The organism is Petralouisia sp. (assembly GCF_056822245.1).
In genome coordinates this window covers 1-57671 of sequence record NZ_JBQIOP010000011.1, presented here as the reverse complement: position 1 = coordinate 57671, position 57671 = coordinate 1, and the positions used below count along the sequence as shown (strand labels likewise).

Genomic DNA, 57671 nt, shown 5'->3' with positions numbered 1-57671 from the left:
CCAAAGGATCATACCTTTGCAATCTGCGCTTATAAAGAAAGCCCATTTTTGCGGGAATGCATCGAATCGTTAAAGAAGCAGACAGTGCCAGTCAGGATGATTATGACAACTTCTACGGAGAATGATTATATCCGCAGCCTGGCAGAAGAATACGGCATACCGCTGTTTGTCAATCACGGAGCAGCGGGAATTGCCAATGACTGGAATTTTGCATATTATCACTGCAGGACCAGGCTGATCACCCTGGCCCATCAGGATGATATGTATCATCCTGATTACGTAAAACATATGTTAAACGGCGTAAACCGCGCAAAACATCCGCTGATTTATTTTACGGATTACAATGAGCTGCGGGACGGACAGGAGGTTTCCAGAAATAAATTATTGAAAATTAAACGTCTCATGCTGCTGCCTTTGAGAGTCCGGGCGTTTCATGGGAATATTTTTGTGCGCAGGAGAATCCTGTCCATGGGAAATCCCATTTCCTGCCCTTCTGTGACTTACATAAGAGAACATCTGCCGGCTACGGTGTTTATTCCCGGATTTAAAAGCAACATCGACTGGCAGGCATGGGAACTGCTGTCTAAGCAAAAGGGAGAGTTTGTCTATGACAGACGGCCTTTGACCTGGCACAGAATCCACCTGGAATCGGAGACTTCCGTTGCCATTAACAACGGAAATATCCGGGCCCGGGAAGACTATGCCATGTTTTTGAAATTCTGGCCCGGATGGATGGCAAAATTTATTATGCGATTCTATATCAAAGGGGAAGAATCCAATTCCATGGAACATAAGGAGAAATAAAATGAGTGAACAGTACGAACTTACCATACTGATGCCCTGTCTCAATGAGGCGGAAACGCTGGCTGTCTGTATTGGAAAAGCAAAGAAATATCTGGAGGAAAGCGGCGTCAACGGAGAGATTCTGATTGCGGACAACGGAAGCACCGACGGTTCTCAGCAGATTGCTAGAGACAACGGCGCGAGAGTTGTAGACGTACCGGAAAAAGGATACGGCGCGGCTTTGATCGGCGGATGCAACGGAGCTCTTGGAAAATATGTGATCATGGGCGATGCAGACGACAGTTATGATTTCCTTCATCTGGGGCCTTTTGTGGAAAAACTGCGGGAGGGCTATGATCTGGTGATGGGGAACCGCTTTAAGGGAGGCATTGAGCCGGGGGCCATGCCGCCGCTTCACCGATATCTGGGCAATCCGGTGCTTTCATTTATTGCAAGGCTGTTTTTTCCCTGCAAAATCGGAGATTATCACTGCGGGCTCAGGGGATATAACCGGGAATCTATTCTGAAGCTTGGCCTGGTGACAACCGGAATGGAATACGCCAGTGAGATGGTGGTAAAATCCACGCTGAATCATCTGAAAATCGCGGAGGTGCCCACCACCTTGAAAAAAGACGGCCGTTCCCATGCGCCCCATCTGCGAAGCTGGTCTGACGGATGGCGGCATCTGAAATTCCTTCTGATGCACAGCCCCAACTGGCTGTTTATGTATCCGGGATTGATTTTGTTTCTTCTGGGACTGGTTCTGACTGTGATTTTAAGTCTTGGAAACATCCGGATTGGATCTGTGGGACTGGGGGTTCATACCCTGATGTATTCTGCCGCCGCTATGATGGTGGGCTTTAATCTGGTAATGTTTTCTTTGTTTGTCCGTTCTTATGCAAGCGTGACCGGATTTATTCCCACGGAAAGCAAGCTGGATCGGTGGCTGGAGGATATTTCCACGGAAAGAGGCGTGGTTATTGGCCTGCTGCTGTTTTTTGCAGGAATTATTATTACAATTATTGCTTTTTGCATTTGGGGAAATACAGGATTCGGGGGACTGTCACCAGAGAATATGATGCGGATTACCATTCCTGCCATGCTGCTGATTGTGGTGGGGATCGAAGTTATTTTCGGAAGTTTTTTCATCGGCATTCTGCATATCAGGCACAAATAGAGAGGAATTTGACAGATGAATGCGAAACAGGGGATAAAAAGGATTAACTGGTTTCTGGCAGTGATTGCGGCGCTGTCGCTGATAAAAATATGGATGGTGCAGGGGTTGGTGATTTATCCCATACCGGCTGCAGCCTGCGATGACGCCCTGATGGCGGACTGGGCGCTGAATATTGCAGGAGGAAAATGGACGGGCCCCTTTAACAACTATATTTTTATGAAGGAAGTGGGGTTTGCCATTTATCTGGCAGTGCTCCATCGGCTGCATTTGTCTTACATTACAGGAACCACTCTCCTGTATATCGCAGGATGTATGATTTTACTGTACGGAATCAGCCATGTGGTTCAGAAAAAATGGCTGTTATGCGTGATTTATACAGTTACGCTGTTCCATCCGATTATGACGGCGGTAGAAACCGGGCAGAGAGTGTACCGGAACGGTTTTGCCGTGACACTGCTGCTCTGGCTTTTTGGCAGTCTTTTGAACCTTTATTTTGAAATCCGGGAAGAATCTTTCCGAAGAAACTGTATTTGGGCGGTATTGGCAGCGGGAAGCCTTGGTTTTCTGTGGGAAACCAAAAGCGACACCATCTGGATTCTGCCCTTTACCCTGGTAATTCTGGCAGTTGCCGCCGGGATTTTAATCAAAAACCGAAAGGAAGCCAGGCCCTTTCCCAAATTGATTCTGCTGTGTATGCCCTTTCTTGGAATTCTGTTTTTTTCCAAAACCATAGATTTACTGAATACGATCGCTTACGGGGATACCGGCATTCCTTATTATGGCCCGGCCATGGGGATTTTAACAGGAGTGGAATCAGAAAATCCCATAGAAAATGTAAGTCTGCCCAGAGAAACCCTTCAACGGCTGTATGAGCTTTCGCCCACGCTGGCTTCGGCAAAGGATGAAATCGAAGACGCCATGGACCGGTATGATGAGGCGGACACCCATCCAAAGGACGGCAATGTGGAGGACGGCTGGATTGGCTGGGCCCTGCTTCGGGGATTTGACGGAGCAGGATGCTATAAGGACTGCCGGACAGCCAATAAATTTTTTGAAAATGTGTATGAAGAATTACATGAGGCAGCAGAACAAGGGGAACTGAAGCTGGCAAAACGGTCTTTTTCAGATGCTTACCATATAGCTGACGGGAAAGAGCGGAAAGAACTGCTGTCAGCCATTGGGCAGTGTTTTCAGTATGTGGCAGGCCATCAATATCTGTTTTCCGATATCTGTTCCCTGGAGGGGGACGACATTGCAGGCAGTCAGAGATTTGAACTGCTGACCCGCAATCATGCCTATTATGGCATGTTTGATACGGATTATTACTGCGTGGGGTGGGCAGCGTTTCCCCAGTATGATTTGAAGGAACTGAAGGTTTATATTGAAGATGCAGAGGGCCATCAGTTTGTACAGTTGGATTTTGAAGAAAGCCCGGATGTAAAAGAAAAATACCCCCAGGCAGAGGGGGCTGAAAAGTGCCGCTATGTTGCCGAATGGGACGGCGGCGGAAAGGAAAATACCGACTTTTTCCTTGTGGCCTATGAGAAAGAGCAGCAGGTGGTCAAAGCCAGAATTACCCAAACTGGACTGGCAGACGTCAGTGAAGAGGAATGTGTGGGCTCCATAGACGGATTCTTTCAGCAGGGAGGGCAGCAGATGATCCGCCAGGAGGCCCAAAAAGCGGCGGACCGGTGCAATATAGTATATAATATCTATCACTTTTTCTGCCCTATCCTGGCTTTGGCGGGAGCGGCGGCCTACGCAGTGTTTACGGTTTTATCCGTACTGGAATGGAGAAAGCGGCAGTATGACACGGTAAACCTCTGGCTGATTATCACCGGAATCGGTTTAAGCCTGCTGATTTTATTTTTGGGCGTAGCTGTCACCCACCTGGAAAAATGTCCGGCTATCAGCTACATGTATTTAAGCGCAGCTTATCCCATGCTTAATCTGGCGGCAATGCTGTCTCTGGCAGGGTGCGCGGCCGTTGTAATGAGGCTGGTGCAGAAAAAAGAAACAGGTATGGCATTCCAATAGAATTTATCTGTTCTCTTTGGGGATTGTAAACCACCAGAAGGTAAACCGCTCATAAAGCGTATTTCCCAGATAGGGATATTTCATTCCCAGAATTACGCTTTTGAGCCGGTTTCCGGAACGAAGCAGAGCCAGAACATTCTGAGCCAGCCTTCGCTGCTCCGGGGAAAGCCTGTCTCCGTAGACCTGCAGTAAAGTCTGGGTCTGGGTAGCAGCCTGTCTCCGGCAGTTGGTTAAGGAGCGCAGGTGTTTTCGGAATACCGAGGGCCGCAGGTTATCCAGAATCCGATAAAGGGTGGAGCGCGTATTGGTTACGCCTAAAGTGTTGCAGGAATGCTGCCGGTAATTGGAAAGCGGGGTGTCGTTTTTGCGGACAATTCGCCCGAAAGCGGCGCACAGCAGCAGAATCCACCAGTCATGAAGGTCAATTTCCTTCGGGTAAGAAGAGACCAAATTTTTTAATTTATCATTGAAAACCATGGCGCAGCCCGGAACGTAGTTGGCCAGCAGCAGTTTTCGGTAATGCTGTTTTTGGCCCAGTGCGGCATGGGTGTATGTTTCCAGGGAATCGCTGATGGGATTCATATCCTGATCGGTAATCCGAAGGGTACAATAGGCCAGCAGAGGGCCGTCATACTTTTTTTGGCAGTTTTTCAGAAAATGGATCATTTCGGATAATTTTTCCGGTTCCCACCGGTCGTCCTGGTCGCAGAACGCATAATATTCATATCCGGACACTTTGGCAAACAGATCGGCAAAATTGCCGGTGGCTCCATGGGTTCCCGAAGTGTTTTCGGAAAGAAAAATCTGATCCGGATACATGTTCTGATATTGTCTTAAGATTTCCGGGGTGCTGTCGGTGGAGCCGTCATCGTTGATAAACAGGACCCAGTCTGTAAAAGTCTGACCCACAATGGAATCCAATTGTTCTTTTAAATATTTTTCGCCGTTATAGGCGGCAAGTAAAATTGCAGTCGTCTGTTTCATGGCAGTTATTCCTCTTTATATTAGAAAAGATACAGTAGTTTATTCTCTCAGATTATATTAGCATACAATAACGTGAAAGAAAAGCAGGGAAATAAAATGGAAAAAGCAAAGAAAGAAAATCTAATCAATGTCATTATGGTGGTAAGCAGCAATATTTTTACAATATTAGTTGCATTGTTTTCAGGTTTTATTCTGCCGAAAGAACTGAGCATTCCGGATTATGCCTATTACAGAGTGTATCTGCTGTATATTTCCTATGCAGGTTTCTTTCATTTTGGAATTGTAAACGGCATTTATCTGAAATACGGAAATATGGATTTGGAACAGATTCCCAAAAAAGTGTTTCGGGCCTACAGTTTTTTTATGCTGCTGTCCCAGGCGGCGGTTGTGGCAGTTCTGTCCCTGCTTCTCTCTGGGGGCGCATCTGCGATGGAACAGGACAAGGTCATTGCTTTTGGGTTTGTTATCATCAATATTCCGCTGATTAATATCAAATGGTTCTATTCCTCCATCAACCAGTTTACCAAAAGGTTTGTCATTGACAGCTTTGTGACGTATCTGCAGAACATTCTGAACCTGGTTATGGTTCTGCTGGTCATTCTGTTCCGGTGGTATGATTTTAAATGGATTCTGGTGATTCTTACCATATGCAATCTGGTCTGCATGGTGATTGTCATGGGCCAGAATAAAGTTCTTTTGTGGGGAGAAAAAGCCAGGCTTGGGGATACGGGAATCCCTGAACTGATCAAAAACGGATTCTTTCTGATGCTCAGTGAATTTGTGGGGATTATTATTCTGGGAATTGACAGCATGTTTGTGGACAATCTGTTTTCCCAGACGGAATTTGCCATGTATTCCTTTGCAGTTTCGGTGATTTCCGTGATTTTTACTGCTATAAGCGCTGTGTCCAATCTGGTATATCCGTATCTTGTGCGGGTGGAAGAGGAAAAATATGCGGAATATTACGGACTGATGAGCGATGTGCTTTCCATGGTTTCCATGGTTTCCATGCTGGCATTTTATGCGGCGGAATTTATTATCCTGCGCTGGCTGGAAAAATTTATCCCAAGCCTGTCCGTGGTGGCGATTTTATTCGGCACAGTGGTGTTTCGGGCTGTGATTACCCTGGTCTGCGGCAATTATTTTAAAGTGCTGAAGCTGATTAAGGAATATACCTGGAACAATATTTTTGCCATTGGGATTTCCTTTTTGTTAAACGCGGCGGCTTATGTGATGTTCCGCGATTACCGCTATATTGCAGGGGCAAGCCTGCTGTCCTTTGTGATCTGGTATCTGGTGACAGAGCGGATTTTTATCCGGTATCTGCAGATGCCCCTGGCAGGCTGCCTGCGCAGATACGGCTATATTCTGGCAGGGCTGCTGATCTTTTATCTGTTGGCGGATGCAGACCCCATCCCGGGATTTTTCCTGTATTTTGCCGCAGTATGCGGACTTTCCCTGCTGTGCTTCTGGCGGCAGCTTCAGAAGCTTCTGGGTATCGTGAAGGGGAATGCTGCAGGATAACAATTTGAATTGTGTATGGAAATGCTAAATCTTCCCAATCAAAAACAATATCCGAATCGCAAGTTCCCCCGCAAGCCGCGCCCGCAGCCGTCTGGGATAAAACAGCTTTTGAATCTGCCGCAGAAAGCTGTTTTTCGCGGTAAACAGCGACAGGGTCTTTTGCTGGGAGGCGGAGAGCTTATGGCGAAACACATTTTGAAAATAAGCCAAATCTTCTTTGCTGTCTGTCATGGCTGTTCCGCCGATTTCATTTTTCAGGAAACTGCAAAGCAGATTGGAATCACTGGAATCTTCTGCGGTAACAGCGTCCGAGTGGCGGATATGGGTGGCCAGGCGGCGGGGATCGGAAATGATGGTTCCGAAGCAGGCGGCCCCCCGAAGAAGCCAGCGGTCATGAAGCTCCCTTCCGGGATCTACCTGTAAAATCAATTCCTGTCTGGCGGTTTCGTTAAATACAATCACGAAGCCGGAGGCCGGCGTGTAGTACAGCACATCTGTCAGAGTGATAGATGCTTTCTGAGGCGGGGAATGCCGCAGAAATTCTCCGGTGTCCGTATAATATTCGTAGCCGCAGAAATAGACGCAGGGGCGCTCCGGCTGCTGCGCTGAGGCCAGCTTTTTGACGGCCCGTTTGATTTTATCGGGATACCAGATGTCGTCCTGATCGCAGAAAGCATAATAATCCGCCGGGGGACACTCTTTTAAAATCTGGTAAAAGGAAGCGGGACAGCCCAGATTGACGCCTCCGTTTTCCAGCAGCACAATTTTTTTCGATGTAGTATTGCCGGCAATATAATCCTGGATAATGGAAACGGTGTCGTCTGTAGAGCCGTCGTCCCGGATATAGATGGAAATGTTTGGATATGTCTGGGCCAGAAGGCTGTCAAGCTGCTCCCGGATATATTTGCCGCCGTTGTAGGAAGCCAGTAAAATATGAACGGATGGTGTGGTGTGCAAGTGTAATTCTCCTTTCGAAGCTATCATATTTATATCACATTGTTTTGATAAATTAATTAGGCGAACCTTGAAAATATCAAATAATTTTATTATATTATATACGGAACGTCAGCAATTGAAAAGTGCCAATTATGAAAGCCCCTGGCTTCCATAGTATGGATGGCCATGCGGCCCGCCGGACGGCAGGCTGAGCATGATGGAGGTTTTACTATGAAAGCCCCTGGCTTCCATAGTATGGATGGCCATGCGGCCCGCCGAACGGCAGGCTGTGCATGATGGAGGTTTACTAACACAACGAAGAAAGAAGGACATGAAATGAGAAAACGTATCACGACACTGCTTCTGGCAGTGCTGCTTCTGTTTCAGACGGGAGCAGAAACATTCTATGCTGCAGAGTATGCGCCCAGGGCGTCTGCGGCCGGCACAGAAGCATTAACGGGGGATAATAATGATACAGGGGATGCTGGTTCAAATGAGCCGGGGACAGGAGACGGCGAAAATAAGCCGGGAACAGGAGACTCGGAAAATGAGCCGGGGACAGGAGATGGCGAAAATAAGCCGGATACAGGAGATGGAACCGGCGGCGGAGAACCGGGTGCTCCGGAAGAGTCAGAGGAATATACGGTAACGTTTGATTTTGACGGAGGAAAGCTTTTGGATACCGAAGAGACCCAAAAGCAGATTCAGGTAAAAAAAGGTGAGCTGATTGCAGCAGAAAATATTCCTGCGCCAGTGAAAGAAGGATATCTTTTGCAGTACTGGACAGACGAAGCCGGAACAGAATTTAAATTCGAAGAACAGCCGGTAGAGGGAAATCTTACCCTGAAAGCATATTGGGCGCCGGTGGAAGAATACACAGTGGTCTTTGATTTTAACGGAGGAAACCTGCCGGATACCGGGGAGCCTACCAGGCAGATTGCTGTAAAGGGAGGAGAACTGATTGCTGCAGAGCAGATTCCTGCGCCTGTAAGAAAAGGATATAAGCTGCAGTACTGGATGGATGAGACAGGCGCAGAGTATAAGTTTGCAGAACGGCCGGTAGAGGGAAATCTGACCCTGAAAGCATACTGGGAGCCCATTTCCTATACCATTCAGTTTGACGCCGGCGGCGGAACCGGCACGATGGTTCCGATTACGGTTGTTTACGATCAGCCCAAGAAGCTGCCGGAGAACGGTTTTGAGAAACGGGGATATGCTTTTACAGGATGGACGGTTACGATTGCCGGTGTGAAGCATACGTTTCAGGACGAAGCAGAATTAAACAGCAACCTGACAGAAACAGACGGTGAAACGCTTACATTTACCGCTGTTTGGGAAGTGGGCCTGTACACCGTCCGGTACAATGCCAACGGCGGAACCGGCACAATGGATGATATGCCCTGCACCTATAATAAAAACAGGACGCTTAAGAAAAATCAATTTGAACGCACCGGGTATACCTTTACAGGCTGGAATACCAAACCGGACGGTACCGGAACTGCTTATGCGGATAAAGGAAAAATCAAGTCTTTAGGAGGGTTAGGAGAGATCGTGATCCTCTATGCTATGTGGGAAGGGAATCCCTATACTGTAAAATATGACGGCAACAAGGCCGACAGCGGAAGCGTGGCCGGCAGCAGCCAGATTTACGGCGTGCCTTTTACTTTGAAAAAAAATGCCTTTAAGCGGAAGGGATTTACCTTTGCAGGATGGAATACCAAAGCGGACGGTACCGGAACTACGTATCGGGAGGGGTCCCAGGTCAGCAATTTAACGGCTGTTAAAAATGGTACGGTGACATTGTATGCCAAATGGACAGCCATTCAATACAAAATTACATATCATACCAACGGCGGAAAATTAGCGGCTTCAGCCAAAAAAGTTTATACGACGGATAAACCCTTTGTTCTGCCAAGGCCCACCAAAAAAGGCTACGATTTTGACGGATGGTACAAAACTTCTAATTTCAAGAAGCGTGTAGGCGAAATCAAAGAAGGCAATACCGGCAATCTGACTGTTTATGCCAAATGGGTGAAGTGCACCCAGAAGCCCAAGTCAGATTCGGCAAAACTGACCGCCTGCAAAGCCACAGGAACCGGTAAGGTAAGCGTAAAAGCCACCATTAAGAAACGAGTGGCAAGTTCAGACGATTACTATTATCTGATGTATATTAATCCGCTGAATAAAAAAATGTATAAAGAGGCGGCCAAGGTTTATAAGAAGAAAAATATTACCTTCAGCCTGAAAACAGCGGAAAACCGGGGGTATGCCACCTCCATGTTCGGCATTGCCGTTAAAAAGGGCAGCTCCTACCAGTTGATCAGCACCACATCTTTTGTAAAAAATGCCCAGAAGGCGGCTTCCAACAAGTCCAAATACAAGCCGGGAACCACCAAAAAGGGCATGCAGTTCGACAAGAGTATGGAAGAAATTATTGACTGCGGGGCAAGACAGAACTTTTTGAATGTTACTGTGTCTATGGTATGTGATAATGGGACAGTTCCCTACAACTATAATGGCAAAACTTATTATTTTAATCCCATGACTTACTATCAGCAGGTGGTGACAGAGTGTAATAAGAGAAATATTAATGTGACCATGCAGGTGATGCTGGACTGGACAACCGGTCATACGGATTTGATTCCGGTGAAAGCCAGGGTGAAGGGGGCGGCTCCCTATTACAGCTGGAATGTGACCACCAACAGCTCCAGAGAAAAGATGGAGGCCATTTTCTGTTACCTGGGCGGTTTGTTTGGAAAGAAGAACTGCTATGTATCCAACTGGATTCTGGGAAATGAAGTAAACAATCCGGCAGGATGGCATTACAAAGGCGGAATGACAACCACAGCATATTTTAAATCCTATGCCTATGCCTTCCGGGCCTTGTATTATGCGGTAAAAACCCAGTATTCCAACGCCCATATTTTCATCTGCACCGACAATTTCTGGAATACCACCCAAAGCGGCGGCTACAGTGCGAAATATGTGATCTCAGCCTTTTTAAAACAGCTGAATAAAATCGAGAAGGGCCTGGACTGGAACCTGGCTTATCATGCCTACTCATTCCCGCTGACTTATACCAATTTCTGGGAAGGGTTCGGCATTACAGATGATGTGAACACTCCTTACATCACCATGAAGAATATTAAAATATTGACGGATTATATCAAGAAAAACTACGGTTCTTCCGTGCGGATTATCCTTTCGGAGCAGGGTTACACCTCTTCCAGTCCCTGGGGAGAAGCCAACCAGGCGGCGGCGCTTGTTTACAGTTATTATATTGCGGCCTGCAATCCCATGATAGACGCTTTTATTATCCGGAGCTTTTCCGATAACGCCAATGAGACGGCTCAGGGACTTCGAATGGGAATTGCAGGAAAAGAGGCGTTTAATGCTTTCAAATACATGGACACTTCTCAGGCCAGCAAATATACCAAGAAATACAGGGGAATGCTGGGGGTTAAATCCTGGAAAAAGATTGTATCCGGCTATAAAACATCCAGAATCAAGGGCATGTACCGGAAAACCTGATGCCCGGGCTTGTATCCTGGCAGGAAAGATGGTAGAATAGAAAAAGCATTGAAAGGGATGAAAAAGTGAAAATATTGGAATAATATCCAGAAAATGAAAGTGTACGTTGGAGGAGGCCATGAAAGGAATTATTTTAGCCGGAGGTTCCGGAACCAGATTATACCCATTGACGAAAGCGATTTCCAAGCAGATTATGCCGGTGTATGACAAGCCGATGATTTATTATCCCCTGTCTACCCTGATGCTTGCGGGAATCCGTGAGATATTGATTATCTCCACTCCCAGAGATCTTCCGGTATTTGAAAATCTGTTGGGAGACGGCAGCCAGCTTGGCATGCGGTTTGCCTATGCCGTTCAGGAAGAACCCAGAGGACTTGCAGACGCATTTATTATCGGCGCAGAATTTATCGGCGAAGATGCGGTGGCGCTGGTGCTGGGCGATAATATTTTTTACGGTCAGAGCTTTTCCAGAGTATTGAAGGAAGCGGCAGACCGGACAGAAGGACGGCCGGGAGCCACAATTTTCGGGTATTATGTGAAGAATCCCAGAGAGTACGGCGTTGTGGAGTTTGATGAGGAAGGGACGGCCATTTCCATTGAGGAGAAGCCGGAGCATCCCAAGTCCAACTATGCGGTGCCGGGGCTGTATTTCTATGATAATGACGTGGTGGAGATTGCCAGGAACGTGAAGCCCTCTGCCCGGGGAGAAATTGAGATTACCAGCGTGAATAATGAATATCTGAAGCGGGGAACTCTCAAGGTGGAAACCTTAGGCCGCGGTTTTGCATGGCTGGATACCGGAAATCATGATATGCTGCTTGCGGCGGCGGATTTTGTATCTGCCTTTCAGAAGCGTCAGGGATTGTATATTTCCTGCATTGAAGAGATTGCCTACAAACGGGGCTTTATTGATGTGGAGCAGCTGAAGAAGCTGGCGGAGCCTTTGTTAAAGACAGAGTATGGACAGTATTTGATGGATGTGGCGGCTGGATTATAGCATGGAGGATAATATGGGAAAGATTCAGGTAACAGACAATTGCAACGGAATTCAGGGATTAAAAGTGATAGAGCCTGCGGTGTTCGGAGACGAGCGGGGTTATTTTATGGAGACATATAATTACAATGATTTTGCCCGGGCGGGGATAGACTGTACATTTGTGCAGGATAATCAGTCGGCTTCTAAGAAAGGGGTTTTAAGAGGGCTCCATTTCCAGATTAATTATCCCCAGGATAAACTGGTCCGGGTGGTAAACGGAGAAGTATTTGACGTTGCGGTGGATTTGCGGGAAGGCTCTGAGACCTTTGGCAAATGGTTTGGAGTGATACTTTCTGCCGAGAATAAGAAGCAGTTTTTTATTCCCAAAGGATTTGCCCATGGATTTGTGGTATTGTCTGAATATGCAGAATTTTGTTATAAAGTGACAGATTTTTACCATCCCAACGATGAGGGGGGCCTGCTGTGGAAAGATCCTGAAATCGGCGTTCAGTGGCCCATGCCGGAGGGAATGACAGAGGATGATTTGATTCTTTCAGACAAAGATAAGGTCTGGGGAGGAATCGGAGAATATGTAAGCAGCCGGAGAGAAAAATAAGAGCTGCGTTGCGGGATCGCCGCAGGCAGTCCCGTGAACAGACAGAGCCGGAAAGAAAGGTAGGATTTGCAGCATGAAGAAAAGGATTTTAGCATTTTTCCTGGCGGGAATGATGGCATTTTCCATGGCTCCCACAGAAACGTTTGCAGCAGCCAACACAGAAGAGAACGGGAGGGCAGAGGGCCGTGTTTCTGATGCAGAGGACACTCTTTCAGACACAGAGCCTTTGAATGAGCTCTGGAATCAGCAGGAGGAACCGGAAAACGGCGGAAATGCCGCACAGACAGAGGAGGAGCAGGAATCAGAGGAACCTCTCTCTCTGGATGAACCGTCCATGGAAGAGGATATTCTGAAGAACTGGACGCCTCCCATGGGCGGCGTGGAGCAGCCTAAGGTGGTTGAGATATCGGAAGAGACAGCGGAATCTCTGGAGATTATAGAACCTCAGGAAGCAGCAGACGGGACACTGGAATACCGTTCTTCTGTACTTGGCTCCAAACAGTACGATTCTTCCTGGGATGTGTATTCCAGCAATTATATCTATAACCGTCTGAATGAAAATGAGCGGAAACTCTGGGATGCATTGGATCTGGTTGCCAGGGGATATTTGCATGGAACCGAGAATGCGGTTAGAGTGGCGGTACAGGGAGAATATTATTATGCAGCGCAAAAGGGTGTATCTTTTACTTTCATGGGCGTGACCTATGACAGAGCGGCAGATCTGTTTACCATGTTTTCCTATTCCAATCCTCAATATTATTTTATAGGAAACGGTTTTCTGTCCAATGGCAGTTCAATGTTCCCCATGATTTACGACGGCTTTGCCAACGGGGCCACAAGAGCGGCGGAGACTGCCAAGGTGAAGGCTCAGATTGACGCCATGGAAGCCCAGATTGCAGCGGGAACCACAGAGGTGGAGAAAGCCAGAATTGCCCATGACTTAATCTGTAAGAAAATAAAGTATGATCATGATTATATGAAGCCTGTATCAAAGACCCCTTACCATCAGACGGCTTACAGTGTATTTTGTGATGATTATACAGTATGCGCAGGGTACACGAAGGCCTTTACCATTTTGATGAATGGAGCCGGAGTGGATACCTTAAGCGTAACCAGTAAAGAACATGCCTGGAATATGATTTGTATCAACGATTCCTGGTATAATATAGATCTTACCTGGGATGATCTGGACGGGCAGTACGATATGGAAGTGATGTATGGTTATTTTAACCGCAGCACAGCAATGATTACCGGGAAACTGGATCAGAACAATTATCATCAGAAAGAAAGCTGTTATACAGGACTGCTGCCAACTGCCACCCAGGATTCCGGAGCCACCCCAACTTCCATCGGAACCATAGGAACTCCCACAAAAACAGCGGCGGAGCCCCAAATTAAGAAAGTTCAGGCAAGCGGGAAGCTTCTGGTAAACTTAAGCACAGATACCTCCGGGGCAGATATTTATTATACCACTGACGGCAGCGAACCTTCTTCCTCGGCTACCAGAAGCTATTATTACACCGGTGATTATTTCGAAGTGGAGCATAATGACACGGTAAAAGCAATTGCAGTCAAAGATACTATGTGGGACAGTAAAGTTACCTCAGCAAAACTTACTAAATCCACTTACACGGTAAAATTCAATACCAAAGGCGGCAATAAAATATCTTCCAGGAAGGTTCTTTACGGCAATAAAGTGAAAAAACCGGCCAATCCCAAGCGCAGTAATTATTCTTTTGCGGGCTGGTATACCAGTTCCGGAGAAAAGTGGAATTTTAGTTCAAAGGTAACGAAGGATATGACGCTGACTGCCAAGTGGAAAAAAGTTACTACAGGGAAGGCGTCCATTAAGAAGGTGACCAATGTTTCAGGAAAGAAAATGAAAGTTACCCTGAAGAAAGTCAGCGGGGCCAAGGGATATGAGTTCCGCTATGCCTCCAATTCGAAGATGAAATCGGCAAAACGCGTCACCGGGAAATCCACCAGCAGGACCATCGGAAGTCTGAAGAAAGGCAAGACCTATTATGTTCAGGCCCGGGCCTATAAGACAGATTCCAAAGGCAAGAAGATTTACGGTTCCTGGAGCGGAAAGAAAAGCGTAAAGATAAAGAAATAGAAAAGAAAAAGGGCTGTGGAGAAAGAAATAATTTTCCCACAGCCCTTTTAAGGGAATGCCGCCGACTATTCTTTAATGCAGTTCCAGGTTAAAGTCACATAGGCTTTTGTTTTGGTGTTGCGCATGGTAAATGTAACATAGTCCAGATCCCCGTCAAACGTAACTTTTTTTGCAAAAGAAGATTTGCTGCAGGAACTAATCTCGTAAGAACCGGAACCGTACTGCAGTTTCATGGAAGTGATTTTCCATCCCTTTGCCGCTTTTGCAGAAACCAACTGGTTTTTCAGCGTGGAAGAGTGAAAATAATTGCATTCGGTAGCGGACTGAAACCGGGAAGTGAAATTTTTCTTTCCCACTTTAAAACTTCTCAGAGGATTACTGTAATTTTTCACCGTAATGGTGGATTTCAGCTTTTGGCTCCCGATCTGAAAGGTAATGTCGGCAGTACCGGCTTTTTTGAAAAAATAAACCCGGATATCTCCATCCTTATTAATATAGGGCCTTGCAATGGAAGAATCACTGCTTGTCAGCGCCTGAATGGAGGATGGCCGCGGTTTTTTGCTGGAGCCTTTCCGGCAGACCCTCAGCGTTACAAAGGTAGCCGGCAGGTCGTCCGGCGCGGCGTAAAATACCATATTCTTATAAGAACTGGGCAGATAATACACAGCAGCCGCTTCCGCTGCACTGCCAGCCTGGGGAACAAAGAGAATTCCCGTCAGCAGAACAGCAAAGGTGAGTACCAGAGAAGAAATTTTTTTCAACGACTTTTTCAATACTAAGACCTCCCATGATTTAGTTTGAGTGAAAATGTTCATAAAAGCTAATAATAAAGTTACCATAACTTAAGAAAAAAAACAATGGAAGATTTCCCATGGAATTGTTAAGAAATTTATAATTTTTTCTAAATATTCCGAAATTTGCGTATTATGGTAAAAAATGTTATAATGGCACAAGCTATTAAATAAAAAGGAAGCCAATATACCTATGAATCAGAAATCAGAAAACCTTATTTCAGAAATCATCCAAAACCGCCGCCTGATAAAGACCCTGGCCAAAAATGATTTCAAAACGAAATTTTCCGGTTCCTACCTTGGAACCGTCTGGGCCTTTGTGCAGCCGGTCATTACCGTATTAATCTACTGGTTTGTCTTTGATATGGCAATCGGCGCCCGGGCCCAAATCAGGGGAGAACTGCCGCTGCCCTATGTACTGTGGCTGGTGGCGGGAATCGTGCCCTGGTTTTTCTTTTCCGACTGCCTCAGCGCAGGGACCTCCGTGTTGAACGAATACAATTATCTGGTAAAAAAAGTCGTATTTCACATTGATATTCTTCCGGTGGTGAAAATATTTTCTTCTATATTTGTACACGTGTTTTTTGTGGCCGTTGCAGTGCTGCTGTTTTTGCTTTACGGATATTTTCCGGATTTGTATGTGCTGCAGGCCCTGTATTACAGTGCAGGCGTGCTGCTGTTAGCCTTGGGCATGAGTTATTTCACCAGTGCGGTGTCCGTGTTTTTTCCGGATGTCCGGCAGATTGTAAATATCGGGCTGCAGATCGGAGTCTGGGCCACGCCGATTATGTGGGATATCAACGATATGAAAGAAAAGATACCGGAAGCGGTTCTTATTATCATGAAGTGCAACCCCCTGTATTACATTGTTCTGGGATACCGGGAGGCATTTATTGACAAGGTGTGGTTCTGGGAGCATCCGGGAATGACGCTGTACTTCTGGGGATTTACCCTGACAGTCTGCCTGTTGGGGGTAAAGGTGTTCAAACGGCTGAAAGTGCATTTTGCAGATGTGCTGTAATCCTTTGGCGGAATGCCTGATAGAAACGGCGGAATTTGCATGTTCCGCAATACTTAAGCAGCCGGAATAAAGGAGATATTATGTCTGAGACAGCGATTAAAGTGACAAATGTCAGTAAAATCTATAAATTGTACGATACCCCTGCCGCACGGCTGAAGGACGCTCTGGGCCTGTCCAGGAAACAGGCATATCGGGAGCATGCGGCTTTGCATGATATTACGCTGGAGATAAAAAAGGGAGAGACGGTGGGAATTATCGGTACCAACGGTTCCGGAAAGTCCACGCTGCTGAAAATTATTACGGGCGTGATCAGCCAGAGCCGGGGAGAAGTAGAGGTGGCCGGAAGAATTTCCGCCTTACTGGAGCTTGGCGCAGGATTTAACCAGGAGTATACAGGAATTGAAAATGTGTATCTCCAGGGAACGATGATGGGATTTACCAGAGAAGAAATCCAGGGGAAAATGGAGGCAATACTGGAATTTGCAGATATCGGTGACTTTGTACATCAGCCGGTGAAAACCTACTCCAGCGGCATGTTTGTCCGTCTGGCATTTGCAGTGGCAATCAACATTGAGCCGGAGATTTTGATTGTGGACGAGGCGCTGTCTGTGGGAGATGTGTTTTTCCAGTCAAAATGTTACCGGAAATTCGAAGAATTTAAGGAAATGGGAAAAACCATTCTTTTTGTCAGCCATGATCTGAGCAGCATTACCAAGTATTGCGACCGGGCAATTCTGCTGAATAAGGGTGTGAAAGTGATGGAAGGAACGCCCAAAGAAGCGGTGGATCGGTTTAAGATGGCCCTGGTGGCCCAGGAGGAAGAAAAACGGCGGGAGAATTCTTCCCTGTGGAAACCGGGAGCTTCCGGGGACAAATGGAGGAACGCATTGTCGGTGAATCCGGAAACGCTGGAATACGGGGATAAGAAAGCGGAAATTACAGATTTTGCAGTGGTCGATAAAACCGGCAAAATCACAAATGTCATTCAGAAAGGAGAGCCTTTTACCATAAAGATGAAGGTGGCCTTCCTGGAGGCTGTGGCAGAGCCGATTTTTGCCTTTACCCTGAAAAATCTTATGGGAATTGAGCTGACAGGAACAAATACCATGTTGGAGCAGCAGCCGGTGGAGCCAAAGCAGCCGGGGGAGGAGCAGAGCGTCAGCTTTACCCAGAAAATGACCCTGCAGGGCGGAGAATATCTGCTGTCCTTGGGATGCACCGGATATGAACAGGAAGATTTCAGGGTGCACCACCGGCTGTATGACGTGTGCAGCATTGCCGTGGTTTCGCAGAAAAATACCGTGGGCTATTTTGACATGGAATCAGCGGTGGAACTAGAATAAAAAGACAGGGCAAAGGGACAGAATATGATTGAGAAATTTAATGTAGTAAGAGTCAGATTTCATATAGAAGAAGAACAAATTCTGGTGCTTCAGGGATGGAAGCATGGCATGAAGCCGGAAGATACGCTGGAAGTAACGCTGGACGGAGTTCCCCTTTCCTTTACGATGGAAACTTACGACGGCATGGAAGTGCGGCAGCGTTACATGATTTATGATCTGGGAATTGAAGAAGAATATTATCTCTACGTAACCTTGCCGGAGGATTTCGGAACGCGCAGGGAGCTGACTTTGCGGGTGCGCACAGAGTCCCGGCCGGAGCAGGAGGGGCGTTTCGTATACCGGGAGAAGGTTTCCAATCTGCAGAAGCTTCAGGGCCAGGTGGATTTCTTCTTAGAGCAGGTAACCCTTAAGAAAGATCAATGTTATCTCAAGGGGTGGGCGGCTTCCGCTGTTCCGGTGGACATCCGGGTCAAAGGGGCCGGCGGAAAGGAAATCGAGAGCCGTGTGTCCTTTCATGAGCGCAGAGACGTCAGCCAGGTGTACCGGGAGATCCGGCAGATGCCGGAAAGCGGGTTTGAGGTGGCGCTGCCCCATAAAGGCTTGTCAGCCGTAACTTTGGAGATTACCAACGGAACCCGGGTCAGTCAGGTGAAAGTGCCCGTTGTGTCTACCTTTTTTTTCGAAAATATGCTGGGAAACAGTTACCTTGGAAAAGGAGCCAGGTTTCTGCAGCATCATGGATGGAAGCAGTTTTGCGCCCGTACCATGCAGGTGCTTGCCCAGAAATCCACCCCTCAGGGAGATTACGAGAAATACCGTCAGGCAGTGACGCCCTCCCGGGAAGAGCTGGACCGTCAGCGGCGGGAGCAGTTTGCCTATGCTCCGCTGATTTCAGTGGTGGCGCCCTTATATAAGACGCCGGAAAAATATCTGGAAAAACTGGTGGAATCGGTGCAGAAGCAGACTTATGCCAACTGGGAGCTGTGTCTGTCCGACGGCAGCGGCCAACCTTCTCCCATTGATAAATATCTGCGGAAATTAGAAAAGCAGGAGAGCCGGGTCAGGGTGGTGCGAAACGACACGCCTCTTAAGATTTCAGAGAATACCAATGCAGCCTTAAACGCGGCGGCGGGGGAATATATCGCCTTTGCCGATCATGATGATTTGCTGTCAGAGGACGCATTGTATGAATGCGTGAAGGTTCTGCAGGAAAAACCGGATACGGAATTGATTTATTCAGATGAGGACAAGGTTTCCATGAATGGAAAACATTATTTCCAACCTCATTTCAAGTCTGACTACAACCCGGATTTGCTCTGCAGCATGAATTATTTCTGCCATCTGGTGGTGGTGAAGAAAGATTTACTGGAGCGGGCAGGAAAACTGAACGGCGAATATAACGGCGCCCAGGATTATGATTTCGTGCTGCGCTGCTGCGAACAGACCAGAGAAATTTACCATATTCCCAAGGTGCTGTATCATTGGCGGGCCCACGAGAATTCCACCTCTGAGAATCCGGAGAGCAAGCGGTATGCCTTTGAGGCAGGCAAACGGGCGGTGCAGGCCCATCTGGACAGGCTTCAGATTCCGGCCAGGGTGGAAATGGGGGAATATCCCGGCCTTTACCGGGTGTATTATCAGTGGAAAGAACAGCCTTTGGTTTCAATTCTGATTCCCAATAAAGATCACACAGAGGATTTGGACAAATGCATCCGTTCCATTGAGGAACAGTCCTCTTACCGGAATTATGAGTATATTATTATAGAAAATAACAGCGAACTGCCGGAAACCTTTGAGTATTACAAAAAACTGGAAAAAGAAAACGAAAAAGTCCGTGTGGTGCACTGGGAAAAAGAATTTAATTTTGCGGCCATTAACAATTTCGGCGCAGAATTTGCCCAGGGAGAATATCTGCTTTTGCTGAACAACGATACGGAAATGATCGGAAAAGACTGTCTCTGGGAACTGCTTGGCCCCTGTATGCGGGAGGACGTGGGAATTACAGGAGCCAGACTGTATTACGAGGACGGCACCATACAGCATGCCGGCGTAGTGATTGGCTTCGGAGGAATTGCCGGGCATACCTTTATCGGGTTTGACGGGAAATCAAACGGGTATTTTTCCAGAATTATCTGCGCCCAGAATTACAGCGCAGTGACAGCGGCCTGCATGATGACAAAAAAATCCGTGTATCAGCAGGTGGGCGGATTGACCGAAGAGCTGGTGGTTGCATTTAATGATATTGATTACTGTATGAAAGTGAAGAAATTTGGAAAGCTGATAGTATACAATCCTTATGCAGAATTATATCATTATGAATCAAAATCCCGGGGACTGGAGGATTCCCCCCAGAAACAGGAACGCTATTATAAGGAAATGAAATATTTTGTAACGAAATGGCAGGCATTTATGGATCAGGGCGATCCTTATTATAATCCCAACCTGACATTGTCCAAGGCGGATTTTTCACTGCGGCAGGTGTGACGCGTTGGGGAGACAGGGCAGGACGGCGCAGCTTTATATCACAGCAGAAGAGATTGCAGTAGGGAAAGAGGTTACAATGAAAAAAATCGGAAATGTTACCTTAGATACATCTTGTTATCCGGGAGAAGATTTGTACAGCGACGGAAAGGTAGAAGAGAGAATTCTGGAGCTGGCAAAAACATATCCCCAGGAATCGTACAATCAAATCATTGCCAAAGAGCAGGACTGGGCAGTGATGTACCATCTGGCCCGGGAAAGAGAGCATATATTAAGCTGGTATCCCTTTGAGAGCGGGGCAAAGGTTCTGGAAGTGGGTTCCGGATGCGGAGCTGTCACAGCGGCGGCTGCGGCTCAGGCAGCATCAGTCACCTGCATTGACCTTTCTCTGCGGCGCAGCACCATCAACGGACTGAGAAATCAGGAGCGGGAGAATATCAAAATCTGTGTGGGAAATTTCCAGGATATTGAGAAAGAACTGGAATGTGACTACGATTACGCCACATTGATCGGCGTGTTTGAATACGGTAGGGGATATATCGGCGGGGAAAAACCTTACCACGGGTTCCTGAATACAATTATGGAGCATATCAGGCCAGGCGGAAAACTGCTGATTGCCATAGAAAATAAATTTGGATTAAAGTATTGGGCAGGCTGCCGGGAAGATCACGTGGGAACTTTCTTTGAGGGCCTGGAAGGCTATCAGAATACCGAAGGCGTCCGGACTTTTACCCGGCCGGAGCTGGTACAGCTGTTTGAGGAATGCGGGTACAGAAATTACCGGTTTTATTATCCTTATCCGGATTACAAGTTTCCCACAGTGATTTATTCGGAGGATTATCTTCCAAGACAGGGAGAACTGACTCAGAATATCTGTAATTTCGACAGAGACCGGCTGGTACTGATGGATGAAGAGAAGGTTTTTGATCAGATTATAAAAGACGGCCTGTTTCCGCTGTATTCCAATTCTTTCTTTGTGGAAATTACCAAAGCGCCGGAAAACCCTGAAATGAACGAAGGAGCAAAACGGGAGAAGAGCCGGGTCTTATATACCAAATATTCCAACGGCCGTTCCCCGGAATTTGCCATCCGCACCTGTATTGTGAGAGAGCAGGGAGAGATTTCCCTCTATAAAATGCCGGAATATCCTGCCGGCGTTCCCCACATTCAGTCCATTGCAGGAGCCAGAGACAAACTGGAGCAGCTCTTTTTGGCAAAAGGTCTGTTTCAGGTCAACCAGTGCAGATTAGAGGAAGATAAGATTTTCTTTGAATTTCTTTCAGGCGTTACCCTGGAAGAAAAACTGGATCTGCTGTTAGAGGAGGGCAAAAAAGACGAAATGAGGGAACTGCTCCGGGAAGAAGTGAAGCATATTCTGGAAGCCGCCCCTTTTGTGGAATTTGTCATGACGCCGGAATTTCAGAAAGTTTTTGGGAACGTATCCTTTCCCCGGGAGGAAGCTGCGGTGGAAACAGCGGATATTGACCTGATTTTTTCCAACATCCTGCTGACAGAGGATGGGAAACGTCATGTCCTGGATTATGAATGGACCTTTGAGTTTCCGGTTCCGGCAGGATTTCTGGCTTACCGGGCGATTCACTACTATTTTGAAACCTCCGCAAAGCGAAAAATATTAAAAGAAGATTTAAATTTATATGAAGAATTTGGAATTACCGGGGATAGGCGGCTTAAGTATGAAGAAATGGAACGGAATTTCCAACGGTATATCCGGGGAGATTATGTTCCGGCCGGGGAACTGTACCGCAGCATGGGCAAGAAGGCTCTTCCCCTGGGAGAACTTTTGGCGGAGAAAGACAGGAGAAGAATGCAGGTGTATGTGGACGATGGAGAAGGATTCTGCGAGGAGCGCTCCTGGTTTGTGGATCACGGCTGTGATTCTGTCATTCAATGCACCGTTACGATTCCAGAAGGGAGCAGAGGGGTATGGATCGATCCGGCATTGGCTCCCTGTATTTTGAAAGATTTGACACTGTGCTGGCGCGGAAGGGACGGGGAACAGAAACTTCCCGCAGTCTATACCACTACAGGATATGAAATGGAAAAAAACTGCTTTGTATTTGACAATTCTGACCCAAAGATTATAATAGAAGAAATCCCTGAGGGAAAACGTCAGATTGACATTTCCTACCGCATCAGTATCTTAGAGGAGGAAACGGCGCGGCTTTTGATGGACAGGGTAAATACCAAAGGACGGATGAAAAAGAAGGTCCGGGGCCTGCTCAAAGGGTAGGAATCACTGTACCGGGGCCGGATAAAGGGATAAAATATGAGAAAACGAGAACAGTATAAGCATTTATTGAATCTGACTGCAAATTATATGATGCTGGCGATGGAAACGGCGATGTTTGCCTATACCTGGTATGTGATCTATTATCCGATGCTGGCAAAGGCCAACCGTCCCTGGCACAGAGGAAACTGGGCGGTCATCGGCATTTATGCGCTGATTATGTATTTTTTCACCAGAACCTTCGGCGGCTACCGGATTGGGTATCTGCGGATTACCGATATCTGTCTGTCCCAGATTTTATCAATTTTCTGCGCCAACGGGGTGGGATATCTTCAGGTATGTCTGGTGGCAAACGACTATATGCCGGTGCATCCTTTGGCTATGCTGACCTTTGCCCAGTATCTGGTGATCCTGCCCGGAGTGTATCTGGTGCGGTTTATCTATACCAGACTGTATCCCCCCAGGAAAATGATTGTCATATACGGGGAGCATTCCCCGGATGATTTGATTGAGAAAATCAATTCCCGTAAGGACAAGTATAATGTCTGCGCCACAGCCAGCGTTTATCTGGGCTATGAAGAACTGTACACCAGGATTTTGGAATATGAGGCGGTGGTCCTCTGCGATCTGCCCACCAGTATGCGCAATCCCATTTTAAAATTCTGTTTTGACCAGAATAAACGGACTTATATTACGCCGAAAATTTCAGATATTATACTGACAGGAACCGAATCCATCCATCTGTTTGATTCTCCCCTGATGCTGTCCAGAAACCACGGCCTTACCATTGAACAGCGGTTTATCAAACGCGCCATGGACATTGTGCTGTCGCTTATCGCCATTGTTATTTCGTCGCCGGTGCTTTTGTTTATCGGACTGTGTATTAAACTCTACGACAAAGGGCCGGTATTTTATACCCAGGAGCGGCTGACCAGAGGCGGGGAGGTGTTTCAGATTATCAAATTCCGCAGTATGCGGATGGACTCTGAGCGGGACGGCGCCCAGCTTGCCAGAAAAGATGACGACAGGATTACGCCGGTGGGAAGAATTATCCGGCAGACCCATTTTGATGAGCTGCCCCAGATATTTAACATACTGAAAGGGGAAATGTCCTTTGTGGGGCCCCGGCCGGAACGGGAAAGCATTGCCAGGGAGTATGAGACGGTGATCCCGGAATTCAGCTTCCGGCTGAAAGTCAAGGCGGGCCTTACCGGGTATGCGCAGATTTATGGAAAATACAACACCACACCCTATGATAAGTTAAAATTAGATTTAACTTATATTGAAAACTATTCTTTCTGGATGGATTTGAAGCTGATGCTGATGACGTTTAAAATTATTTTCCAGAAGGAAAACACAGAAGGCATTGATAAGCAGCAGAGAACAGCGGTAAAATAAGGAGAATCAGAATGGATGACAAAATATCTGTATCTGTCATTATGCCGGCCTATAATGCCGGAGCATATATCGCGCAGGCCATTGAATCGGTGCTATGCCAAAAGGTATCCCTGGAGCTTCTGGTGATTGACGACTGTTCCGCTGACAGCACGGCCGAAATTGTCACCCGGTATACCCAGCAGGATGAAAGGGTGCTCTTAATCCGGAATACCAGAAATCAGGGGGTGGCAGAGAGCCGGAACATAGGAATCCGCCGCGCCAGGGGAACCTATCTGGCCTTTCTGGATGCAGACGACTGGTGGCAGCCAGGCAAATTAGAGCTTCAGTGCAGGAAGATTCAGGAAACGGGCCTGGCGCTGTGCTGCACCGGACGGGAGCTGATGAACGCAGACGGCTCGCCCAAAGGGAAAATTATAAGCGCGCCCCAGGTGATCACTTATAAGATGCTGCTTCGAACCAACAGCATTGCATGTTCTTCAGTTGTAATGCGGACCGAAGCCGCCAGGGAATTCTATATGAGCCATGACGAGCTGCACGAGGATTATATTTTATGGCTGAACGTATTGAAAAAATATGGCAATGCCTGCGGAATTGCCGAGCCCATGCTGAAATCCAGAATGAGCGAAGGGGGCAAATCCAGAAATAAACTGAAATCGGCCCGGATGCATTTCGGCGTGTACCGTCTGATGGGGATTGGGCGGATTGCGTCCTGTTACTATTTTCTGATGTATATGTTTCACGGCATCCGCAAATATATGTGAAGCTTTAGATGCAGTGAGCAAAAAGATGCAGATGCGCTCCGCAAAAAAGACGCGGACAGAACTGCAGATGGAAAGGTGAGGAGTAGTAGATTTATGAGAGAGAGAATGAAGAATTTTTTCCGCTACCGTTTTCTGCTGGGAGAACTGGTGAAAAAGGGAATTAAGCTGAAATACAGAAGATCTTATCTGGGAATTTTATGGTCCCTGTTAGAGCCTCTTCTGACAACTGCAGTGCTGACCATTGTGTTCGGAACGCTTTTCGGCAATGATGATGCTACGTTTCCGGTTTATATTTTAAGCGGGCGGCTGTTGTATACCTTCTTTTCCCAGGGAACCACCGGGGCGCTGAAATCCATACGGGCCAATGCTTCTATGATTAAGAAGGTCTATGTGCCCAAATATCTCTATCCGCTGTCCAGCGTATTATTTAACTATATTATATTTCTGATATCGCTGGCGGTTTTGATCGTTCTGGCCATGGTCTTTCGGGTATTTCCAACGTTGTATATTTTATGGACGATTCCCTGTCTGGCGCTGTTGCTGCTGCTTTCTTACGGAGTTGGGATGATTCTGGCCACCATCGGCGTATTTTTCCGGGACATGGAATATCTTTGGAACGTATTGCTTATGCTTGTGATGTATACCTGCGCAATTTTCTACTATCCGGAGAAATTGTTAAAAAGCGGCTACGGCTGGATTTTAAAATGGAATCCCCTGTACTGCATTATCGCCAATTTCCGGCATGCCGTGTTCGGAGAGCCGGTGCACCTAAAGATGTTTCTGTATGCGGCCGCTTTCAGTATAGGCTCCCTGGTTCTGGGGCTGATTGTCTTTTACAGGAAACAGGATGAATTTATATTGCAGATATAGCGGGAAAAGGAGAGGAAAATGGCAAAAGAAATAATCCGGGCAGACCATGTGGGCATGAAATTCAATCTCAGCAAGGAAAAAGTGGACAGTCTCAAAGAATATGTGATAAAGTCCTTAAAACGTCAGTTGGAATACAACGAATTCTGGGCCCTTAAGGATATCAGCTTCACGTTGGAGAAGGGAGACCGGCTGGGGATTCTGGGCCTGAACGGGGCCGGGAAAAGCACCCTTTTGAAAGTCATCGCAGGGGTATTTAAGCCCACCGAAGGAAAAGTATACAAAAAAGGGAAAATCGCCCCGCTTCTGGAGCTGGGAGCAGGATTTGACATGCAGTATACCGGCGCGGAAAATATTTATCTCTACGGGGCGGTGCTTGGTTACAGCAAGAAATTTATCGACGAGAAATTTGATGAAATCGTGGCTTTTTCAGAACTGAATAAATTCATTGACGTTCCCCTGAAAAATTATTCCTCCGGTATGAAATCCAGACTTGGATTTTCCATTGCCACGGTGGTGGCGCCGGAGATTCTGATTCTGGATGAAGTGCTGTCTGTGGGGGACGCCAAGTTTCGGAAGAAAAGCGAAGGCAAGATTATGAGCATGTTTGACAAAGGCGTGACGGTGCTTTTTGTATCCCACTCTTTAGAACAGGTGTGCCGGCTCTGCAACAAGGCGGTGATTCTGGATCACGGAAAAATAAAAGCCTTCGGCGCCATTGAGGAAGTGGCGGACGTTTACCGGAAGATGCTGGAATAGGAAACACAGGCCGATGGAACAAGCTGCTTTGCAGCATCATCAGGCCGCCGGAAGGGGCCGTAAATTCCGGCAAAGTTGCAATGGGGCATAAATTGTGATATATTGGTAAAAATTATAAACTGACAATTACGGAGGAAGAAAAATTGAAGCTGATCATACAGATACCATGCTACAATGAGGCAGAAACACTGGAAATCGCCTTAAATGATCTGCCCAAACAGATAGACGGAATCGATAAGATTGAATATTTGATTATCAATGACGGCAGTAAAGACAACACCGTGGAGGTGGCAAAAAACTGGGGCGTAAATTATGTAGTGGATCTGAAGCGGAACAAAGGACTGGCCAAGGGATTTATGGCGGGGCTGGACGCCTGTCTCAGAAACGGGGCGGACATTATCGTCAACACAGACGCCGATAACCAGTACTGCGCAGATGATATTGAGAAAATTGTCCGTCCCATCCTGGAGGGAAAAACAGATATCGTCATCGGCGCAAGGCCGGTGGATGATACGGAGCACTGGTCTCCCTTAAAGAAAAAACTGCAGCATTTCGGAAGCTGGGTGGTGCGCAAAGCCTCCCGCAGCGATATTCCGGACGCGCCCAGCGGATTTCGGGCATACAGCAGAGAAGCGGCCATGCGCTTGAATGTAGTCAACGAATATACGTATACGTTAGAGACCATTGTCCAGGCCGGAAGAAGCAAGATTGCCATGGAATCCGTGCCCATCCGCACCAATGCGGAGCTCAGGCCGTCCCGGCTGTTCAGCAGTATGTTCGGCTATGTGAAGAAATCCATGCTCACAATTTTGCGGGCATTTATGATGTACCGTCCCCTGATGGTGTTTTCCGTGATCGGCAGTATTATTTTTGCCATCGGGCTTGCCATCGGCGTACGGTTTTTAGTGTACTATTTCGGCGGAAGCGGCGCAGGCCATATGCAGTCTTTGATTCTGGCCAGTACGCTGATGCTGCTGGGATTCCAGACCTTTATTGTAGGGCTTTTAGCAGATATTATCTCGGCAAACCGGAAGATATTGGAAGATGTCCAGTACCATGTCCGGAAACTGGATTTTGACAGGGAAACGGAGAAAAAGAATGAAGAGAACAGTCAGGAGGGCTGAAATATGGTATACGGCGTAATTTTAGCAGGCGGCGTGGGCAGCCGCATGGGGAATGCAGAAAAGCCCAAACAGTATCTCCAGATCGGCGAAAAACCGATTATTATCCACACGGTGGAGAAAATGTATGTGCATCCGGAGATTGAAAAAGTTCTGGTATTATGTCCGGAGCAGTGGGTATCCTATACAAAAACCCTGTTGAAAAAATACAGGCTTCCCACAGAGGAGATTGCAGTGTTAAAAGGCGGCTCCACCAGAAACGGAACCATAATGAACGCCATTTCCTATATTGAGGAACAGGGCGATTTAACGGATGAGACGATTATTGTTACCCATGATTCGGTCAGGCCCTTTATCACCCACCGGATCATCTCAGAAAATGTGTTATATGCCCGGAAATACGGGGCTTGCGATACCGTGATTGCCGCTACGGACACGATTGTGGAAAGCCTTGACGGAGCAGTGATCAGCGATATTCCGGATCGCTCCAAGATGTACCAGGGGCAGACCCCCCAGAGCTTCTGCGCAGTCAAACTGAAACATTTATACGAGAGCCTCAGTGAAGAGGAAAAGAAAATTTTGACGGACGCAGCCAAAATTTTTGCCATTAAAGGGGAAAAAGTTTATCTGGTTCAGGGGGAAGTTTCCAATATTAAAATCACCTATCCGTATGATCTGCGGGTAGCGGAGGCATTGATCAAAGAGGACAGAAAATAATGTTAAATGCAGTGTATCGCTTAGTGGCGCCAAGAAGATTTGAAGTGGAATTTACGGAAATAGAATTGAGAAATGTGATTGTGCGGCCCACCCACCTGTCTATCTGCCGGGCCGATCAGAGATATTATCAGGGCACCCGTCCGGCGGAGGTTCTGGCACAGAAACTGCCTATGGCGCTGATTCATGAGGGAATCGGCCAAGTGGTCTATGATGAGACCGGAGAATATCAGCCGGGTCAGCGGGTGGTGATGATTCCCAATACCCCCACAGAACCGGATTCTGTTATTGCGGAAAATTATCTGCGCAGCAGCCGGTTTCGGGCCAGCGGGTTTGACGGATTTATGCAGGATTATGTGGAACTGGGGCGGGACAGGCTGGTGTGCCTTCCGTCAGATATTGATCTGCGGGTGGCGGCTTTTACGGAGCTGATTACCGTCAGCGTCCATGCCATCAGCAGATTTGACCGGATTGCCCATGAACGACGCAGGAAAATAGGTATCTGGGGAGACGGCAACCTGGGTTATATTACAGCGCTGCTATTCCATACCATGTTTCCGGAGGTAAAGCTGTTTATTTTCGGAGTGGATGAAAATAAACTGGCGGATTTTGCCTTTGCAGAAGAAACCATTCTGGTGAAAGATATTCCAAAAGATCTGGAAGTAGACCATGCCTTTGAATGCGTAGGCGGAAACGGCGCCCAGATGGCCATTGACCAGATGATCGATCATATTGCGCCTGAGGGAACCATGTCCCTTTTGGGCGTGTCCGAAAATCATGTGCCCATCAATACCAGAATGGTGCTGGAGAAGGGTCTGCGTCTCTTTGGAAGCAGCAGAAGCGGACGGGAAGATTTCCAACAGACGGTGTCGCTGTTTGAAAAAAACAGGGAGCTTGTGGGCAATCTGCAGAATCTGATAGGAAGCGTGATCGAAGTGGGCTCCATTTCCGATATGAAAGAAGCCTTTGAAACAGATATCCGCAGGGCTTTTGGAAAAACTGTGATGGTCTGGAAGAACTAGTGCAGATTTGTGTTTTTAGAATAACCTTTGGTTCCAGGCATTCAGGCAGATTATGGAGCAGACGGCAGGGAGAATATGATTAAAAATGTAATTCGGGGAATTGTAAAATTTCTGGTGTATAAGATTCTTTTTCCGGGCGTATATGCCTTTGGCAGACTTCGGAAAATAAAACCGGGAAAGACGGTATTTGTGGAACTGCACGGCAGGACTTTAAGTGATAATTTCCGGCTTTTAAAAGAAGCGGCGGAGCAAAAATCAGGGTTTCAGATCCTGGAATACTATCTGGATTTTCAGAAGGATTCTCTGGCTTATTACCGCAGATGCCTGGGGCTTCTGTGGGAAGTGTCGGATGCCCGGTATATGTTCCTCAATGATTCCTGCAATGTGCTGGGTTCCTTCCGCATGAGAAAGGGCAGCCGGATGATTCAGACCTGGCATGCCTGCGGAGCTTTTAAGAAATGGGGATTCAGCGCGGCGGATCAGGAATACGGCGAAAGCCGCAGAGAACTTATGAAATATCCTTACCACCGGAATTATACCCTGGTGACAGTCAGCAGCCCGGAGGTGATTTGGGCTTATCAGGAGGCGTTCCAGGCGCCGGAGGCGGTCGTGCAGCCTTTAGGGGTCAGCCGGACGGATGTTTATTTCCGAAATTCCTTCCGCCAGGCGGCTGCCCGGAGCTATTCCATACAGGTTCCCCAGGGAAAAGGGAAGAAATGTATCCTGTATGTGCCCACATTCCGGGGAACCGGCGGGAAAGCAGACAGTCCCGGGATTCTGGATTATGGATTTCTGAAGGAAAAACTGGGACAGGACTATATAATCATTGAGAAACGCCATCCGTTTGTGAAAGAACCTCTGGAAGTGGAGGAATCTCTGAAGGATTTTGCCGTCGGGGACTGTAATATGGAAATCGCAGAATTGCTCTGTGTCGCAGATATCTGCGTAACAGATTACTCTTCTGTGGTGTTCGAATATTCCCTGATGGAGCGGCCTATGATATTTCTGGCCTATGATTTGGAAGAATATTTCGACAACCGGGGATTTTACTACGATTATCAGGAATTTGCGCCGGGGCCTGTGGTTAGAAACAGCACAGAGCTTGCGGCGGCAGTCAGAAGCATAGAAGGACGCCAGGAAGAAGCCAGAGAGAAAGCCGCGGCATTCCGGCAGAAATTCATGTATTCCTGCGACGGACATGCCACGGAGAGAATCTGGCAGGAGATTGTAAAGCAGGACGGAGAATAAGCCGAATCAGCTGCGAAAGGATGAAATTCAGAAAACGGAGATTAAGGCAGGTTAGAAAGCATGGGGAATCAGCTGAAAATAAGACAGGTGTTAAAGGAATGCCTGAGAAAATTTATATTGCCTGCGGCATACCGGCTCTGCTGTCTTAAGTATGGGAAACCGGATCGGCAGCTGATTGTATTTGCCGACGCCCACCACCAGACCTTTCCTGAAGATATGCGTCTTTTGAAAGAGGAACTGCAGCGGCGGGGCTACAAAACCCGGGAACTGGTGCATGACTTTTCGGAGGTCAGCTTCGGAAGCAGCGTAAAGGCCATGCTGTCTTTTCTGAACTATTATGCCCAGGCAGGCATGGTGGTGCTCTGCGATTACTACCTGCCTGTGATTTCTGTAAAAAAACGGAAAGAAACAAAAGTAATTCAGCTCTGGCACGCCTGCGGCGCATACAAGAAATTCGGCTATGACGCCAGAGACGATTTGCTGTCCGTAAAAGATCAGAATATGTTTTGTAATTTCGATTTAGTTTCTGTCAGCTCCGAGCAATGCAGAAGCGTGTATGCGAAGGCGTTTCACCTTCCATTGGAAAAGGTTCAGGCTTTGGGGGTCAGCCGGACAGACCGGTATTTTTCAGAACCATTTATGGAGGGCTGCAGAACCCGTTTTTTCAAAGAATATCCTGAAGCGGCCGGAAAGAAAATTATTCTGTGGGCTCCCACCTTTCGTAAGAATGCGGGAGAGGGAACGCTGATAAACGCAGAAGCCATTGACAGCCTTTGCGAAAAACTCTCCGGAGAATGGTTTGTGATCCGGAAAGTGCATCCCCATCTGGAGAAAAAGATGGAAGCGTCTAACTGCAAAATTCCTACAGAACAGCTTTATGCGGCGGCAGATTTACTGATTACCGATTATTCTTCGGTGATTTTTGACTTTGCGCTGACGAAAAAGCCGATTTTGATTTATGCGCCGGATCGGATCGAATATGAACAAGAACGGGGGTTTTACCTGAAGCTGGAGGAGCTTCCGGCTCAGGTGGTCACTACCGGGGAAGAACTGATAAAGGTAATTGAAGAGGGAGAATACCAGACGGCATCTGAGAGATATGAAAAATTTATAGAAAATCAGCTGCAGATGTGTGATGGACATGCCACCAGGCGGATTGCGGATTACATCACAGATATGCAGAATGAAATAACAGGAGAAGGAACAGCTGCACACCAGAATCGCAGAAACGGCGGCTGAGACGCAGGAGGAGAAAATGTCAGAGGATGTAAAGAAGAAACCGGGCCGGATTCCCACCCTTTCCATGATGAAAAAAATGAAGTCAGGAACTTTGGAGGCGGAGGATCTGGAGTCCTTTCCGAAAAACAACAGATGGGCCTTTAACGCAGGAAAGACTTTTGCGGGAAATCCCAAATATCTGTTTATCTACATCAACAAATACCGGAAGGATATTGACGCCTATTGGCTGTGCGACAAGGAAGAAACTGTGGAATATATCCGGAAGCTGGGCTATAAAGCCTATACCTTTGTAGACCGGGAAGCACATCGGCTGGAAACCCAGACCGGTGTTTATGTGGTGGAACAGGTGAAGGAAAATATTCCGGAGCGGATGGCAGAGGTAAAATATCTGAATCTGTACCATGGGGTGGGGTGCAAGTCCATTGAACGGCGGGCGCATACCGGATTTTTGACGGAGCGGGTTGCCGGAAAATATATTCGGTATAACCAGTTTTTTTATGACAGACAGTTATTTCTTGTAACGTCTCCCCTGATGGAAAAGCATTTTATTTATCAGTGCGGACTGCGGAACGACCGGGTGATCCGCGGAGGATATCCCAGGTGCATGTATCAGAAATATTTTGAGAAGGTAACGACCTTCAACCATGATATACGGGGCAGGAAGGGACTGGAGATGGATACCAGGATTGCAGCATATGTCCCTACGTTCCGGGATGATGCTCCCCAGGGATTTATGAGCCTTGCCATACCGGATATGGAGCGTCTGATTCAGAAGCTGGAAGAGAAAAATATGCTGATGATTTTTAAGATGCATCCGCTGATTGAGGAAGATTACGAATATTTGAAGCTGAAAGAAAAATATCAGAATCATCCGAGACTTCTCTTTTGGAATAACCAGGAAGATTTCTATGAGATATTTGACGATATTGAAGTGGGGATTATCGATTATTCCTCTATTTTCTATGATATGCTGGCAGGAGGAACCAAATACTTTATCCGGTACTTTTTTGCAGAATCCTCCCGGGATATGGTATATGATTTAGAAGAAATGACCTGCGGAAAAATGTGCAGGAATTTTGACGCTCTGCTAAATGCTCTGGATTCCTACCAGGAGGATGACAAACAGGACAGAGAGAGAATTGAAAAATTATTCTGGGAGTATGACCACAAAGGCTCCATGGACGAAATCATCAATCATACGCTGGAATTTGAACCGGAGCCGAAACCTCTGCCTGTGCTGTACACCTTTGATATTTTTGATACTTTAATTTCCAGAAAAGTGTTGGAGCCGGAAGGGATTTTCTATCAGGTAAAAGAGAGAATGGAAGCCTCCCAACTGGCGTTTCCGTCCTTTTTCCAGGAAAATTATCCCCAGAAAAGGAAGGAAGCAGAGGCAAATGTCCGGGAATGGTACCGCAAAACACTGGAGCTTCGCCCGGACGCCCGAAGAGAAATTCATTTTGAAGAAATTTTTGAGCGGATGGCTAAAGTGTACCATCTGACCGGGGAGCAGAAAAATGCCCTGATGCAGTGGGAACTGGAAGCGGAATATGAAAGCGCCATTCCCATTCCGAGGGCTGTTTCCTATGTAAAAGATCTGATGCAGAAGGGGGAAACGGTCTGTCTGATCAGCGATATGTACCTGAGCCGGGAATTTATACAGAAACTTCTGGCCAAAGCCGATCCGGCCCTGGGAGAGCTTCCGCTGTTTTTATCCAGTGAATACGGCGTACAGAAAAGCACGGGGCTGTTGTACCTGGAGGTATACAAAAGTTTTGAGACTTATATGTTCGGCGCATGGATTCACCACGGGGACAACCGGAAGGCGGACGGAACGTTTGCCAGGAAATTAAATATCACCACGGTGCTCAGGGAACGTCCGGAATTTAATGAGTATGAATGGAAGATAGCCTCTGAGATTGGCACCGGCGATGCTTTTAAGACAGCTGCCCTTCTGGCAAGGTTCCGGGAAAGCAACGGAAAACAGAAAGATTATTATGCTTACGGCCATATTTCCATGTATTTTGTGCCCTATATCAGCTGGGTGCTTAAACATGCCATAGAGCATAAAACGAAATGTCTGTATTTTATTTCCAGGGACGGTTATCAGCTGAAACGGATTGCGGACAGAATCATAGAGAAGAAGAACCTGCCCATCCGGACAAAATATATCTACGGCTCCAGAAGGGCCTGGCGGATTCCTTCGCTGATTACAGAACTGGATAAGGAATTTTTCTCGAAATTCGGTAATTTTGTCAATGTAAAGTCTTATGATAAGATGCTGAATGCCCTTAATATGGAAGAAAATGATTTTCAGCGGATTTTCCCTGACCTGGCCTATTTAAAAGACGTGGGCGAAATTACAAAGGAAATCCGGGAATCTTTGATTATTACATTTTCCAACTCAGAGCCTTACCGGCAGTATATTCTGGATAAATCAGCCAGGGATCGGGAAATTGTACTGGAATATCTGCGGCAGGAAATCAATTTTGACGAGAGATTTTCCTTTGTGGAATATTGGGGCAGAGGATACACTCAGGACTGTACGGCCCGTCTGTTGGAGGCGGCCTGCAAAGAGAAATGTCCGGTTCCCTTTTATTATATGAGAAGCATTTACAGCAGTGAGGAAAACCGGATTCGGTATAATTTTACCACGGCGTCCAACTCCCTGATTTTTGTGGAGGCGGTGTTTGCCAATATTCCCTATAAAAGCGTAGAGGGCTATCAGCGGGGAGAAAATGGAAAAATTCTGCCGGCGCTTGAGCCTGCAGACTGCGATATGGAGCTGTTTCATGCCATGGAACAGAGGCTGCTGCAGTTTGTGGATGATTTTTACGGACTGGGACTGGAGGATACGGACAATCTGGAGAAAATGCTTCAGAAAATTTCGGTTGAATATTTTGAAGAGCATCAGGAGGATGAGGTGTTTACCAGATGCCTTGCCCCGCTGATGGATTCCTATACCATGTATGACGCCAAACGGGAATATGCCCCGGCGTTTACCGATGAGATGGCAGACGGGCTGATCCGGGAAAATCCCAAGTCAGATTACACCAGTTCTCTGGAAATGAGCCTGGCAAGATCCGAGAAGCGTCTGGCGGACAAGGTGAGATACATTGTGGAGGACGTACCGGAGCTTCGGAGAGAGGGAGATAAAAAGACAGCGAAAATCCTGGCCAGAAAGGAAGAAAATCTGTTGGCGCCCTATAAACTGCAGAGGCATAAGTGGAAATCTCTGTATTTCCAGGCGACCTACCAGAAACATGCCCTGCATCCCATAGAAAAGGGAAAAGTGATTCTGTTTACCAACGATTCCCCTGCAGATCGGGATGAGTACTGGAGTCTGGAGCAGGAATGGAAGAAGATGGGGAATCTGAGAATTCTCCGGTATAAGAAGAATACGTTCTATGGAAAAGTCATCAAAGAAATGGCCACGGCGGAGTATATTTTTATCAACCGCCATATTGAACTGATGAGCCTGCTGCGGTTTCGAAAGGGCACCTATGTGGTTCAGCTGGGAGAATATGCATTTTCTCTGGACTGTTTTGGAAAAGGCATGCAGTTTCCGGGCTATCTGAAGGATTCCAGAGACTGGAATGACAGGTTAATGAGAAATGATTACGATTTGATCTGCGCCGCTTCCGAAGATATGAAGAATATTTATGAGACTTCGTTTTCTGTGAGAAGAAAGGGAACAGTTCAGGCTGTGGGAAGCTGCTGTACCGACATTTATTTTTCAGAAAAATTCCGGGACGAGGCCAGAAAAAGCCTGGAGGAGCTATTCCCGGCAGCCAGAGGTAAAAAAATCATTGTGTATCTGCCCCAGTACCGGCATCGGGTGAAGGGATGCCGGGTGCTGGAATTTCTGGATATCCGGAAACTGCAGAAGGCCCTGGGAACAGAGTACGTGATGGTGACGGATTACAGGGTGCCCGCGGGAATGGACAGTTATCTCATGTCAGAGGATTTGCGGGACTTTTTCTGCGACGCAACCAATCAGATAAGCATCCGGCGGCTGATTGCAGCAGGAGATGTATTTGTGGGAGACTACAGAAATACGTTCTTTGAAGCCTTTCTGCGGAGGAAGCCAGTATTTCTGACTGCTGATGACTATGAGGAATACACCAGGGAGCGTGACTATAATTTTGCTTATAAAGACATTATATCAGCGCCTGTGATTGGGGATGCAGAAGAATTAATCTGGCAGCTTCACCATCTGGAAACGTATGATTACAGATATCTGGAACAGTTTTGTGAGAAATATTTAGGGGCCTGCGACGGCCATGCGGCGGAGCGGGTGCTGAAATTAAAAGGGAAGCAGTAACGTCACCCGGAAACAGAGAAGGATTAGCAAGACAGAGGAAAAAATATGGATTGGAAATTTAGGTTAGAAGAAGCAAGGATTGAGGATTATATGCTGGTGCTGGGAGTGGCGGCAGAAGGCCCTTACGATGTAAAGGTACGCTCGCCCAAAGTGGTGGCAGTTCTTAGGAAAACAGGAGATAACCGCAGGTTTCCCATCGGTGTGAATTCCTATTTTCCCTTGGAAGATATGGATACCTGTATGGTGTATGCAGAATATCCGGTGAATATAAGAAGCATATTTGTAGGCGGAACCAGGGAAGATATTGTGATAAGCTTTGATTTTATTTACGGCGACACACATATCTGCAATATTCCTCTGGAGCTGTCCCGCGCGCCGGAAGCATTGGAGGCTCAGGGATTGTCCTTCCGAACAGAGACCTCAGAACTGATTCTGCGGGGCAAGGGAAACGGACATGTGTTCTGGCAGAACGCGTGGAAAACCTGCCAGGCCATTCTTAGGCCGGTTCACCAGTTATTGACCCATGTGTTGGCAGTGCTTCTGCTTCCCTGGTTTTTCCTGGATGCGGTAGCTTCGATTTTGTTTGATGTCAGTAAAACATATCCCAGAAATATGGGAAGCCAGCTGCACCGTTTTTTTGCCCATGTCAGTTGGTATCATTCCAGATTTTGCAAATATGAATTTGGAGTGACCGGAATCAAGATGGGTTTTGTGAAATGTTTCTTCCTGCTGGGGCGCCTGCTGCCTGTCAAAGGAAACCGGGTGTTCTTTTTATCCAGCCGGCGGGATGATATGACGGGAAATTTTTCTTTTCTCTATGACAAGATGAAGCAGGAGCCTGTGGCGGACATGAAATGGGTACTGGAGCCTAAGGAAATTGCGGCTATGCCCTTAAAAAGCATGGCCAGAATCGGCTATTATGCAGCCACCTCCCGAGTGATTCTCATTGACGACTACACACCGGTAATTTCCAGGCTGAAGCTTCGGAAAAACACCAGGCTGATTCAGCTCTGGCATGCCTGCGGGGCGTTTAAGACCTTTGGGTTCTCCCGTACCGGCAAGCGGGGCGGTCCCAAACAGGACAGCCTGGATCACAGGGACTATGATTACGCCATTGTAAGCTCTTCAGAAATCCGGCAGTTCTATGCAGAAGGTTTTGGAATTGCTCTGGATAAAGTGGCTGCCACCGGAGTTCCCCGTACGGACGTGTTTTTTGACAAAAAATATAAAAAAGAGATTGTGGAGCAGCTGCAGCAGCAGTATCCTGTGATAAAAGGCAAAAAAGTAATTTTATTTGCGCCCACCTTCCGGGGATACGGCAAACTGTCAGCCGACTATCCCAAAAGCCAGTTTGATCCGGTGGAATTTATGAAGCAGATCCCGGAGGAGTATGTGCTGATTATCAAGCACCATCCCTTTGTGACGATGGAATATGAAATTGGAGAAGCGTGGCAGAACCGGATTCTGGATCTGTCCGCAGAGTCGGAAATTAACGATCTGCTGTTTGTGACAGACCTTTTGATTACCGATTATTCTTCAGTGGTGTTTGAGGCGGCTCTGCTGAATATTCCAATGCTGATGTATGCCTTTGATTTAAGGCAGTATATTGCAGGCAGGGATTTTTATTACGATTATGAATTTTTCGTGCCGGGCAAAATTGTGGAAAGTTTTCCGGCCCTGGTGGAAGCAGTGCGCAGTGAAGATTACGAGGCGGAGAAGCTGTCGCAGTTTCGGACAAGGTTTTTCGATGATTTAGACGGAAAATCCACCGAGAGAGTAGTGAAATTAATTTATGGCCTGATTCAGTCTTAGGCCGATGGAGGATATGAACCATGGAACGTGTGAGAGAAATTTTTTCTTCCGATAAATATAACAGAATCATTGTATTTGCGGCGCTGCTGCTGGGATTTCTGGTTTTGGGCCTTCCGCTGACGGTGACCTACATTACGGATGAAACAGGAACGATGGCCAATGCCGCTTTTCTGGCCGGAATGGACTGGTCTGTGTTTATTGATAAAACAGGGGGGTACTATTACAAATACGGCCAGGCGCTGTTCTGGTATCCTATTTTTGCCCTGGTGAAGGATTCTTTTCTCATATACAAATTGATTATGGCGGAGAATGCCGTTTTTCTCAGCCTGGAAGGCGTGTGTGTCTATCAGATTCTTCGAAAACATCTGAAAGTAGAGAGCGGATTTCAATGCCTGATCGCATCTGGGATTACGGCTGTCACTCCTGCGGCAGTGCTGTACAGCCTTTTTGCCCGGGCGGATGTGGTGCTGGTGGCGTTTTCTGTCTATGTACTGTATTTTTTGATGGAAGCCTGGAGCAGCCGGGGAGAACAAAAGAAACATGCAGTTAATACCTTTCTGGCCGTACTGTGCACGGTGTATATTTCCATGTGCCACAGCAGAGGCATTGTGTGGGTGATTGCCGTTACAATGGTAGTTGTGGTGATGCATGTATTTACCAGGGAAAAAATGGTGAATTACTGGGTTTACGGCGGTTCTCTGATTGGCCTGATGGGAATTGACCGGATTTTAACCAGATTTTTCAAGTCAAATATCTGGGGAGATAATATCAGGCATGCTACGGCAGAAAGCTTCGACTTTGAGAAACTGGGAGGGATTTTTACAGCCGACGGCATGAAAACCATGATAAAACTGGGAATGGGATGGATCTTTAATTTTATGACCAGTTCCATGGGTCTGGCAATTGCAGGAATTTTTGCGGCGCTGGTGGTTATTCTGCTGTTTGTACGCAGGAAAAAAGAAATCAGGCCGGAGGAGGCGATTCTGTGCGGCTATGGATTTTTAATCTTTGCAGGTTCCATGGCGCTGGGAATGCTCTTTTTCTTTCCCCATGTTTTTCTGAATTATTATGAAGGCTCCGCATCCAGGGTGGATCGTCTGGTTTATGACAGATATCTGGCCGGAAGCATTGGGGTTGCGGTTTTGACGGGCATTTATTTCTTTGTGTACCGGAGAGATATCTTTCAGAAGGTAAGCCGCTTTTTGCTTGGGGCAGCAGCGCTGTTTATTTTATTGTTTTATAAAAAATTTATCAGCATTTATCTGGATCATAAAGAATTTTCCATCCGCAACAGCATTGCATCCAATCTTTTTGTGGACAACGGCTTTCCCGGGAATGACGCATCCAAATTTGAAAATATGTCGGGGGGCCTGTTTTACGGCGGCCTGTTTGCAGCGGCAGTATTGATACTGTTTCTCTTTGCGGCATACCTGTCCTGGCGGGAGCTGGCTCTGGCGGGGATGTGCGGGGTGTTTGCTTTAAGCCTTGGTGTGAATTATGGAAAAATGCGCCTGGCCTGCGATATTAACGTCCGGGCGAAGGTTCAGGATTTGCAGGATTATACACCGAAGATCCGGGGGATATCCGAGGAATTCCGGTATGTGTATGTGGATAAGAGCGCAAAAAGGATGAAGCCTCTGCAGTTGATTTTTAAGGAATTCCAGGTGTATGTCCGCGGCAGCGTTCCGGAAGAGAACCCGGGCAATTATTTTATTATTTCCATGCCGGGTGAAATCCATAAGAAAATAGACAGAAGCGACTGCTATCAGTTTGCAGATTTTGATTATCCCAATGCCCAGTATTATGTGATATATGCAAAGGGAGAAAAACTGCGCCGGGAACTGGAAGAAATGGGTCTTGAATTAGTGAAATTAGAAGCAGACTGATAAGATATATATGAGTTACGAAAGGAGAACAGCTATGAAAAGGAAAGTGGCGCTGCTTTTGCTCGCAGTTTTTATGGGGACGGGCGCCATAGAGCCGTCCCTGGTCAGTTTCGGGGCTGAAATACAGGAGGAAGAGGAGTTTTCTGCAAAAAGGATGAAGCCCGAGGAAGGGCCTGACGATCTGGTTTTGTCAGAAGAATTGAATCAGACAGAGAGGCTCGGGCAAGGGGAGGATTTGGAACAGACAGAAACAATTTCAGATTCAGCAGTTATGGAATTGAGTGAGGAAAAAGCGGCTTCTCCCACTGTAATTACCATCGGCGCCAATGGATATGAGGCAAACAGGGCAGGATTTCAGAAAGCCTTTGATTTTATTCAGGAGCAGAATAAGAAAGGGAATCAGGCTATTTATACGGTGTCTGTTCCCGCCGGTACATACAGCATAGATGCTCCGTTATATCTCTACAGTAATACCCATCTTGCCCTTGCGCCGGGAGCTGTGATGAAAAATACCGGAATCGGCACTTCCCTGCTTCGACTGGGAAGAGATGGGGAAATTTATTCCGGCACCAGCGGATTTCGGAATATTACCATTGAAGGCGGCACCTGGACGGCGGAATTTCGGGACGGTTCTTCCCTGCTTCGCATGGCTCACGGCAAAAATATTGTCATTAAAAACGCAGTGTTTCAGGATGTGAAAAACGAGCATCATATTGAGGCGGCGGGAATAGACGGATTTACCGTAACAGGCTGCACCTTCAGCGGTTATGTAAAAACCATTGAAAGCGACGAGCTGCTGATGGAGGCGCTGGAAATTGATATTATGGGAGGGGAAAAATTTTTCCCGGGCTATGAAAAGTATGATTATACCCCTATGACAAATGTCACCGTATCCAACAATGTGTTCAAAAACCTGTTCCGGGGCGTGGGAACCCATTCCCTGGTACGGGGCAGTTATTTTGAAAATATAAAGGTTCAGAATAACCGGTTTGAAAATATTGCTGATTATGCGGTACTGGCCACAAATTACCGCAACAGCTCCATAGCGGGAAATACCATGGTCAATGTGGGAGCCGGGATTTATTTCTGTAATGTGCAGACCCTGGGCCGGATGGTAACGCCTGCGCCGGCGCTGAAATTTAATACAGATTCCCAGTCCAGAATAGAGAAAAATACCATTACCTTAAAAGCTGTGAATCAGACCGTCAACCGATGCGGAATCCGCGCAGAGGGAGACGAGGGAAATTATATCATCCGGAGCCTTACCATAACCGGCAATACCATCAATGCATCCACCGGGGGCCACGGAATTCTTGGAAGTTATATCAAGGACTGCACCATCAGCGGCAATGCAGTGACCGGTAAAAATACGCTGTCTAAAGCATATAAGGGAATCCGTCTTACCTATTCCGCAAATGTTCCAATCAGCGGAAACACCGTTAAAAATATGTCGGATCACGGAATCACAGTTACCGATAAGAGCCAAAGCTGTCCGATTTCGAAAAATAATGTGTCAGGCAGCAAAGGAGCCGGAATTATTGTTACGGAAGGCAGTAAAGGATGCAGTATCAGCGGAAATCAGATCAGCAGCAATAAGAAAAACGGGATTTCCGTGTCTGGAGGAGGCTCCTCTGGTATCAGCGGCAACCGGGTCAGCAGCAACAAGGGAACCGGTATCTCCGTCAGCGGAAGCTCCACACCTGTGGCAGTCAGCAAAAATACCGTGGAAAAGAACAGCAAGTATGGGATTTCCATTGGAAAAGGAACCGGGTATTCAGTTGCGGACAACGGTAAAATTTCTGAAAACGGCAGACACGGAATCTATTTTTCCGGATGTTCTAATGTGGAAGCCGTGAGGAATAAGGTGACTTCCAATAAAAAAAGCGGCATTGTTATGTCAAAGGTTACAGGCGGAAGAGTGGAGTCCAATTCTTCTGTCAGCAGCAATAAGGAAAGCGGAATTATTCTGACTGGCGTAACGGGAGGCAAGGTTTCATCCAATGCCGGTATCAGCAGCAACCAGGAAAACGGGATTACCATCAGCAAAAGCTCTGACATTGAGATCAGCGGGAATCAGAAAATTAAAAGCAACAAACGGATGGGAATTTCCGTAACAGGCAAAAGTGTCAAAAATATTGTAATTTCAGGAAATAAAATTTCTTCCAGCGGAATTCACGGGCTTGCGGTAAGCGGAGCGTCCACCGTGCAGGCTGCCGGAAATTCCATTGGCAGCAATAAGAAGTACGGCGTCAGCATCAGTGAAAAAAGCGCGAAATGCCAGATTATTGGCAATACCATCAACAAGAATAAAAAAGGCGGCGTTTTGATTGCCGGAAAATGCAGCAGTAATCAGGTTGCGAAAAATACGGTGAAATACAATAAAGGCCATGGAATTGCCGTAAGTGATTCCAATAAAACGAAAATTACAGAGAATGCTGCCGTAAGCCATAATCAGGGCCATGGAATCCTCATAAACAGCAAATCCAACCATGCGGAAATCAGTAAAAATATTGTTTCCGTCAATAAAGAGCATGGAATTATGCTGTATGACAAATCCCTGAAGGCTAAAATTATGGAAAATACCCTTCGAAAGAATGGGAAAAACGGTATTTATATCTGCGGAAAATCCAGGGCAAGCGTTTTGAAGAAAAATGATTTTACATCCAATAAAGGCCTCAATATCCAGATTGAAGCAGGCAGCAAGGCGCCGGTAAAAGACATGGGGCACCTGACTGTGGGAAGCCTTACCTCCAAAGTAACAGAATTGGTGGGGAAAGGAACCAAAGACTTTAAGATTATCGTAAAAGCTAAGGAAAAAAATATCGGCAGGGGAACGGTGAATAAGGATGAGACTTACAGCATCAAGATTAAAAAGCAGAAAAAAGGTACGGTGGTAACCGTGATTATGATGGATAAGCAGAAGAATCAGATGGAGAAAGAGATAAAAGTGAAATAGTTTCTGGGATTGCAGGGAGATCATGTTTATGTATGTGCATCTTCTGAACTATTTATGATTTTTCTGTCTATTGAGTTGATTTTGTATTGCATATTACGTATACTATAAGTGCAATGAATTGCGAAAGGAGGTTGGTATTATGGCAGACACAACGAATTTCAGCGTCCGCATGGACAGTGATATCAAAAAGCAGTGTGAGAGTTTGTACAACGAATTGGGCATGAACCTTACTACCGCGATCAATGTTTTCCTGCGCCAGTCTCTCCGTGCCGGTGGCTTTCCCTTTGATGTGAGACTTGAACAGCCGAACAGGGAAACTATTGCGGCCTTGTTGGAAGCGGAACACATTGCGCAAGCTCCAAATGTGAAACGTTATTCAGATGTTGAGGAAGCTCTTCGGGAACTGAAAAGATGAAGCGTAATATCGTCTGGACCACAAAATTCAAAAAAGATTACAAATTGGCAGTCAAGCGCAACTTAGACATTAGTTTGTTGGATGATATTATTCGCACTTTATCGCGGGGCGAAACATTGCCAGAAAAGAATAGGGATCATGAGCTGGCCGATGATTGGGTGGGATACAGGGAATGCCATATTCAACCGAACTGGCTTCTTATTTATCGGATTGAGAATGATGTATTGGTGCTGACATTGTCCCGCACCGGCACACACAGTGACTTGTTCGGCAAATGATTTTTCAAACATGCTTTCGTACTCCCTCTGGCCAGAAATGAAGTTTGCAATAATTTATGGTAAATTTCATTTCTGGCATACTTTAGACAGATAAAACATATCTCTTGTTTCTTTTTAAGAATTTTTCCACTGACATGTTTTCTATAAATTCCATTACCTGTTTCTGTAATTCAGACATAAACAAATTTTAGGAATTTATCTTAACAGTATTCCCTTTGGTTGCCAAGTATAATATTTCGTGCTATAATCCAAAATATGTTTGTGAGGAAAATACCATGAAATGGATGAAAATATTAAAAAAGCATCTTTCCCTGAAAGCTGTCACAATCCTGCTGTGCGGAATCATCTGTTCTCTGTCCTGCGGCGCAATGTGGGTTAGTAAGTCCTTTAATCTGGATTGTTTTTATGATATTGGGAAGGTATATGATATTGGCTATGTGTCTTGTATTACAGCAGATTATGGCATGATTTATTTGGGAGGGAGCCGAAAAATGAGCGTTACGGAAGATGCAGCAGGGCAGACTGTTGTATTGGAAGGAGATATGAGGGCATGGAATACCTTAGTTTTGGAACTGGACGGCATGAATCAGGAGAATATGGAATGGCAGTTAGAATTCTATGACAAAGCGGGTGTTTTAACAGAGGTAAAGCAGGTTGTTTTAACCGTTGGAAGAAATATAATTGTTCTTGAGGGGCAAGCATTCAGCCAAATGAAATATTTAATATATAATAGCAAGGGGAGCATATTCTCTATTCAAAAAATGCAGCTGTTAGAAAGTACGTTGGTGACGGAAGCCAATCAATATTGGAAGGCAGTGATGCTGTTTTTTATAGTTTATTTTATAGTAGTTAGAGTAACCTGGAAATTGTACAAAAAGTTTAGAACAAGGAAATTAGACTTTTATTATCTTTTTTCAAAATTGCAGTATATTTATCTTAGCGTTGGAAACATATTACCGAGTTTAGAGCAAGTTCCTGGAAAATACCGTTCTGTTGGACGCAGATTGCTGTTTTTGGGTATGCTGTATTATATGTTGGTCATTAATAATAAAGACACATATTTTACAACAGCTTATTATCCCAGGCATATCCTTGTATTCGGATTATTTCTCTTCGGGATTGCTGTATTGTCCAAGGAAGGAGAGCTGAAAAAACAGAATTGGCATTTGCCTTATATGAAGATTTGGGCAATTCTCTGGATTGTTATTTGCACAGCGGATTTTATTGTAAAAAAACGTTTCACCGGATGGGGCTGGCTAATGCTTTTGGTGGTTGGATTCTTATTGTTTATCTGGCAGAATATGGGAAAACCCGGAGAATTGTTTCGGGATTTGCTAAAATCCATTGAATATTTTTCATTCATTAATCTCATTTTCTGCTTTATTGCCAGACCTAAATTAGAAGGGTATGGGTATTGCGGAATTACCTGGAATCCGAATATTTATATTCAGTATTTGATGCCTATGTGTGTGGCATCTTTAGCAGAGCTTCTTGAGTGGATTGAGAAAGAAAAGCAGGGGAAAAGGTGGATTTTCCACCTGATTATGGTAATTGTGGCTTTCTATATGAATTGGATATCCCAATCACGAACAGGTTTGTTAGTTATGGCACTGATTCTGATATTTTTTGTGGGAGCATTTTTACTTTTGGCAGGCCACAAAAAGTTCCGAAAGAAATGTTGGAAGGCAATTGTGTTGTGTACGGTATTAGGGGCTCCTGTTTCATTTTTGTGTGGTTGGTGCATTCAGACTATTCCACAAAAGTTTGGAACACAGGTGATCTTTCCAAGGGATGAATATAGAATAGAGGTGGAAATGCCTTCTCTGATATTAAATGCGGAGGCTGTTGGACTTTTGAAAAAAATAAAAGATAATTTAACTGCGCAGCATATTTTACCGACTGATGATATAGAGATGTTTACATCTAGCAGAAATTTGTATTGGAATGCGTACCTCCGAAATATGAATTTGTGGGGACACCCATATCAATTAGAGATCTGGGGAAAAGGAAGATTGGAACACAGCGGATTTATTATTATTGCTTACCGCTATGGTGTATTTACCCTTGTGCCCTATTTACTTTATCTTGGGCTGACGCTTTGGTATGCCTGGAAATATCTAAGATATAAAGGAAAAGAGCAGATTTACCGGTTCTATCCCATTGGAATCACAGTGGGCATGCTGTGCATACTGTTGGTGGAAAATGTGGAACGTCCCTTCTATTCGGTCAGCTGTCTGGCCTTTTACCTGCTTCCCGGTGTGTTTCTATCAGGGCAGCAATGGAACGAGGAAACGAAATGCAGGAAGAAAACTACGGAACTACCCGCTACAAGAGAATAAAGCTGGTTACTATACTGCTGTTGGGCCTGCTTTTTTGCTATTCGGCAGTGATGATGCATATCGGCGGCTCTTTCAATATTCGGGAACTGCTGTCATCCGGCAGGGTTTACGATTTTACCAGAGAAGAGATGCAGCAATCCAGTTCAAACTGGCAGTACAGTGAGGAAGAACAGGGATATTGGATTCAGAAAAATAAGGCGTTAAAGAAGTGGAAAATTGAGAAAAAAGCCACAGGCTGGAGCTTTCTCTATCTGAACGTGAAAGAGATGTCTGCAGAATCCATGGATATCCGTATTATTTATTATAATAAAGCCGGTGAAAAGGTAATAGAGCAGCCCCATGTGCTGACAAAGGGAGAGAATATCGTGATTCTTCAATATCCCGGGGAAGAGCTGTACCGAATGGGAATCCGGATTTACGGCGCCAAAGGTCAGTTTCTGTCCATCCAGTCCATGCAGCTTCGGGAGAATGCACGGGGTTTTTCTGTTCGGAGATTTGGGAAGCTGATGGCAGTTTCGTATCTGGGATTTCTGGCGGCTTTGGCAGTTTTCTGGCAGATCTGGAATCGAGCCGGGAAAAGAATGGCGATGCAAGAGGTGAATGGGCGGGAAGAAGCAGGCCCCTATTTCGATATTTTGCTGGGCACTGATAAAACTGCAGTACAAAAGCGGCGTAAAAAAGGGAGCTGTTTCGATGCGCTGCAGGAAATCTATCAGATCTTAATCGAAGATATCTGCAGATGGGTGCACAAAAGAACTTCTTCCAAAGGGCGTATCGTCAGCCGGAAACTGCTGTGGTGTTTCCTGTTTCAGTGGATGACAGCGGCCAATGTCCTGGGATGGTGTACGGACGGACAGGCGCACCGTTATTACATGCTGTCACTGAGCCTGATTTTTCTGATGATAGCAGTTCTGTCCTGGGAACGCCCCCTCTGTTATCGGAACTGGAAAAATCCCCTGTGCCTGGCCTGGATTTGTCTGTGGCTGGGAACCTTACTTTCCGATGTGTTTGTGGTTTCTGATTATAAATGGCATGGAATTCCCATGCTGTTGGCCGGCGGGATTTTGATTTTTATCTGGAATAACGGGAAAAATCCGAAGAAATTAATACATGAAATGCTTTGGGCTCTGGAACTGGATTTCGGGCTTGCAGTGGTGATTTGCATGATATTCCGCACGAAAAAACTGGCTGTCCGATATAACGGAATTTTTCCGGATGCCCAGCAGTTTTCCATGTATGCGGCATTGATGCTTGCCGTTTTTCTGGTGGAAATGGGAAATCTGCCGGGGCAGAAGAATCTTTTTAAGAAAAGCATTTGGCCGGTAACGGGAGCTGCCCTCTCTCTGTTTTTCCTGCAGCGGGCAGGCAGCAGAAGCGGTTATGCAGCGGCGGGAGTTCTGCTGAGTATTTTTATAATCTGGAATATTTATCATCGGAAAAACTGGCTCAGCCAATGGAAAATTTTAATAGCCTGCGGCTGTAAGGCAGGAATCATTGCCGTTTTGTGCGTGTGTATTGTACATGTGTCCACGAAATTTCTGCCGGGTACATTGGGAACAGAATGGAATTTTGAGCAGGAATATCTGGTCAGCAGCCTGGAGCCGGAACAGATGGCAGAATTTGATATGCTGGAGCCTGGGCTGATGGAAGGAGTTCATTCTGTAAAAGAGACAGATTACGGCATGTACTGGAAGAATTATATCCGGCGTCTGGGACTTACAGGAAGCAATCAGGAGATGAAACTGCGCCGGGAGCCTATTCCTTCGAATAATACCTACATTCAGATGATGTATCGGTATGGAATTTTTATTTTGATTCCCTTTCTGGTTTTGCAGATTAGCCTGATGGGAAAAGGGATTCAACGGATAAAAAAGGGAACCCGAGAAGAACTCTGGGTGTTTATGACAGGAGCCGTTTTACTCTGTTTTTGTTTTGTGACAGACGCAGATGTGCCCGCCGGGCATCCTCTGTGGTTCTGCTATTATATAGGAATGGGATATTGGTTTGGCAGTACTGGGAAACATACAGAGAATAACCGGATCATTGCGGAGGCTTTGTTACTCCGAAACGATGGGCAGACTAATCGGGAAAAGTGAAAGGGAAGCAGATATGCGGAAACAATCAATGGAACAACTGAAAAAAGCGGGAAAAATCATTGGAAAAATGATTTCAATTCTGTCAATTATCTTTATTATTTATGCCATCTGGAAATTGGGATTTGACTTTCAATCCATTCACAACTGGTATTTGTTTCTGGCAGTATCATTGGTCTGCGTGATAGTAAAATGTGTCACTGTGTATCTTTCCGGCATGGCCTGGGCCTGTTGGCTGCATTTTTTTGCCGGGAAAAAAATTGATCGGCGTGAGGCTGTCTGCGTCTATGCCAAGGCAAATATCGGAAAATACCTTCCGGGCAATGTGATGCACTATGTGGAGCGGAATCTTTTTGCCACGAACCTGGGTATCAGTCAGAAAAAACTGGCAGTCAGTACCATATGCGAAGTGATAGGTCTGGTGTTGGTGGCCTTTTTGCTGGCGGTCAGTGTGTCAGCAGGGCAGCTGGTGCAGTCCATCCGGCTGATTTTCGGGGAGTCTTATGTCCGGATCATTCTGGGTGTCATTGCAGTTGGACTGGCGGCGGTTTTGGCGGCAGCTTTTCTCCTGCGGAAAAAGCTCACAGCACAGCTCAAAGAATACAGTCTGAAAGAATTTGGAAAAACCCTGGCAGAGACAATGGTATTGTATGGAATCGTGCTGATTGCTCTGGGCCTGATTATGGTGGCCCTTTATGCCTACATGGGCGGGGAGATTACCTGGAATAATGGTTCTTTGATTGTATCCGGCTATGTGATTGCCTGGGTGCTGGGATTTGTGATACCGGGAGCTTCCGGCGGAATCGGCGTCCGGGAGCTTGTGATTACAGTGCTTCTGGGCAGTGTGGTGGGAGCGGAGACGGTTCTGACATTATCTGTCATTCACCGATTAATTACGATTGTGGGAGATTTTCTGGCATATTTGGTTATGCTTATAATAAGAAAAGTTTAGGGAGGAATTGTTATGTCAACATTAGAGAATCAAATTGCACAATCTCTGGAGGGGCTTTCCGATGATAGTTTGAGTTTTATTTTGGAGATGATACAGAGATATGTGATGCCGGCAGAGTTGAAGCGCATGAATATCAATGATGACGTTGCGGCAGGACAGAAAAAACGTATGCTTGGAAGTATGAAAGGACAGAAATTTATTGCGGATGGTCATGACATAGATGAGTGCAATGATGAAATTGCAAGGTTGTTTGGGGTGGATAATTGATGAAAATTTTATTGGATACACATATTGCAATATGGGCGGTATTGGATTCAGTAGAATTGTCAAATGCTGCAAGGGAAATGATACTTAATGAGTGTAATGAAATTTACTATAGCGCTGCTTCTATATGGGAGATTACGATTAAACATATGGCTCATCCAGAAACATTTTTATACAGCGGGAAATATCTTGAGAAGGGATGCGAAGCAAATGGTTTTATGCCTTTACCAATATGTAATAAACATTCAGTGGAATTAGAAACTTTGGTGCGGCCAAAGGATGCCCCGCCGCATAAAGATCCTTTTGATAGGATTTTGCTTGCCCAGGCGAAGTCGGAGGGGATGAAATTTATGACACATGATAGCTTAATTCCATATTATAATGAATCCTTTGTTATCAGCGTTTGATTAGGGAATGTTATGCCGTGTACACAGAAAGAGAGAAAAGAACAGTCTGTTTGTTTAAGGAACGTGCAGAATGGAGGAAAGTATGAAAGATCTTGTAATCGCTATCACAGCAGCAAGTTACAGCGGAAATAAAGGCGCGGCTGCCATGCTGCAAAGCTCCATCAGCCAATTGCAGGAAAGATATGGAGAACGGCTGAATATAAATTTGATGTCAGTGTATCCGGGGGAGGACAGAAAACAGGTTCCCTATGATTTTGTGAAAATTGTGCCTGCGAAGCCGGAGCAGCTGGTGTTTTTTGCGTTTCCCATGGCAATTCTGCACCGGGTTTTCCGTTGGTGCGGCCCAGTCCGCAAGCTGCTGGAAAAGAATAAAATCATCAAAGCATACCGGAATACGGATCTGGTCATTGACGAAGCGGGAATATCCTTTGTGGACAGCCGGGGATTTGTCATGAATACGTATGCATTTATCTGCGCGGCGGTGCCGCTTCTGGTGGGAACTCCGGTGGTAAAATATTCCCAGGCCATGGGAACTTTCCGTAATCCCTGGAACCGATTCCTGGCAAAATGGATAGTGCCGAAGCTGAAGCTGATTTGCGCCCGGGGCCAGGGCACCTATGATAATCTAAAAGAAATCGGAATTACAGAAAATGTAAAATTGTGCGCAGACGGCGCATTTACCATGAAAGATGACCCAGCATGGCAGGCAAAAGTCCAGGAACGCTGTGAAAAAGATGCATTTTTTAAGAAAGATGTGGTGGGGCTGTCCATCAGTTCCGTTGTTCAGAAAAAATGCGGCAAGATGGGGATTGATTACCAGAAAATTATGGCAGATTTTATTTCCTGTCTGAATCAGAAAGGCTACGGGGTGCTGATGATCGCCAATGCAGCCAGAATCCACAGCGAAAAGCCCAGGAATAATGATCTGATGATCGGAGACGCTATTTATGAGAGTCTTTCGGATCAGAGCAAAGTCCGGTGGTATCATGAAGAGATGGACGCCGAGGAGATTCGGGAATATATCAGCCATTGTAAATATCTGGTGGCTTCCCGGTTTCATGCCATGATTGGAGCTTTGGAGAAAAAAGTTCCGGTGCTTCTGATTGGATGGAGCCATAAATATCAGGAAGTGCTTGATATGTTTGAACTGGGCCAGTATGCGGCAGATTTTTCCAATCTGAATATGGACAGCCTGCAGGAGAGCTTTGAAAAATTTGAAAAAGATGAAGGAATCATCCGTGAAAAGCTGGAAAAAAACCATGCCCAGGTTATGGAAAGCTCTTATCGGAATATTCAGTATATCGGAGAAGTGATCGATGAGATTCTAAAACAGCCCGGACGAAAAGCAAAGCTTTTGGATTATGACAATCCAGAGTACTATGTAGGTGATTATCTTGCACTCCGCAAAGGCTATGCCAAAGAGCAGGAGATTCGGGATTATGCGGCTTCCGGGGGAATGGTGACAGCGCTGCTGTGCAATATGCTGCGCCGTGGAGATATCGACGGAGCCTGGGTGACCCGGACAGATTTTGTCAATGATGAACTGACTTATAAAACTTATATTGCCACCACGGAGCAGGAAATCCGGGAAGCGTCCTCCAGCGTTTACATGTCCATTCCTCTGTTAAAGCATATTGATTTGCTGGAGCAGTTCCCGGGAAAAGCCGCAGTTGTGATGACGCCCTGTATGATGCATGGCCTGGAACGGATTCTGGAGAAACGGCCGGAGCTGAAAGAAAAGGTAGTTTTAAAACTGGGCCTGTACTGCAGCGGCGGCCATGATATCCGGGCCACTACCCTGTCCATGGAAAAAGCGGGAATCAGCCCTAAAGACGCAAAACGCCTGTATTATCGGAGAGGCCACTGGCGGGGCATGTCCTCTGTCTTATATAAAAACGGAGAAGAAAAAACATTTTCTTATGCCAAACTGGTCTGCGCCTATAAAAACGCCTATTTCTTTGAAAAAACCAGCTGTATGAGCTGCCGTGACCATTTTGCAAAGAGCGCCGACATCAGCTTTGGCGATATCTGGCTGAAAGAAATGAAAAAAGTGAGTATCAAACATACCAGCTGCGTGATCCGTAACCAGAAAGCCCTGGATTACTTTAACCAGGCCGTAGCCGACGGAGTCCTGGAGGCTTCTCATATCAGCGGAAAAGATATGGTCAGAAGCCAGAAACGCGCCCTGGTCTTTAAATACCGCTGCGCAGACACATCCGCGAAACGGAAGTGGAACCATAAACTGGCCTATTTCCTTGCGGAAAAGAATCGGAAATTCTCTGTGGAGAAGCCGGAAAAATTAGCGAAATTGCCGTCCTGGTTTATTTATTATTATATGTGCTTTATTCGGGTGCTGCTGAGCTTTTAGCGGAAGCGGTCCGTTGCAGCTGGAGGTCAGTCAGGCCTGGATCGTAACAAACTGTGGCTTTTGCGGTATTAGTAAGCTGGCTTTGGGCTTGCGAATCCTTGCTATTTGGGCTATAATATGGAAAGCGTGTAGAACTTTTGCCTAAAAAGACTAGTCTGATTTCCAGCCGGTCGGTGTACTTGGAATTCGGAAAGTGATAAAAAAACAGCAGGTTGTGCGATTTTACGATAGGCACAGCTAAAAACAGGGATGAAATACAATTGGAGGAAAAATAATGAAAATTGCAGTAGCAGGAACCGGTTACGTGGGATTGTCCATGGCAGTACTGCTGTCACAGAACCATGAGGTGTACGCAGTGGATATTGTGCCGGAAAAAGTAGATATGCTGAATCACAAAAAATCTCCCATTGCGGACAAGGAGATTGAAGAATATTTATCCCAAAAAGAATTGAATTTGACAGCCACATTGGATGGAGAGGAAGCCTACCGCAAGGCAGAATTTGTGATTATTTCCACCCCCACCAATTATGATCCCAGAAAAAATTATTTTGACACATCCTCTGTGGAAAAGGTGATAGAACTGGTGCTGAACGTAAACAAGGACTGTACCATGGTGGTAAAATCCACGGTTCCCGTAGGATTTACAAAATCCATGCAGGACAGATATCAGACCAAAAACATTCTGTTTTCTCCGGAATTTCTGCGGGAGGGAAGAGCCTTATATGATAACCTGTATCCTTCCAGAATTATCGTAGGAGCTCCGGCAGGCAATGAAACGATGGCGGAGAAAGCCCGGATATTTGCAGGACTGTTAAAAGAAGGCGCCATAAAAGACGAAATTCCCACTCTTTTTACGAATTTAACGGAAGCGGAAGCCATTAAGCTGTTTGCTAATACTTATCTGGCGCTGCGCGTGGCTTATTTCAACGAACTGGATACTTATGCGGAAATCAGGGGCCTGGATACCAAACAGATTATAGAAGGCGTGGGCCTGGACCCAAGGATCGGAAATCACTACAACAATCCGTCTTTTGGATACGGCGGTTACTGTCTGCCCAAAGACACCAAGCAGCTTCTGGCAAATTACGATCATGTGCCCAATAATATTATCGGTGCAATTGTGGACGCCAACCGGACCCGGAAAGACTTTATTGCGGAACGTATTATGGAGCGCAGCCCCAAGACGGTAGGCGTATACCGGCTGACTATGAAATCGGATTCCGATAACTTCCGCCAGTCCTCCATTCAAGGGGTTATGAAACGGCTGAAGGCAAAAGGCGTGGAAGTGATCGTTTACGAACCCACGATGAAAGAAGAAGAATTCTTCCGCAGCAGAGTGTACCGGGATTTGCAGGAATTTAAACAGAAAAGTGATGTTATCATTGTAAATCGTTGGGATGACAAGCTGGAAGATGTGAAAGAGAAAGTATATACCCGGGATTTGTGGGGAAGAGATTAGTAAATCGGGGAAAAATGAAGGACAATCTAAAGTATAACCCATGATTTACGGAGTGGGGATTAGAAAGAGGACAAAAGCGTGAAAACAATAGTAGACAGCAATCAGATTCTGATAAAAAGGATAGTTCTGATTCTTTATGATATCATAGCGGTAATAGCCGCCAGCCTGATGGCGCTGTTCATTCGTTTTGAAGGAAATTACGGAGCAATTCCCAGAGACTACATTACCCAGAGCTTAAAATATGTTCCAGCAGTAATTGTGGCGACAATTCTTATATTTTATTGTTTCCGTTTGTACAGCAGCCTGTGGACCTTTGCCGGAGCCCCGGAACTTATTAATATTACCTTTGCCTGCGGATTATCCGCGGTGGCTCAGATGACTGTGGTAGTGCTCTTTTCTGTGAATATGCCCAGAAGCTACTATTTTCTCTATGGAGTGTCTTTATGGATTCTGGTATTCTTAAGCCGGTTTTCTTATCGGGGAATCCGCACCTTGATTAAACGGCAGGCAAGCGGGGCCACAACCTCCAGAGTGATGATTGTAGGCGCCGGAGCGGCCGGCAACTTGCTGGTGAAGGAGATACACAACAGCAATCATGTGAGCAAACGGGTCATTTGTATCGTGGACGATGATAAGTCCAAAGAGGGCAGTTACCTTCATGGCGTGAAAGTTATGGGAAACAGGCAGAATATTCCGGAACTGGTAAAACGGTATCGGATTGATGAGATTATTATTGCAATGCCTTCCGCCCCTGCAAAATCGATTAAAACAATTTTGGATGTCTGCAAAGAAACCGGATGCGAACTGAAACGTCTGCCAGGCGTTTATCAATTGGTAAACGGAGAGGTGGGCGTCAGTAAATTAAAGGAAGTGGATGTGAACGATTTGCTGGGACGAGAGCCTGTGAAGGTGAATCTTTCCACAATTATGGATTATGTGTCCGGCAAGGTAGTGTTGGTAACCGGAGGAGGCGGTTCCATAGGAAGCGAGATTTGCCGTCAGGTGGCGGAACATCATCCGAAAATGCTGGTGTTGGTGGATATTTACGAGAATACCACTTACGATATCCAGAATGAATTGAGGAATAGGTATCCGGAATTAAATCTGGTAGTCCTAATTGCTTCTGTCCGCAATACGAAGCGAATGGATATGATTTTTGAGACCTACCGGCCGGATATCGTATACCATGCAGCCGCCCATAAACATGTGCCGCTGATGGAGGACAGCCCCAATGAGGCGGTGAAAAATAATGTTCTTGGTACCTGGAAGGTAGTGCAGGCAGCCGATAAGTGGAAAGTAAAACGATTTGTAATGATTTCTACAGATAAAGCGGTAAATCCCACGAATATTATGGGAGCCACCAAGCGAATCTGTGAAATGATTATTCAGACGTATAATAACCGATCCCGTACAGAATTTGTGGCAGTTCGGTTTGGAAATGTCTTAGGCAGCAACGGCAGCGTGATTCCCTTGTTCAAAAAGCAGATTGAACAGGGCGGTCCTGTTACAGTAACGCATCCTGACATTATCCGGTATTTTATGACTATTCCTGAGGCGGTTTCTCTGGTGCTTCAGGCGGGGGCTTATGCCAAAGGCGGAGAGATTTTTGTATTGGATATGGGAGAGCCTGTGAAGATTGCAGATTTGGCCCGGAACCTGATTCTTTTGTCTGGCCATAAGCCGGGGGAGGATATTCAGATTGTCTATACTGGACTGCGGCCGGGAGAGAAGCTCTATGAGGAGATGCTGATGCATGAGGAGGGGCTGCAGGAGACGGCTAATAAGCTGATTCATATTGGGAAGCCCATTAAGATGGATGAGGATAATTTCCTGATGCAATTGGAGAACCTGAAGGATTATGTGGTGCAGGAACCGGATGATATCAGGAAATGGGTACAGGAGATTGTGACTACGTATCATCCGAAGGAATAGTGTGAATTTTGGAAGGCAGGAAAGAAATATGAAGCCATTGCCGATTGGGGTAGATGATTTTGAAAAGCTTATCACAAAGGGTTATTATTATGTTGATAAAACATTGTTCATAAAAGAACTGTTGGATAGACGCGGCACGGTGAATTTGTTTACCCGTCCTCGTCGATTTGGTAAGACATTGAATTTAAGCATGCTTCGTTATTATTTTGAAGACACAGGAGTTGAGGAAAGGAACCGAAAGAACAGGGAACTTTTCTCAGGTCTTGCCATTGAAAAAACAGGAGAAGAATACGCAGAAGAAATGTGCCAGTATCCAGTTATTATGGTAACCTTGAAATCTGCGAAACAAAGGACATATCAAGAAGCGATGGATTGTTTGCGGGAAGCATTAGCAAGAGAGTATGCCAGGCATGAAGAGCAGATAAAGGGGAAACTGGAAAATCAGGAGGATTGGGAAAAATTTATGCGTATTCGTGAACGGCGAGGGGAAGGCGCTGATTACTTGACCAGCCTTGCATTTCTGTCTGAATGTTTATATCAGGCCTGCCAAAAGAAAAGCATTATATTGATTGATGAGTATGACGTTCCTTTGGAGAATGCATATTTTGCAGGATTTTATGAAGAAATGGTGAGTTTCATCCGTTCCCTGTTTGAATCAGCGTTAAAGACGAATCCTTATCTTGAATTTGCAGTGGCTACCGGCTGCCTGAGAGTTTCTAAAGAATCTATTTTTACTGGACTGAATAATCTGAGGGTTTATTCTGTTTTAAATGAGAATTACCAGGAATATTTTGGATTTACAAAGGAAGAGGTTCAGGATATGCTGAAATATTATGGTCGGGAAAAAAATCTTTCAGTTATAAAGGAATGGTACGACGGATATTGTTTTGGAAGTGCAGAGGTTTATAATCCATGGAGTATTTTGAATCATATGGAGGATATTCTTACAAACCAGGAGGCGTTTCCTTTACCCTATTGGGCCAATACCAGCTCCAACAGCGTAGTGAGGGACTTGGTAGAAAAATTAGACGATGATGAAGGAATGCTTCAGGAACAATTGGAATGTCTGATGAATGGCGGAACCATTGAAAAGGCGGTTCGTGAGGATATCACATATGACACGATATATGATAACGAAGAAAACCTGTGGAATTTTCTGTTTTTTACTGGATATCTGAAGAAGGCGTCAGCCCGTCAGAAAGGGAATAACCAGTATGTTACTCTTGCAATTCCTAACCGGGAGGTATCTTATATTTACCAGTATACCATTCATACTTGGTTTGATAAGAAACAAAAGAATTTTGATATGATGCCTTTTTATACAGCCTTGGAAGAAGGGGACACGGATAAGCTGGAAGAAGAAATTTCCAGATTCCTGGAACAGACAATTAGCTATTTTGATTATGGAGAAAGCTATTATCATGGATTTTTGGCAGGTTTGCTGCAGCGTAATGGTAAATACCGTATTTTTTCTAACCGGGAGGCTGGGGTGGGCCGGGCGGATTTGATTTTGAAAACGCCCAGAATTCGCAGAGGGCGGGCGGTGATACTGGAATTGAAAGCTGTGAAAAGGTTTCAGGACATGGAAAAAGGCTGCCAGGAGGCGCTTATGCAGATAGAAAAGAAGAAATATAAAGAGGAACTGCAGCAGGAAGGGTATGAGAATATTGTGGGGTTTGGAGTGTGTTTTTATCGGAAGGAGTGTATAGTTAGAAATGGGGAGGGTCTATGATTTCGATTTTGTACAGTGTATAGGAAATTTTTACTTCAATTAGGCTTTTGGGAATTCTCCCCAAAGCCTGCTATACTTTAGCCAGGATAGGATCAAGAAGTCGTCGTACTTCTAAAGTGCATTCTGCATAGAGTTGTAGGAATTCAAGGAAAGGAAAAATGCCAAAATACTGCCCGACATAAATAATGACTGATTTAGGCCTTGTCTCCTTGTAGTTCTTCACTACGACAGGCAGGGATTTCCCGGCTGTGTCATAAAATCTGTGTAAATAAGTTGTCTGAAAAGTTCCTTTGGACTGCTTGATTACCTTGCTCAAAATGCCGGAAGCCAGTCAAGGCAAGGGCTCCAGCCTTTACGGGCTTTTGGCATTTTGATAAAATTCATTATGGCAGTCCAGAGAACTTACACACATAATCTGACACTCTCGATTTCCCTGCATATTTTTTCCCTTCGTCCAGGTTTTGTATATCTGGAAATAAAGGCATCCCACCAGCGTCATTACGATATGGTAGGTAATATAGTTGTATTTTGTACTCTTGAAGTCTTCCAGCTTCCAGAAATCTTTCATCTGTCGGAAATCTTCTTCGATTTCCGGGCGCAGTTCGTAGGTATTTATAATCTGCCGTGCAGTTCTGCCGGTGTCTGTTGTCATGAATACAAAATATTTGTCTGTCTTCTTGTCATGCACAACACAGGCATTAATTGGGACATCCTTTTCCGGATCGCCGCTTTCCCATAACGGACCCAGGTCTGTCACCAGC

General features: G+C 46.0%; 40 protein-coding genes (1 of these 40 running past the window's edge). 36 read left to right on the top strand and 4 right to left on the bottom strand.

Going from position 1 to position 57671, the window contains the following annotated elements:
* The 3 genes in view from ACTO17_RS06310 to ACTO17_RS06300 are tightly spaced (at most 15 nt apart) and all read left to right on the top strand, a layout consistent with a single transcriptional unit that may run on beyond the window.
* Positions 1–804 carry the 3' portion of a glycosyltransferase family 2 protein gene (locus tag ACTO17_RS06310; RefSeq protein WP_482557305.1) on the top strand. Its footprint begins 12 nt before the window's first position, so only the last 804 of its 816 coding nucleotides appear in the window; its start codon lies beyond the left edge, outside the window; its stop codon occupies positions 802–804.
* 1 nt (position 805) lies between these two features.
* Positions 806–1960 (top strand): glycosyltransferase family 2 protein, encoded by a 1155-nt coding sequence (locus tag ACTO17_RS06305; RefSeq protein ID WP_482557304.1) that lies wholly within the window; start codon positions 806–808, stop codon positions 1958–1960.
* 15 nt (positions 1961–1975) lie between these two features.
* On the top strand, positions 1976–3997 hold the full coding sequence (locus ACTO17_RS06300; protein WP_482557303.1) for a hypothetical protein: 2022 nt from the start codon (positions 1976–1978) through the stop codon (positions 3995–3997).
* A 3-nt stretch (positions 3998–4000) separates the two neighbouring features.
* Here ACTO17_RS06300 and ACTO17_RS06295 read toward each other — a convergent pair whose 3' ends face one another.
* Positions 4001–4981, bottom strand: a complete 981-nt coding sequence (locus tag ACTO17_RS06295; protein WP_482557302.1) for a glycosyltransferase family 2 protein — start codon at positions 4979–4981, stop codon at positions 4001–4003.
* A gap of 96 nt (positions 4982–5077) precedes the next feature.
* Here ACTO17_RS06295 and ACTO17_RS06290 point away from each other — a divergent pair, with 96 nt between their 5' ends.
* A complete protein-coding gene (locus ACTO17_RS06290; RefSeq protein ID WP_482557301.1) occupies positions 5078–6505 on the top strand; it encodes an MATE family efflux transporter in 1428 nt (475 codons plus the stop codon).
* Positions 6506–6529: 24 nt separating this feature from the next.
* On the opposite strand, the gene ACTO17_RS06285 is transcribed toward ACTO17_RS06290, so the two are convergent.
* Positions 6530–7462, bottom strand: a complete 933-nt coding sequence (locus ACTO17_RS06285; protein WP_482557300.1) for a glycosyltransferase family 2 protein — start codon at positions 7460–7462, stop codon at positions 6530–6532.
* 315 nt (positions 7463–7777) lie between these two features.
* Between ACTO17_RS06285 and ACTO17_RS06280 the strand changes: the two genes are divergently transcribed.
* The 4 genes from ACTO17_RS06280 to ACTO17_RS06265 all read left to right on the top strand — a co-directional run bounded on the left by ACTO17_RS06280 (position 7778) and on the right by ACTO17_RS06265 (position 14680).
* The gene (locus tag ACTO17_RS06280; protein ID WP_482557299.1) at positions 7778–10972 is read left to right on the top strand and encodes a DUF5722 domain-containing protein; all 3195 of its coding nucleotides are present in this window, start codon (positions 7778–7780) and stop codon (positions 10970–10972) included.
* Positions 10973–11090: 118 nt separating this feature from the next.
* Positions 11091–11969: a glucose-1-phosphate thymidylyltransferase RfbA gene (gene rfbA / locus ACTO17_RS06275; protein ID WP_172538116.1), complete on the top strand. Its 879-nt coding sequence runs from the start codon at positions 11091–11093 to the stop codon at positions 11967–11969.
* A 13-nt stretch (positions 11970–11982) separates the two neighbouring features.
* Positions 11983–12564, top strand: coding sequence for a dTDP-4-dehydrorhamnose 3,5-epimerase (rfbC, locus tag ACTO17_RS06270; RefSeq protein ID WP_482557298.1), 582 nt, complete (start codon positions 11983–11985; stop codon positions 12562–12564).
* 73 nt (positions 12565–12637) lie between these two features.
* A complete protein-coding gene (locus tag ACTO17_RS06265) occupies positions 12638–14680 on the top strand; it encodes an InlB B-repeat-containing protein (protein WP_482557297.1) in 2043 nt (680 codons plus the stop codon).
* 65 nt (positions 14681–14745) lie between these two features.
* On the opposite strand, the gene ACTO17_RS06260 is transcribed toward ACTO17_RS06265, so the two are convergent.
* Entirely contained in the window at positions 14746–15453 is a 708-nt protein-coding gene (locus ACTO17_RS06260) for a hypothetical protein (RefSeq protein ID WP_172538119.1), read from the bottom strand.
* A gap of 211 nt (positions 15454–15664) precedes the next feature.
* On the opposite strand from ACTO17_RS06260, the gene ACTO17_RS06255 reads away from it, so the two are divergent.
* The 28 genes from ACTO17_RS06255 (at position 15665) to ACTO17_RS06120 (ending at position 56910) form a co-directional block, all read left to right on the top strand.
* The gene (locus ACTO17_RS06255; RefSeq protein ID WP_482557296.1) at positions 15665–16492 is read left to right on the top strand and encodes an ABC transporter permease; all 828 of its coding nucleotides are present in this window, start codon (positions 15665–15667) and stop codon (positions 16490–16492) included.
* A gap of 80 nt (positions 16493–16572) precedes the next feature.
* On the top strand, positions 16573–17835 hold the full coding sequence (locus ACTO17_RS06250; RefSeq protein WP_482557295.1) for an ABC transporter ATP-binding protein: 1263 nt from the start codon (positions 16573–16575) through the stop codon (positions 17833–17835).
* Between the two features lie 24 nt (positions 17836–17859).
* Positions 17860–20319 (top strand): glycosyltransferase family 2 protein, encoded by a 2460-nt coding sequence (locus ACTO17_RS06245; RefSeq protein WP_482557294.1) that lies wholly within the window; start codon positions 17860–17862, stop codon positions 20317–20319.
* A 4-nt stretch (positions 20320–20323) separates the two neighbouring features.
* A complete protein-coding gene (locus tag ACTO17_RS06240; protein WP_482557293.1) occupies positions 20324–22567 on the top strand; it encodes a class I SAM-dependent methyltransferase in 2244 nt (747 codons plus the stop codon).
* A gap of 36 nt (positions 22568–22603) precedes the next feature.
* Positions 22604–23962, top strand: coding sequence for a sugar transferase (locus tag ACTO17_RS06235; protein WP_172539459.1), 1359 nt, complete (start codon positions 22604–22606; stop codon positions 23960–23962).
* 11 nt (positions 23963–23973) lie between these two features.
* Entirely contained in the window at positions 23974–24723 is a 750-nt protein-coding gene (locus tag ACTO17_RS06230) for a glycosyltransferase family 2 protein (protein ID WP_482557292.1), read from the top strand.
* Positions 24724–24816: 93 nt separating this feature from the next.
* Entirely contained in the window at positions 24817–25593 is a 777-nt protein-coding gene (locus ACTO17_RS06225) for an ABC transporter permease (protein WP_172539461.1), read from the top strand.
* Positions 25594–25611: 18 nt separating this feature from the next.
* A complete protein-coding gene (locus ACTO17_RS06220) occupies positions 25612–26349 on the top strand; it encodes an ABC transporter ATP-binding protein (RefSeq protein WP_482557291.1) in 738 nt (245 codons plus the stop codon).
* A 143-nt stretch (positions 26350–26492) separates the two neighbouring features.
* Complete coding sequence (locus ACTO17_RS06215) at positions 26493–27473, top strand: glycosyltransferase family 2 protein (RefSeq protein ID WP_482557290.1); 981 nt, start codon at positions 26493–26495, stop codon at positions 27471–27473.
* 3 nt (positions 27474–27476) lie between these two features.
* Positions 27477–28187, top strand: a complete 711-nt coding sequence (locus ACTO17_RS06210) for an IspD/TarI family cytidylyltransferase (protein WP_172536965.1) — start codon at positions 27477–27479, stop codon at positions 28185–28187.
* A complete protein-coding gene (locus ACTO17_RS06205; RefSeq protein WP_172536966.1) occupies positions 28187–29206 on the top strand; it encodes a ribitol-5-phosphate dehydrogenase in 1020 nt (339 codons plus the stop codon). Before ACTO17_RS06210 ends, ACTO17_RS06205 begins: the two co-directional genes overlap by 1 nt.
* A 75-nt stretch (positions 29207–29281) precedes the next feature.
* Complete coding sequence (locus ACTO17_RS06200) at positions 29282–30454, top strand: CDP-glycerol glycerophosphotransferase family protein (protein ID WP_482557289.1); 1173 nt, start codon at positions 29282–29284, stop codon at positions 30452–30454.
* A 60-nt stretch (positions 30455–30514) separates the two neighbouring features.
* Complete coding sequence (locus tag ACTO17_RS06195) at positions 30515–31693, top strand: CDP-glycerol glycerophosphotransferase family protein (RefSeq protein WP_482557288.1); 1179 nt, start codon at positions 30515–30517, stop codon at positions 31691–31693.
* 16 nt (positions 31694–31709) lie between these two features.
* Positions 31710–36017, top strand: a complete 4308-nt coding sequence (locus ACTO17_RS06190) for a CDP-glycerol glycerophosphotransferase family protein (RefSeq protein ID WP_482557287.1) — start codon at positions 31710–31712, stop codon at positions 36015–36017.
* 45 nt (positions 36018–36062) lie between these two features.
* The gene (locus ACTO17_RS06185; RefSeq protein WP_482557286.1) at positions 36063–37829 is read left to right on the top strand and encodes a CDP-glycerol glycerophosphotransferase family protein; all 1767 of its coding nucleotides are present in this window, start codon (positions 36063–36065) and stop codon (positions 37827–37829) included.
* A gap of 20 nt (positions 37830–37849) precedes the next feature.
* Positions 37850–39715, top strand: a complete 1866-nt coding sequence (locus ACTO17_RS06180; protein ID WP_482557285.1) for an LPXTG cell wall anchor domain-containing protein — start codon at positions 37850–37852, stop codon at positions 39713–39715.
* A 34-nt stretch (positions 39716–39749) separates the two neighbouring features.
* Positions 39750–42671: a right-handed parallel beta-helix repeat-containing protein gene (locus ACTO17_RS06175; RefSeq protein WP_482557284.1), complete on the top strand. Its 2922-nt coding sequence runs from the start codon at positions 39750–39752 to the stop codon at positions 42669–42671.
* A gap of 139 nt (positions 42672–42810) precedes the next feature.
* Entirely contained in the window at positions 42811–43086 is a 276-nt protein-coding gene (locus ACTO17_RS06170; RefSeq protein WP_482557283.1) for a type II toxin-antitoxin system RelB/DinJ family antitoxin, read from the top strand.
* Positions 43083–43364 (top strand): type II toxin-antitoxin system YafQ family toxin, encoded by a 282-nt coding sequence (locus tag ACTO17_RS06165; protein WP_482557282.1) that lies wholly within the window; start codon positions 43083–43085, stop codon positions 43362–43364. The genes ACTO17_RS06170 and ACTO17_RS06165 overlap by 4 nt, the downstream gene beginning before the upstream one ends.
* 275 nt (positions 43365–43639) lie before the next feature.
* Positions 43640–45703 carry a hypothetical protein gene (locus ACTO17_RS06160; RefSeq protein WP_482557281.1) on the top strand — a complete coding sequence of 688 codons (2064 nt, stop codon included), beginning with the start codon at positions 43640–43642 and terminating at the stop codon, positions 45701–45703.
* On the top strand, positions 45661–47799 hold the full coding sequence (locus ACTO17_RS06155; RefSeq protein ID WP_482557280.1) for a hypothetical protein: 2139 nt from the start codon (positions 45661–45663) through the stop codon (positions 47797–47799). The genes ACTO17_RS06160 and ACTO17_RS06155 overlap by 43 nt, the downstream gene beginning before the upstream one ends.
* 13 nt (positions 47800–47812) lie before the next feature.
* The gene (locus ACTO17_RS06150) at positions 47813–48748 is read left to right on the top strand and encodes a hypothetical protein (protein WP_172539617.1); all 936 of its coding nucleotides are present in this window, start codon (positions 47813–47815) and stop codon (positions 48746–48748) included.
* 12 nt (positions 48749–48760) lie between these two features.
* Positions 48761–49015, top strand: coding sequence for a hypothetical protein (locus ACTO17_RS06145; protein WP_482557279.1), 255 nt, complete (start codon positions 48761–48763; stop codon positions 49013–49015).
* Positions 49015–49419 (top strand): type II toxin-antitoxin system VapC family toxin, encoded by a 405-nt coding sequence (locus ACTO17_RS06140; RefSeq protein WP_482557278.1) that lies wholly within the window; start codon positions 49015–49017, stop codon positions 49417–49419. Before ACTO17_RS06145 ends, ACTO17_RS06140 begins: the two co-directional genes overlap by 1 nt.
* An 82-nt stretch (positions 49420–49501) precedes the next feature.
* Entirely contained in the window at positions 49502–51787 is a 2286-nt protein-coding gene (locus ACTO17_RS06135; RefSeq protein ID WP_482557277.1) for a polysaccharide pyruvyl transferase family protein, read from the top strand.
* 274 nt (positions 51788–52061) lie between these two features.
* Positions 52062–53246 (top strand): nucleotide sugar dehydrogenase, encoded by a 1185-nt coding sequence (locus tag ACTO17_RS06130; protein ID WP_482557276.1) that lies wholly within the window; start codon positions 52062–52064, stop codon positions 53244–53246.
* Between the two features lie 78 nt (positions 53247–53324).
* Positions 53325–55178 (top strand): polysaccharide biosynthesis protein, encoded by a 1854-nt coding sequence (locus tag ACTO17_RS06125; RefSeq protein ID WP_482557275.1) that lies wholly within the window; start codon positions 53325–53327, stop codon positions 55176–55178.
* 28 nt (positions 55179–55206) lie between these two features.
* Positions 55207–56910, top strand: coding sequence for an AAA family ATPase (locus ACTO17_RS06120; protein ID WP_482557274.1), 1704 nt, complete (start codon positions 55207–55209; stop codon positions 56908–56910).
* A gap of 352 nt (positions 56911–57262) precedes the next feature.
* Here ACTO17_RS06120 and ACTO17_RS06115 read toward each other — a convergent pair.
* On the bottom strand, positions 57263–57671 hold a 409-nt coding region (locus ACTO17_RS06115; RefSeq protein ID WP_482557273.1), incomplete at its 5' end, for a transposase.

Coding starts and splice junctions, on each gene's coding strand:
- ACTO17_RS06305 (WP_482557304.1), top strand. CDS start 806: ATGAGTGAACAGTACGAACTTACCATACTGATGCCCTGTCTCAATGAG.
- ACTO17_RS06300 (WP_482557303.1), top strand. CDS start 1,976: ATGAATGCGAAACAGGGGATAAAAAGGATTAACTGGTTTCTGGCAGTG.
- ACTO17_RS06295 (WP_482557302.1), bottom strand. CDS start 4,981: ATGAAACAGACGACTGCAATTTTACTTGCCGCCTATAACGGCGAAAAA.
- ACTO17_RS06290 (WP_482557301.1), top strand. CDS start 5,078: ATGGAAAAAGCAAAGAAAGAAAATCTAATCAATGTCATTATGGTGGTA.
- ACTO17_RS06280 (WP_482557299.1), top strand. CDS start 7,778: ATGAGAAAACGTATCACGACACTGCTTCTGGCAGTGCTGCTTCTGTTT.
- rfbA (WP_172538116.1), top strand. CDS start 11,091: ATGAAAGGAATTATTTTAGCCGGAGGTTCCGGAACCAGATTATACCCA.
- rfbC (WP_482557298.1), top strand. CDS start 11,983: ATGGGAAAGATTCAGGTAACAGACAATTGCAACGGAATTCAGGGATTA.
- ACTO17_RS06265 (WP_482557297.1), top strand. CDS start 12,638: ATGAAGAAAAGGATTTTAGCATTTTTCCTGGCGGGAATGATGGCATTT.
- ACTO17_RS06255 (WP_482557296.1), top strand. CDS start 15,665: ATGAATCAGAAATCAGAAAACCTTATTTCAGAAATCATCCAAAACCGC.
- ACTO17_RS06250 (WP_482557295.1), top strand. CDS start 16,573: ATGTCTGAGACAGCGATTAAAGTGACAAATGTCAGTAAAATCTATAAA.
- ACTO17_RS06245 (WP_482557294.1), top strand. CDS start 17,860: ATGATTGAGAAATTTAATGTAGTAAGAGTCAGATTTCATATAGAAGAA.
- ACTO17_RS06235 (WP_172539459.1), top strand. CDS start 22,604: ATGAGAAAACGAGAACAGTATAAGCATTTATTGAATCTGACTGCAAAT.
- ACTO17_RS06230 (WP_482557292.1), top strand. CDS start 23,974: ATGGATGACAAAATATCTGTATCTGTCATTATGCCGGCCTATAATGCC.
- ACTO17_RS06225 (WP_172539461.1), top strand. CDS start 24,817: ATGAGAGAGAGAATGAAGAATTTTTTCCGCTACCGTTTTCTGCTGGGA.
- ACTO17_RS06220 (WP_482557291.1), top strand. CDS start 25,612: ATGGCAAAAGAAATAATCCGGGCAGACCATGTGGGCATGAAATTCAAT.
- ACTO17_RS06210 (WP_172536965.1), top strand. CDS start 27,477: ATGGTATACGGCGTAATTTTAGCAGGCGGCGTGGGCAGCCGCATGGGG.
- ACTO17_RS06205 (WP_172536966.1), top strand. CDS start 28,187: ATGTTAAATGCAGTGTATCGCTTAGTGGCGCCAAGAAGATTTGAAGTG.
- ACTO17_RS06200 (WP_482557289.1), top strand. CDS start 29,282: ATGATTAAAAATGTAATTCGGGGAATTGTAAAATTTCTGGTGTATAAG.
- ACTO17_RS06195 (WP_482557288.1), top strand. CDS start 30,515: ATGGGGAATCAGCTGAAAATAAGACAGGTGTTAAAGGAATGCCTGAGA.
- ACTO17_RS06190 (WP_482557287.1), top strand. CDS start 31,710: ATGTCAGAGGATGTAAAGAAGAAACCGGGCCGGATTCCCACCCTTTCC.
- ACTO17_RS06185 (WP_482557286.1), top strand. CDS start 36,063: ATGGATTGGAAATTTAGGTTAGAAGAAGCAAGGATTGAGGATTATATG.
- ACTO17_RS06180 (WP_482557285.1), top strand. CDS start 37,850: ATGGAACGTGTGAGAGAAATTTTTTCTTCCGATAAATATAACAGAATC.
- ACTO17_RS06175 (WP_482557284.1), top strand. CDS start 39,750: ATGAAAAGGAAAGTGGCGCTGCTTTTGCTCGCAGTTTTTATGGGGACG.
- ACTO17_RS06170 (WP_482557283.1), top strand. CDS start 42,811: ATGGCAGACACAACGAATTTCAGCGTCCGCATGGACAGTGATATCAAA.
- ACTO17_RS06165 (WP_482557282.1), top strand. CDS start 43,083: ATGAAGCGTAATATCGTCTGGACCACAAAATTCAAAAAAGATTACAAA.
- ACTO17_RS06160 (WP_482557281.1), top strand. CDS start 43,640: ATGAAATGGATGAAAATATTAAAAAAGCATCTTTCCCTGAAAGCTGTC.
- ACTO17_RS06155 (WP_482557280.1), top strand. CDS start 45,661: ATGCAGGAAGAAAACTACGGAACTACCCGCTACAAGAGAATAAAGCTG.
- ACTO17_RS06150 (WP_172539617.1), top strand. CDS start 47,813: ATGCGGAAACAATCAATGGAACAACTGAAAAAAGCGGGAAAAATCATT.
- ACTO17_RS06145 (WP_482557279.1), top strand. CDS start 48,761: ATGTCAACATTAGAGAATCAAATTGCACAATCTCTGGAGGGGCTTTCC.
- ACTO17_RS06140 (WP_482557278.1), top strand. CDS start 49,015: ATGAAAATTTTATTGGATACACATATTGCAATATGGGCGGTATTGGAT.
- ACTO17_RS06135 (WP_482557277.1), top strand. CDS start 49,502: ATGAAAGATCTTGTAATCGCTATCACAGCAGCAAGTTACAGCGGAAAT.
- ACTO17_RS06130 (WP_482557276.1), top strand. CDS start 52,062: ATGAAAATTGCAGTAGCAGGAACCGGTTACGTGGGATTGTCCATGGCA.
- ACTO17_RS06120 (WP_482557274.1), top strand. CDS start 55,207: ATGAAGCCATTGCCGATTGGGGTAGATGATTTTGAAAAGCTTATCACA.